General features: G+C 56.4%; 53 protein-coding genes and 1 tRNA gene (1 of these 54 cut by a window edge). 16 read left to right on the top strand and 38 right to left on the bottom strand.

The features are described from left to right. From F4V43_RS11065 to hprK, 5 genes are all read right to left on the bottom strand, one after another. A protein-coding gene (locus F4V43_RS11065) for an SDR family oxidoreductase (RefSeq protein WP_150458303.1) crosses the window boundary here: on the bottom strand, positions 1-491 show its 5' portion. 382 nt of this gene lie to the left of the window's left edge; only the first 491 of its 873 coding nucleotides appear in the window; it begins with the start codon at positions 489-491; its stop codon lies off the left edge, out of view. A gap of 188 nt (positions 492-679) precedes the next feature. After that, positions 680-1,225: a putative ABC transporter permease gene (locus F4V43_RS11060; RefSeq protein WP_150458302.1), complete on the bottom strand. Its 546-nt coding sequence runs from the start codon at positions 1,223-1,225 to the stop codon at positions 680-682. A 174-nt stretch (positions 1,226-1,399) separates the two neighbouring features. Next, positions 1,400-1,597, bottom strand: coding sequence for a hypothetical protein (locus tag F4V43_RS11055; protein ID WP_150458301.1), 198 nt, complete (start codon positions 1,595-1,597; stop codon positions 1,400-1,402). A gap of 155 nt (positions 1,598-1,752) precedes the next feature. Beyond that, on the bottom strand, positions 1,753-1,926 hold the full coding sequence (locus F4V43_RS19725; protein WP_191089559.1) for a hypothetical protein: 174 nt from the start codon (positions 1,924-1,926) through the stop codon (positions 1,753-1,755). A gap of 84 nt (positions 1,927-2,010) precedes the next feature. Next, positions 2,011-2,928, bottom strand: a complete 918-nt coding sequence (hprK, locus tag F4V43_RS11050) for an HPr(Ser) kinase/phosphatase (RefSeq protein ID WP_150458300.1) — start codon at positions 2,926-2,928, stop codon at positions 2,011-2,013. 247 nt (positions 2,929-3,175) lie between these two features. Here hprK and ahpC point away from each other — a divergent pair, with 247 nt between their 5' ends. Both ahpC and ahpF read left to right on the top strand, forming a co-directional pair. Next, complete coding sequence (gene ahpC, locus F4V43_RS11045; protein WP_150458299.1) at positions 3,176-3,739, top strand: alkyl hydroperoxide reductase subunit C; 564 nt, start codon at positions 3,176-3,178, stop codon at positions 3,737-3,739. 27 nt (positions 3,740-3,766) lie between these two features. Further along, positions 3,767-5,296: an alkyl hydroperoxide reductase subunit F gene (ahpF, locus tag F4V43_RS11040; protein WP_150458298.1), complete on the top strand. Its 1,530-nt coding sequence runs from the start codon at positions 3,767-3,769 to the stop codon at positions 5,294-5,296. A gap of 191 nt (positions 5,297-5,487) precedes the next feature. On the opposite strand, the gene F4V43_RS11035 is transcribed toward ahpF, so the two are convergent. The 4 genes from F4V43_RS11035 to F4V43_RS11020 all read right to left on the bottom strand — a co-directional run bounded on the left by F4V43_RS11035 (position 5,488) and on the right by F4V43_RS11020 (position 8,508). Further along, positions 5,488-6,333, bottom strand: coding sequence for an SDR family oxidoreductase (locus tag F4V43_RS11035; RefSeq protein WP_150458297.1), 846 nt, complete (start codon positions 6,331-6,333; stop codon positions 5,488-5,490). 17 nt (positions 6,334-6,350) lie between these two features. Then, on the bottom strand, positions 6,351-6,929 hold the full coding sequence (locus tag F4V43_RS11030; protein WP_150458296.1) for a TetR/AcrR family transcriptional regulator: 579 nt from the start codon (positions 6,927-6,929) through the stop codon (positions 6,351-6,353). 142 nt (positions 6,930-7,071) lie between these two features. Then, on the bottom strand, positions 7,072-7,947 hold the full coding sequence (locus F4V43_RS11025; protein ID WP_150458295.1) for a beta-1,6-N-acetylglucosaminyltransferase: 876 nt from the start codon (positions 7,945-7,947) through the stop codon (positions 7,072-7,074). Positions 7,948-8,067: 120 nt separating this feature from the next. Then, complete coding sequence (locus F4V43_RS11020) at positions 8,068-8,508, bottom strand: VOC family protein (RefSeq protein WP_150458294.1); 441 nt, start codon at positions 8,506-8,508, stop codon at positions 8,068-8,070. 179 nt (positions 8,509-8,687) lie between these two features. Here F4V43_RS11020 and F4V43_RS11015 point away from each other — a divergent pair, with 179 nt between their 5' ends. Continuing rightward, a complete protein-coding gene (locus F4V43_RS11015; RefSeq protein WP_150458293.1) occupies positions 8,688-9,338 on the top strand; it encodes a TetR/AcrR family transcriptional regulator in 651 nt (216 codons plus the stop codon). A 109-nt stretch (positions 9,339-9,447) separates the two neighbouring features. On the opposite strand, the gene F4V43_RS11010 is transcribed toward F4V43_RS11015, so the two are convergent. Beyond that, positions 9,448-12,096, bottom strand: coding sequence for an adenosylcobalamin-dependent ribonucleoside-diphosphate reductase (locus F4V43_RS11010; protein WP_150458292.1), 2,649 nt, complete (start codon positions 12,094-12,096; stop codon positions 9,448-9,450). A 343-nt stretch (positions 12,097-12,439) separates the two neighbouring features. Between F4V43_RS11010 and F4V43_RS11005 the strand changes: the two genes are divergently transcribed. From F4V43_RS11005 to F4V43_RS10995, 3 genes are all read left to right on the top strand, one after another. Then, positions 12,440-14,230 (top strand): DEAD/DEAH box helicase, encoded by a 1,791-nt coding sequence (locus tag F4V43_RS11005; RefSeq protein ID WP_150458291.1) that lies wholly within the window; start codon positions 12,440-12,442, stop codon positions 14,228-14,230. After that, on the top strand, positions 14,227-15,306 hold the full coding sequence (locus F4V43_RS11000; protein ID WP_150458290.1) for a YqhG family protein: 1,080 nt from the start codon (positions 14,227-14,229) through the stop codon (positions 15,304-15,306). The genes F4V43_RS11005 and F4V43_RS11000 overlap by 4 nt, the downstream gene beginning before the upstream one ends. A gap of 112 nt (positions 15,307-15,418) precedes the next feature. Continuing rightward, positions 15,419-16,450 (top strand): hypothetical protein, encoded by a 1,032-nt coding sequence (locus F4V43_RS10995; RefSeq protein ID WP_150458289.1) that lies wholly within the window; start codon positions 15,419-15,421, stop codon positions 16,448-16,450. Between the two features lie 118 nt (positions 16,451-16,568). Here the strand turns inward: F4V43_RS10995 and F4V43_RS10990 are convergent, their stop codons facing one another. Further along, entirely contained in the window at positions 16,569-16,751 is a 183-nt protein-coding gene (locus tag F4V43_RS10990) for a YqzE family protein (RefSeq protein ID WP_150458288.1), read from the bottom strand. A 181-nt stretch (positions 16,752-16,932) separates the two neighbouring features. Here F4V43_RS10990 and F4V43_RS10985 point away from each other — a divergent pair, with 181 nt between their 5' ends. Continuing rightward, positions 16,933-17,664 (top strand): N-acetylmuramoyl-L-alanine amidase, encoded by a 732-nt coding sequence (locus tag F4V43_RS10985; protein WP_223879860.1) that lies wholly within the window; start codon positions 16,933-16,935, stop codon positions 17,662-17,664. A 4-nt stretch (positions 17,665-17,668) separates the two neighbouring features. Here the strand turns inward: F4V43_RS10985 and F4V43_RS10980 are convergent, their stop codons facing one another. The 7 genes from F4V43_RS10980 to F4V43_RS10950 form a co-directional block, all read right to left on the bottom strand. Next, a complete protein-coding gene (locus F4V43_RS10980; protein WP_223879859.1) occupies positions 17,669-18,550 on the bottom strand; it encodes a divergent polysaccharide deacetylase family protein in 882 nt (293 codons plus the stop codon). 130 nt (positions 18,551-18,680) lie between these two features. After that, positions 18,681-19,151 (bottom strand): aminoacyl-tRNA deacylase, encoded by a 471-nt coding sequence (locus F4V43_RS10975; RefSeq protein WP_223879858.1) that lies wholly within the window; start codon positions 19,149-19,151, stop codon positions 18,681-18,683. A 147-nt stretch (positions 19,152-19,298) separates the two neighbouring features. Then, complete coding sequence (locus F4V43_RS10970; RefSeq protein WP_150458287.1) at positions 19,299-19,640, bottom strand: hypothetical protein; 342 nt, start codon at positions 19,638-19,640, stop codon at positions 19,299-19,301. A gap of 13 nt (positions 19,641-19,653) precedes the next feature. Continuing rightward, a complete protein-coding gene (locus tag F4V43_RS10965; RefSeq protein ID WP_150458286.1) occupies positions 19,654-20,040 on the bottom strand; it encodes a hypothetical protein in 387 nt (128 codons plus the stop codon). A gap of 161 nt (positions 20,041-20,201) precedes the next feature. After that, complete coding sequence (locus tag F4V43_RS10960; protein WP_150458285.1) at positions 20,202-22,091, bottom strand: S-layer homology domain-containing protein; 1,890 nt, start codon at positions 22,089-22,091, stop codon at positions 20,202-20,204. 42 nt (positions 22,092-22,133) lie between these two features. After that, complete coding sequence (locus F4V43_RS10955) at positions 22,134-26,294, bottom strand: Ig-like domain-containing protein (RefSeq protein WP_150458284.1); 4,161 nt, start codon at positions 26,292-26,294, stop codon at positions 22,134-22,136. A 196-nt stretch (positions 26,295-26,490) separates the two neighbouring features. Next, positions 26,491-26,575 (bottom strand) — tRNA-Leu (locus F4V43_RS10950). A gap of 180 nt (positions 26,576-26,755) precedes the next feature. Between F4V43_RS10950 and F4V43_RS10945 the strand changes: the two genes are divergently transcribed. Beyond that, a complete protein-coding gene (locus tag F4V43_RS10945; protein WP_150458283.1) occupies positions 26,756-27,190 on the top strand; it encodes a hypothetical protein in 435 nt (144 codons plus the stop codon). Between the two features lie 91 nt (positions 27,191-27,281). On the opposite strand, the gene F4V43_RS10940 is transcribed toward F4V43_RS10945, so the two are convergent. From F4V43_RS10940 to F4V43_RS10930, 3 genes are all read right to left on the bottom strand, one after another. After that, positions 27,282-27,509: a hypothetical protein gene (locus F4V43_RS10940; RefSeq protein WP_150458282.1), complete on the bottom strand. Its 228-nt coding sequence runs from the start codon at positions 27,507-27,509 to the stop codon at positions 27,282-27,284. A gap of 89 nt (positions 27,510-27,598) precedes the next feature. Continuing rightward, positions 27,599-27,916: a hypothetical protein gene (locus tag F4V43_RS10935; protein ID WP_150458281.1), complete on the bottom strand. Its 318-nt coding sequence runs from the start codon at positions 27,914-27,916 to the stop codon at positions 27,599-27,601. 106 nt (positions 27,917-28,022) lie between these two features. After that, positions 28,023-28,595, bottom strand: coding sequence for a xanthine phosphoribosyltransferase (locus F4V43_RS10930; RefSeq protein ID WP_150458280.1), 573 nt, complete (start codon positions 28,593-28,595; stop codon positions 28,023-28,025). Positions 28,596-28,784: 189 nt separating this feature from the next. Between F4V43_RS10930 and F4V43_RS10925 the strand changes: the two genes are divergently transcribed. Next, a complete protein-coding gene (locus F4V43_RS10925; RefSeq protein WP_223879857.1) occupies positions 28,785-29,900 on the top strand; it encodes a hypothetical protein in 1,116 nt (371 codons plus the stop codon). A 687-nt stretch (positions 29,901-30,587) separates the two neighbouring features. Here F4V43_RS10925 and F4V43_RS10920 read toward each other — a convergent pair. From F4V43_RS10920 to F4V43_RS10910, 3 genes are read right to left on the bottom strand one after another with little or no spacing between them, the layout of a single operon-like run. Continuing rightward, positions 30,588-33,488 carry an AAA family ATPase gene (locus F4V43_RS10920; protein WP_150458279.1) on the bottom strand — a complete coding sequence of 967 codons (2,901 nt, stop codon included), beginning with the start codon at positions 33,486-33,488 and terminating at the stop codon, positions 30,588-30,590. Continuing rightward, complete coding sequence (locus F4V43_RS10915) at positions 33,485-34,024, bottom strand: ABC-three component system middle component 1 (RefSeq protein WP_150458278.1); 540 nt, start codon at positions 34,022-34,024, stop codon at positions 33,485-33,487. The genes F4V43_RS10920 and F4V43_RS10915 overlap by 4 nt, the downstream gene beginning before the upstream one ends. After that, positions 34,017-35,507 (bottom strand): ABC-three component system protein, encoded by a 1,491-nt coding sequence (locus F4V43_RS10910; RefSeq protein WP_150458277.1) that lies wholly within the window; start codon positions 35,505-35,507, stop codon positions 34,017-34,019. Before F4V43_RS10910 ends, F4V43_RS10915 begins: the two co-directional genes overlap by 8 nt. Positions 35,508-36,156: 649 nt before the next feature. Here F4V43_RS10910 and radC point away from each other — a divergent pair. Continuing rightward, the gene (radC, locus tag F4V43_RS10905; protein WP_150458276.1) at positions 36,157-36,765 is read left to right on the top strand and encodes a RadC family protein; all 609 of its coding nucleotides are present in this window, start codon (positions 36,157-36,159) and stop codon (positions 36,763-36,765) included. A 484-nt stretch (positions 36,766-37,249) separates the two neighbouring features. Here the strand turns inward: radC and F4V43_RS10900 are convergent, their stop codons facing one another. Next, entirely contained in the window at positions 37,250-38,389 is a 1,140-nt protein-coding gene (locus F4V43_RS10900; RefSeq protein WP_150458275.1) for a glycosyltransferase family 4 protein, read from the bottom strand. A gap of 187 nt (positions 38,390-38,576) precedes the next feature. On the opposite strand from F4V43_RS10900, the gene F4V43_RS10895 reads away from it, so the two are divergent. Continuing rightward, on the top strand, positions 38,577-40,013 hold the full coding sequence (locus tag F4V43_RS10895; protein ID WP_150458594.1) for an RsmB/NOP family class I SAM-dependent RNA methyltransferase: 1,437 nt from the start codon (positions 38,577-38,579) through the stop codon (positions 40,011-40,013). 122 nt (positions 40,014-40,135) lie between these two features. Here the strand turns inward: F4V43_RS10895 and F4V43_RS10890 are convergent, their stop codons facing one another. From F4V43_RS10890 to F4V43_RS10865, 6 genes are all read right to left on the bottom strand, one after another. Further along, a complete protein-coding gene (locus F4V43_RS10890; RefSeq protein ID WP_150458274.1) occupies positions 40,136-40,936 on the bottom strand; it encodes an HAD family hydrolase in 801 nt (266 codons plus the stop codon). Between the two features lie 23 nt (positions 40,937-40,959). Next, a complete protein-coding gene (locus tag F4V43_RS10885) occupies positions 40,960-41,727 on the bottom strand; it encodes a pseudouridine synthase (protein WP_150458273.1) in 768 nt (255 codons plus the stop codon). Between the two features lie 4 nt (positions 41,728-41,731). Further along, positions 41,732-43,312, bottom strand: a complete 1,581-nt coding sequence (locus tag F4V43_RS10880; RefSeq protein WP_150458272.1) for an RsmB/NOP family class I SAM-dependent RNA methyltransferase — start codon at positions 43,310-43,312, stop codon at positions 41,732-41,734. Positions 43,313-43,409: 97 nt separating this feature from the next. Beyond that, positions 43,410-43,889 carry a DUF309 domain-containing protein gene (locus F4V43_RS10875; RefSeq protein WP_223879856.1) on the bottom strand — a complete coding sequence of 160 codons (480 nt, stop codon included), beginning with the start codon at positions 43,887-43,889 and terminating at the stop codon, positions 43,410-43,412. Beyond that, the gene (locus F4V43_RS10870) at positions 43,867-44,679 is read right to left on the bottom strand and encodes a GTP pyrophosphokinase family protein (protein WP_150458271.1); all 813 of its coding nucleotides are present in this window, start codon (positions 44,677-44,679) and stop codon (positions 43,867-43,869) included. Before F4V43_RS10870 ends, F4V43_RS10875 begins: the two co-directional genes overlap by 23 nt. A gap of 42 nt (positions 44,680-44,721) precedes the next feature. Continuing rightward, entirely contained in the window at positions 44,722-45,813 is a 1,092-nt protein-coding gene (locus F4V43_RS10865) for a quinone-dependent dihydroorotate dehydrogenase (protein ID WP_191089558.1), read from the bottom strand. 207 nt (positions 45,814-46,020) lie between these two features. Between F4V43_RS10865 and F4V43_RS19720 the strand changes: the two genes are divergently transcribed. Further along, a complete protein-coding gene (locus F4V43_RS19720) occupies positions 46,021-46,161 on the top strand; it encodes a hypothetical protein (protein WP_191089557.1) in 141 nt (46 codons plus the stop codon). Between the two features lie 19 nt (positions 46,162-46,180). Here F4V43_RS19720 and F4V43_RS10860 read toward each other — a convergent pair whose 3' ends face one another. The 3 genes from F4V43_RS10860 to F4V43_RS10850 all read right to left on the bottom strand — a co-directional run bounded on the left by F4V43_RS10860 (position 46,181) and on the right by F4V43_RS10850 (position 49,392). Next, positions 46,181-47,614, bottom strand: a complete 1,434-nt coding sequence (locus F4V43_RS10860) for a L,D-transpeptidase (RefSeq protein WP_150458269.1) — start codon at positions 47,612-47,614, stop codon at positions 46,181-46,183. A 116-nt stretch (positions 47,615-47,730) separates the two neighbouring features. Then, positions 47,731-47,967: a ferredoxin gene (locus tag F4V43_RS10855; RefSeq protein WP_150458268.1), complete on the bottom strand. Its 237-nt coding sequence runs from the start codon at positions 47,965-47,967 to the stop codon at positions 47,731-47,733. Positions 47,968-48,099: 132 nt separating this feature from the next. Next, positions 48,100-49,392, bottom strand: a complete 1,293-nt coding sequence (locus F4V43_RS10850) for a DNA polymerase IV (RefSeq protein ID WP_150458267.1) — start codon at positions 49,390-49,392, stop codon at positions 48,100-48,102. A gap of 190 nt (positions 49,393-49,582) precedes the next feature. Here F4V43_RS10850 and cimA point away from each other — a divergent pair, with 190 nt between their 5' ends. Continuing rightward, complete coding sequence (gene cimA / locus F4V43_RS10845) at positions 49,583-51,199, top strand: citramalate synthase (RefSeq protein ID WP_150458266.1); 1,617 nt, start codon at positions 49,583-49,585, stop codon at positions 51,197-51,199. Between the two features lie 68 nt (positions 51,200-51,267). On the opposite strand, the gene F4V43_RS10840 is transcribed toward cimA, so the two are convergent. After that, complete coding sequence (locus tag F4V43_RS10840; protein ID WP_150458265.1) at positions 51,268-51,918, bottom strand: TlpA family protein disulfide reductase; 651 nt, start codon at positions 51,916-51,918, stop codon at positions 51,268-51,270. 131 nt (positions 51,919-52,049) lie between these two features. On the opposite strand from F4V43_RS10840, the gene F4V43_RS10835 reads away from it, so the two are divergent. Next, on the top strand, positions 52,050-52,556 hold the full coding sequence (locus F4V43_RS10835; protein ID WP_150458264.1) for a Mov34/MPN/PAD-1 family protein: 507 nt from the start codon (positions 52,050-52,052) through the stop codon (positions 52,554-52,556). Here the strand turns inward: F4V43_RS10835 and F4V43_RS10830 are convergent. The 3 genes from F4V43_RS10830 to F4V43_RS10820 are packed head-to-tail and all read right to left on the bottom strand — an operon-like array spanning position 52,538 to position 55,795. Then, the gene (locus F4V43_RS10830) at positions 52,538-53,281 is read right to left on the bottom strand and encodes an exonuclease domain-containing protein (RefSeq protein ID WP_150458263.1); all 744 of its coding nucleotides are present in this window, start codon (positions 53,279-53,281) and stop codon (positions 52,538-52,540) included. The two genes, F4V43_RS10835 and F4V43_RS10830, sit on opposite strands and share 19 nt — an antisense overlap. Then, a complete protein-coding gene (locus tag F4V43_RS10825) occupies positions 53,278-54,360 on the bottom strand; it encodes a DUF294 nucleotidyltransferase-like domain-containing protein (protein ID WP_150458262.1) in 1,083 nt (360 codons plus the stop codon). Before F4V43_RS10825 ends, F4V43_RS10830 begins: the two co-directional genes overlap by 4 nt. A 37-nt stretch (positions 54,361-54,397) precedes the next feature. After that, positions 54,398-55,795, bottom strand: a complete 1,398-nt coding sequence (locus F4V43_RS10820) for an ammonium transporter (protein ID WP_150458261.1) — start codon at positions 55,793-55,795, stop codon at positions 54,398-54,400. 243 nt (positions 55,796-56,038) lie between these two features. Here F4V43_RS10820 and F4V43_RS10815 point away from each other — a divergent pair, with 243 nt between their 5' ends. Continuing rightward, entirely contained in the window at positions 56,039-56,464 is a 426-nt protein-coding gene (locus tag F4V43_RS10815) for a MerR family transcriptional regulator (protein ID WP_150458260.1), read from the top strand. Between the two features lie 38 nt (positions 56,465-56,502). Then, positions 56,503-57,168, top strand: a complete 666-nt coding sequence (locus F4V43_RS10810; RefSeq protein WP_150458259.1) for a zinc metallopeptidase — start codon at positions 56,503-56,505, stop codon at positions 57,166-57,168. The last annotated feature ends 106 nt before the right edge of the window (positions 57,169-57,274 follow it).

Genomic DNA, 57,274 nt, shown 5'->3' with positions numbered 1-57,274 from the left:
GACGCATAGGGGCCGAACCCCGGAAATGCCGTTCTTCCGCTGACGCTCCCCATGTTGATAATCCGGCCGCTCCGCCGCTGGCGCATGCCGGGCAGCACGGCCCGGGTGACGGCGACGAGCCCGAAGAAGTTCGTCTCCATCTGCAGACGCCACTCTTCCAGCGGAACCTCCTCCGTGAAGCCGCCCGCAGCGTAGCCGGCGTTGTTGACCAGCACATCAATTCTACCATATTCTTTCAGCAGGAACGAGACGGCAGCTTCGATGCTGCCGGACTCCGTTACATCCAAGCGCAGAACAACAATCCGGTTCCAGACCCCTGCGCGCTTCGCCCGGCTCTCCAGCTCCTCTCCCCGGCTGACCGGGTCCCGCATGGAGGCGGCTACCCGGTATCCCCGTTCCGCCAGCTTTACCGCAATCCGGACCCCGAATCCGCTGGACGCTCCGGTAACGAGAGCTACCCGCTCTTCGGCGACCAGCGCCGTATCCTTCATGGTGTGACCTCCCCTGCCCGATACGCCAGACGGCGCATGATCCGTCATTCGGCCTTACACTCGTTCCATTCTAGCACAGATTCTCTGGGGAAGTCTTCCAAATTTTTGATAGTTAATCAGAGGAAGTCTATGCCAAAAAGGCCCTCGCCGCTTTGAAGCGGCGAAGGCCTCCTATCCCTTTCCTTACGCTATCCCTTCTGCAGGTCGCCCCCAAACTCTGCCGCCGGCCGTCGCCGCACACGCCAGGTCCAGGCAAAATCGGCAGCCAGCAGGACCAGTACCATTGGCACAAGCGTGTTCCAGAGCGGGGCGCCCCCGGCGTACAGGCTGCTCATGAACGGCTGAAGCCATAAGAGTACGGCGGCCGAGAGCGCCCACCAATACATCGAGAAACGAAGACAGATATGGCCCCCCCACTGAAAACGATGGTTGCCGTAATGCCACCAGCCACGCCCGAAACACCGGTTCAGCCACACTCCGCTGGCATACTCGACCGCAGACGGAACCATGAGGGTCAGCAGCGCAAAAAGGTACCAGGAGAGCGAGGTTCCCCCGGCTGCAACCAGCACCGCGGGCGCAAAGCCATACATCGGCTTGTAGGGCCCTTTCAGGAAATTCTCCTTCAGAAACGTTCCGGCGCTGTAACGGTTATAGAACGACTCCAGCATCCATCCGAGCACGGCATATCCCAGAAAATAGAATGCATACTCCCGCCAATCACTCCCGCCTGCCATCAGCAGCCCTCCCTCCGAAATAGATTGAGCTTTAGTATGGCTATAAACCGGACGGCCTATGCCGAACCAATCCTGGAGAATCCGCGCCAAAAAGCCCGCCGGGTTCGCGGAGATCGCGATAACCGCCGGGCACCCTGTCCGGCGCTCCGTTCCGAGCGCCTCTTCCGTTCTTCCCTAGGCCTGTCCGGACGAATTCGCTCCGTCCTCCCGGCCATTCTGCCCGTATCCGGGACTGTCTCCGCGATTCCGCAGCGCTTCCGTCTTGAGGGCGTTTCGAAGCGTCTGTTCCGGCCCGTTCGCCTTCTCTTCCTGACTTGCAGCGGCTTCTTCCCGGTTCTGGCGGGGACGAACGCCCCGGTTCCGATCTCGCATCGCCATTCCTCCTGCCTTCCTGGGATGGGTGCCGGCTGTCCGGCTTGTCCCTTAGTATACTTGAATATCCTTCCTTTCCCAAGGGCCGCTGCACGACAAACAGGGCTTCCGCTGCGGAAGCCCTGCGCTTGGCCGGATATCCGTTTATCCGTTCCTCAGGATTTGGGATTCGGGTCCGGATGGGCGGATTCGGCTGGCTTGGCTACCCATTCGTCGGCTTCCGGCTCAATGTCGACGCCGTTCTCCATCTTCTTCTGCTCCGCGAGGGAGTCGCTGTCTTTGTCTTCCCGGTTGCGGATTTCCGCTTCGTTCTGTTTGTAATCGGACATCGTCAATTCCTCCTTGGCTTGGATTCATAACATATAGTTACCCGATGGACCGGTTTACAAACATTTTCCGGGCTTCCCGGTCTGTCAGCTTCCCATCCCTTCCTCGATCCGCTTCATGAAATCCTCGGCCGCGCTGTACCCGAGCTGCTTCAGGTACCAGTTGTTGGCCGCCGCCTCGATCAGACCGGCGACATCCCGCCCCGGCTGGAGCTGAACCTCGATATGGGGAATGCGGACGCCCAAATATTCCGTATCCTGCGGCACCACCTCCAGCTGGTTGTTCAGCGCCTGATCCTGCCACGGGGCCAGCTCGATATCCAGCACAATCCGGGTCTCGTCCTGGAAGGCCCGCCGCCCGTATTGCCGCACCACATTGATGAGCCCGATGCTGCGGAGGGCAAGGAACTCGCGCGTGGTTTCATTATGGGTGCCGAGCAGCGTCGCCGGCCCCAGCTTCTTCAGGACGACGATATCATCGGCGACGAACCGGTGCCCCCGGCGGATCAGCGTGTGCGCCGTCTCGCTTTTGCCGATGCCCGAGCGGCCTCTCAGCAGAATCCCGATGCCCGACACATTGACGCACACGCCGTGGATCGACATTTCGGGCGCCAGCGCCTTCGTCAGAAATCCGTCCAGCCGCGAGATAAATTCCGTCGTGGTCTCCTCCGTCCGCAGAAGCGGGATGCCTTCCTGCTCGCAGAACAGCTTGAGATATGGAATTTCCTGCTGCCCAGAGGTTACAATAAAGCAAGGGGGGTGGTATTTGACGATATTCCCGATATGAAGCTCGCGTTCGTCCAAATCCTGCTTAAGCAGATAGGTGATCTCCTTGCGTCCCAGCACCTGAACCCGGTTCATGGGGAAATAGTCGAAGTACCCGACAAATTCAAGGCCCGGACGGTGCGCCCGGGGCCGGGTAACCGTGCGAGCCAGCCCCGCTTCTCCGGCAAGCAGCTCAAGCTTGAATTGGTTCATCAGGGTCTGAACGGTGACCACTTTCATGAGGTTTCTCCTCCTGCAATTGAGTTAAGGTGGTTACAGCATGCGCGTTTTGGCTGTTAATTAATGATTTCGAGGATTCGATTCCGATTCCTGCCCCTTAGGAGAAACGGTCGGCTTATTGAACGAATTGTGAATACCAACTTCGTACCTTGACAAATAATAATAACTAGATGATAATCATTATCAATAAATAACCGCTATTTTCTATGGCGGCTATATACCATTTAATCTTAGGAGGAACCTGTATATGTCTCTGATTGGAAAAGAAGTCCTGCCTTTTAAAGCCAACGCCTACCACAACGGCAACTTCATCGAAGTGTCCGAAGCCGATTTCAAAGGCAAGTGGAGCGTGGTCTGCTTCTATCCGGCCGACTTCACGTTTGTCTGCCCGACTGAACTGGAAGACCTGCAGAACGAATACGAAACGCTGAAGAGCCTGGGCGTGGAAGTCTATTCCGTATCGACCGACACCCATTTTACACATAAAGCATGGCATGATCACTCCGAAGCGATCGGCAAAATTACTTACGTGATGATCGGCGACCCTTCGCACACCATTTCCCGCAACTTCGACGTTCTGAACGAAGCATCGGGCATGGCCGATCGCGGAACCTTCATCATCGACCCGGACGGCGTGATTCAGACGGTAGAAATCAACGCCGACGGCATCGGCCGCGACGCCAGCATTATCGTTGACAAGATCAAGGCTGCCCAATATGTGCGCAAGAACCCGGGTGAAGTCTGCCCGGCCAAATGGAAAGAAGGCGGCGAGACGCTGAAGCCGAGCCTCGATCTCGTAGGCAAGATCTAACTGTATTCATTGAGGAGTTGAACCTGAATGGCACTGGACGCGGATATCAAAGCACAATTAAATCAATATCTTCAGCTTCTGGAAGGCGAGGTCCGGATCAAGGCCAGCGCGGGAACCGACGATGTCTCCCACGAGATGATGTCCCTGCTGAATGAGCTGGCCGAAATGTCCGGCCGGATTACGGTAGAGCCGGCCGTGCTGGAACGCACGCCAAGCTTCAGCGTGAACCGCCCGGACGCGGAGACCGGCATCGTATTTGCCGGGATTCCGCTCGGACATGAATTCACTTCGCTCGTGCTCGCGCTGCTGCAGGTCAGCGGCCGGGCGCCCAAAGCGGAGCAGAGCGTCATCGACTCGATCAAGGCGCTGAAAGGCGATTACCGGTTCGAAACGTACATCAGTCTGAGCTGTCACAACTGCCCGGACGTCGTTCAGGCGCTTAACCTGATGAGCGTGCTCAACCCGGGTGTATCGCATACCATGATCGACGGTGCCGCCTTCAAGAACGAAGTGGAGAGCAAGAACGTCATGGCCGTTCCCTCTGTCTATCTGAACGGCGAATTCTTCGCCAGCGGCCGGATGACGGTGGAAGAAATCCTGGCGAAGCTCGGCAGCACAGCCGATGCCTCCGACTTCTCGGACAAGGAGCCATTTGATGTGCTTGTCGTCGGCGGCGGTCCGGCCGGCGCCAGCGCCGCGATCTACGCGGCCCGCAAAGGCATCCGCACCGGCGTTGTAGCCGAGCGCTTCGGCGGCCAGGTCAATGACACGGTCGGCATCGAGAACTTCATCAGTGTGAAATACACCGAAGGTCCGAAGCTGGCTGCGAGCCTGGAAGAGCATGTCAAGGAATACGAGGTCGACATCATGAAGCTTCAGCGGGCCGTTCGTCTGGAGAAGAAAGACCTCATCGAAGTCGAGCTGGAGAACGGCGCTGTGCTGAAGAGCAAGACCGTGATTCTCTCCACCGGCGCCCGCTGGCGCAATGTCGGCGTTCCCGGCGAGGAACAGTTCAAGAACAAAGGCGTGGCCTACTGCCCGCACTGCGACGGACCGCTGTTCGCCGGCAAGCATGTCGCCGTTATCGGCGGCGGCAATTCCGGCATCGAAGCGGCCATCGATCTTGCAGGTATCGTTAAGCACGTGACTGTGCTGGAGTTCCTGCCTGAACTTAAGGCCGATTCTGTACTTCAGGAACGTCTGTACAGCCTTCCGAACGTTACGGTTCTGAAGAATGTGCAGACCAAGGAAATCACCGGCACCGACAAAGTGGACGGCATTACCTATGTTGAACGCGACACCGGCGCTGAACAGCACATCAACCTCGAAGGCGTTTTTGTCCAAATCGGCCTGGTTCCCAATACCGACTGGCTGGCCGATTCGCTCGACCGCACCCGGTTCGGCGAGATCATCGTCGATAATCATGGCGCAACCAGCATCCCCGGCGTCTTCGCCGCGGGCGACTGCACCAACAGTCCTTACAAGCAGATCATTATCTCCATGGGTTCCGGCGCTACCGCCGCCCTGGGCGCATTCGATTATCTGATCCGCAACTAACCCGCGATGCCTCGCGGTTCCTGTAACGAAGAAGACATCCTCCCCCATGGAGAAGGATGTCTTTTTTGTCTTTTTGTCTCTTTTTTGTCCCAGGCCAGACAGAAGCCAGCCTCTTGCGGGCAGAGAAAGGCGGGTTGCCCTCTCTTCGCTGCACGCTTTCTTCAGAAAGCTCTTGTACCGCGCAGGAACGCCTATATCCAGGAGTCCCGGTAGTCCTCCAGATACTGCTTCAGCTTCGTCGGCTTGCGGCCGGTCATCGTCTCATAATCGCGGCGGATGCCCTTGGCCAGCCCCAGCTTGGTCGGAATATGAATGCCCACCACGACATTCACGAAGGCCGGGTCGGTCCCTTGTTTCAGCATATACGCCTTGAAATCCTTCACCGAAGGATTGGCGTAGGTGATCGGCCGCCCCAATACGCCGGTCATGGCCTCGGCCACCTCGTAGAAGTCGGGTGCCTCCTCCCCTGTCAGCACATAGGCCCGGCCTTGATGCCGGTCGGGATGGTTAAACGCCTCCACGGCCGCTTCGGCCAGATCTCTGGCATCTACAAAGCTGGTCCGCCCTTTGCCCGCCGCCACAAAGATCCGGTTATTCTTCACCAGCTCGCCCCGCAGGAAATCATTCAGATTCTGCATGAAATACCCGGCCCGCAAAAAAGTGAACGGGATTCCCGAACGGCGGATGAGCTTCTCGTTCCGGTAATGATGGATAAACGGCAGATACTGAATGTCTTTCAGGGACAAATAGACGATGTGGCGAACGCCTGCTTTCTTGGCCGCTTCGATAAAGCCGGCAAAATCCACAGCGTCGCCGGGCGGATAAATCAGGAAGATGCGGTCGATTCCCGTCAGCGCCGGCCGAAACGTCGAAGAATCGGACAGATCCAGCCGTACGAACCGGTAACGGTCTCCGTAGGCGGACCGGGCTTTCTCGACATTGCGGACCGCGTTCACAAAATCATGTTCATCATGCTCCAGCTTATTCGCGACTTCCCGACCGACTTTACCGTTGAAGCCGGTAACCAGAATGCTCATTGCCAATCCTTCTTTCTTCATGAAGTGGAGTCCAGCATGAGCCGGACGGCTGCCTTAGCGGCGCGGAGGGGGTCCGCATTTCCTTTGGCAAAAGAGACCAGGCAGGCGCCCTCAATCAAGGCGTTGACGGCGGCGCCCAGAAGCCGCGCCTGCTCGTCTTCCCTGCCGGCCTGCCTCAGCTTCTCCGCGAAGCGCTGCTCGAAGCCTGCGTAGGCCTGCACACAGGCTTCCCGCAGCCGGCTGCTCGTCAGCGCGGTCTCCAGCGCAACCGAGGCAATCGGAATGCCCAGGCCTCCCCGGTCCTCCGGAAAGTGCTTCGCCATCTCTTCGATCAGCGCTTCGACCGCCTCCGCCGGGCTCTCCGCTCCCGACAAATGCCGGTCCAGCAGCTCCCCGACGAAGGCTGCATTGGTCTCCACCGCCTCTGCCGCAAGCTGCTCCTTCCCTCCGGGAAAATGATAATAGAGCGAGCCCTTCGGCGCCCCGCTCTCCTTGATAATCTGGTTGATTCCGGTGCCGTGATACCCTTGAAGCCGGAACAGGCGGGAAGCCGTCTGTATAAACTTCTGCCGGGTATTCTCCGTCGGCTTGTCCATTGCGCACCTTCCGTTCCTTTGTGATTAATCTGTAGACCAGTCTCTATAATTTGATTATACAGGATGACGCTCCGTTTTGTATAGGCATATCCCCGGCACAGCCCGGAACATTAAAGGGCGCCCCGGTCGGGGCGCCTTCTCTTCAAGCTTCCAGCAGCAGATGGTCGATGATCTCCCGGTCCACGTCAAGGTCGAACTTGCGTCCCCAGAAGCAGCCCTGGCCCTTCTCCCGGATGCGGCTGTAGTCCTCCAAGCGGAGCGTGCGCGGATAATCCGGCCCGGTATCCCAGTCCGTATACCGCTTGATCTCATTCACGACATTCTCCCGGTAGGGACTGTTCAGAATAAGGGTATGGAAGTAGACTTCATCGCCGCAAAAGGAATGCCGGAACAGCCGGTCGTAATCCGGATTGCCGCCGATATAGTCCAGCATGTATTCCATGCAGGCTCCCGTGATGGACATCCAGTTCGACCCCTTGTACAGTTCGTCCGGGAGTGCGTCCAGCTTGCGCCTCAGAAACGGCACTCTCATGACTACATTCGTGTACCGGTCGCGGAGGCGGGTTATCCGTCTGTCTTTGGAGATCAGAAATCTCGGATAATAGACCGACACCCGGTAGAGGCACCCCCACATCTCCGTGCTGTTCGGCAGCTTCACATGCTTGACGAATTCCTTGCCCTCGGCGGCCTTGAAGAATTCGGCGATCGTCCGGTTCGGAACAAGCGGCAGATCCTGCCCGCTGATCAGATGAACATAATCATAGGCATCCGTCTCCCGGATCAGCCTGAAGCATTTCAGCACACTCTCGATTTGACTGTAATGCCCCCACTGCACCATGACCGGCTCCCGGACAAAATGAATATCCGGCCGGTGCCGGATTTCGTGCTCAATCCCGCTCTCTGCATCGACATGCAGAAAGAACTCCACATGCTCATCCTTCAAAGATTCCAGCAAAAGATTAATTTGCTGCGGATTCTTGTGGCAAAGAACCACATAAGCCATCTTGAACCGCTTCACGGCGCTCACCTTCCTTTCATTTCCTTTCGGTCGATTATAGAGGAAGGGAGGGGCCGGGGCAACCCTCTTAAGTACAAAAACGCACTATCTTTCTTATAAAACAGCAACTTCCAACGAATGTTACTGATGTTTCATAATTTGAATCTCCATTCCCCAAGAAGTGGTTATATAAAAGAAACCAAGAGGGCTGAGTTCTCTAACGAACACATCGGATTGCTCTTTAAAATAACTTAAAGCAGCATCCAAATCGGTAACTGTTAAAGCTAGATGCGAAGCCCCGGTATCACTTGGTTTTGGTTGAACATTCTGTTGATCTGGAGCCGACCATTGCACCAACTCGATTTTTCGACCTCCATATTGCAAAAAGGCTGCTCCTTCAACCACTGAATTTTCGTGAACCCCAAAATATCTTTTCAAACTATCGTCTTCAAATTGCAGCCTACCTGGTCGAAATAGCACTTCAAAACCTAATGTTTTTTCAAAGAAATCAACTGCTACATTAATGTTAGGTACGACAAATCCCGAATGGTCAATGGTTCCTTGGAAAATTGAATTTTTCATAAATTTCATCTCTCCTTATTTTCTAGAATCGCTGGACTAGCCGCTATAAAGTGTTGATTAGTGTTGATTAACTACCACAATACTTATTATAATAGACTCCAAAGTTAATACAATAATCAATGAATCCATAGTCTGTTCATTAATCATCACAATCACAGTTTACTGAAAGGGCGGATAATTTGTCAGAGAAAATGGATCGCAGAAAACTTCGCACGAAAAACTTACTTCGCAAAGCTCTTTTGGAACTAATCGAGGAAAAAGGCGTGGACGCTATCACAGTTAGTGATATTACCAACCGAGCCGGACTCAATCGTGGAACTTTCTACTTACATTATCAAGATGTTAGCGACCTTTTAGAACAAAATAAATCAGAGGTTTATGGAGGACTAAGAGAGATTATTGTTCAATTGAGCTTTCTTGAATTATTTAACTATGCTTCTAAAGATGAGCCGTATCCAAAAATTACAAGAATTTTTGAGTTTTGTAAATTTCACAGCGAATTTTTTAAAGTCATTTTGGGACCCAAAGGAGATCCATCATTTCTGGAACAAATAAGCCGTTTTATGCAAAATCAATTATCACAGAAGATTCCGGAGTGGCAGCCTCAACAAAATAAAGTCATCGTCCCCCTCGGCTATTTGATAACCTTTGTAATATCAGCCAATATGGGAATCCTTCAACATTGGTTTGCGATGGGCTTAAAAGAAACACCTACTGAACTTGCTTTAATAATCACTCGAATTGTTAGTCAGGGTGTAATTGCTTCTGCCGGCTTGAGTCCTACAACAATTCCAGTGCAAGAATCCGGGACTGGAACATACTTGAATTGAAAAATGGACAGCTGCATAAACGCAGCTGTCCATAGGAGAAACCATTTGAATAAAATGAACTTCCATAATCCATCACACTCAGCGAAGTGCTTTTTGTTTCGGTATTAACTTACCCGCATCTGCTGTATCCGCAATTGCTGCAGGACTTGCAGCCCTCGATGTTAATCAGCGAGGCCGAGCCGCAGGACGGGCACAGGTCCCGAGAGGCCGCGGCGGCATGGTTGTGGCCGTGGCCGCCGTGATCGCCGCTGCCCGCTTCCGGAGCCGCAGCCGCCGGAGCGATCTCCGGCACCTCAAGCGCCAGCGTCGCGGCGATCGGCGCATGGGCGTGCTCTTCGGCCGCGTTATTTTGCGCGTGCGTCTCCAGGGCCTTCGCTACGGCGTCGGCGATGGACTCGACGCGGTTCGCGCCGAAGCCGATCGCGCCGGAGCCGCCGATGCCCTTGAGGTGCTTGATAAGCAGCTCAACCTTGTTGCCGTGGTCGCCGTAGCGCAGGAACAGCGAGCAGACGCGGCCCAGCGCTTCGGCCATGGCGAACACGTCGGAGCCGGCTTTGCCGACGTTCAGGAAGATCTCGGCCGGCGTGCCGTCCAGGTCATTGATGGTGATATACGCCATGCCGAACGGCGTGTTGATCTTGTACGTCGCACCGCGCAGCACCTGCGGACGCTTCTTGTACTGGCGGTCCATGTCGCCGGCCGCCGGCGAAGCCGGAATGGCGGCCGGAGCAGCCAGGGCCGCAGAAGACGTATTCGCGGCGGAGGCTTCGGATGCCGCACTTCCTGCGGAAGCTTGGTCAGCCGGAGTCTCTTTCTTGTCGTCCTTCTTCTCGGTCTGGAGCACCTGCGTGTCGCGGCTGCCGTCGCGGTAGATCGTTACGCCTTTGCAGCCGAGGTCGAAGGCCAGCTCGTACAGCTCCTTCGTCTCTTCGACAGTGAAATCGCTCGGGCAGTTCGCCGTCTTCGAGATGGAGCTGTCCACCCAGCGCTGGATCGCCGCCTGAACGCGGATGTGATCCTTCGCCGACAGGTCCATGGAGGTCACGAAATAGTCCGGCAGCTCCTCGCCGGGATGGGCTTCCAGCCATTCCTGGGCAATCGGCACGAACTGCTCGTCGAAGCCAAGGCGGCTCTGGCGGAAATATTTGAACGCAAAATAAGGCTCAATGCCGGTTGACGTTCCGACCATGGTACCGGTACTGCCGGTCGGCGCTTGGGTGATGACGGTCACGTTGCGCATGCCTTTGGCGCGAATCGCTTCGGCCACTTCCGGATACACCTTCTCCATGTTGGCCATGAAGCCGCTCTGCATGTAGAGCTCGGCGTCGAAGGCCTGGAAGGAACCCTTCTCCTCGGCGATGTCGGCGGATGCCAGATACGCTTCGCGGGCCATGAAGCCGTACAGCTTGTCCAGGAATTCCAGCGATTCCGGACTTCCGTAGCGGACGTTCAGCTTGATCATCAGCTCGGCCAGACCCATGGTGCCCAGTCCGACGCGGCGTTCCTTCTTCTGGTTCGCCTCGTTCTCCGGGAAATGGTACGGCGTCTTGTCGATCACGTTGTCCAGGAAGCGCACGGAATAACGCGTGACCTGGCTCAGCTCCTCCCAGGCGACGTCATGCTTCTCTTCGTCGTAGAACTTGGAGAGGTTCACTGCCGACAGGTTGCAGACGCCCCAAGCCGGCAGACCCTGTTCGCCGCACGGATTCGTGCAGATGATCGGGTTGAAGTACCAGCTGTTGGACATCTGGTTGTAGTATTCCATGAAGACCACGCCGGGCTCGGCGGACTTCCAGGCGGATTCAATAATGATTTGCCAGATTTCGCGCGCTTTGACTGTGCGGTACGGAATGACTTTGCGCCCCGCAGCCTTCCACTTGGCCAGATCGCCGTCCCAGACGTCGTCATAGTCGGCATCGGTCGTATCCGGGAAGACCAGCTCCCAGTCGAGATCTTCCTTGACGGCCTTCATAAAATCGTTGCTGACGCATACGGACAGGTTGGCGTTCGTCACCTGGCCCATCGTCTGCTTGACGGTGATGAAATCGAGCACATCCGGGTGCCAGTCGTTCATCATCAGCATGAGCGCGCCGCGGCGGCTGCCGCCCTGCTCGATCAGTCCCGTCGTGTAGCTGAACAGGCCGCCCCAGGAGACCGAGCCGCTCGACGATCCGTTGACGCCCTTGACGATGGCGCGTCGCGGGCGAAGCGAAGACAGGTTGATGCCGACGCCGCCGCCCCGGGCCATAATCTCGGTCATTTCGGACAGCGTCTCCATGATGCCCCCCCGGCTGTCCTTCGGCGAAGGAATGACATAGCAGTTGAACAGCGTCAGTTCATCGCTTGCACCGGCGCCGGCCGCGATCCGGCCTCCCGGAACGAGCTTCCAGTCGTCCAGAATGGAGCGGAAGTTCTCGGTCCACTGCTCCTGCAGCTCGGGCGTCTTCTCGACCGAAGCCATCGCCGCCGCGAGGCGGTCCCACATTTCCTCCGGCGTCTTCTCGATGTTCAGGGTCAGCTTCTCCACGTCCGACTCTACCAGCTGGCCGCTGCGCGTCTTGACGGTCACCGTCCGGCCGCTGCGTTCGACAATTTCGCCGACTTCCTTCGTCGGGAATTTCGGATCGTCCTTCGTGAGCACCAGCACGACATCGCCCACCTTGGCATTGTTCGTGTCGGCATCCTTCCAGGCATAGCGGTCCAAAAAGATTTTCTCGCTCAGGCCCTCAAGGCGCTGATTGCGCTGCACCGTACTCATATCAATAACCCCTCCTGATTCCATAATCCGATTGTTGTCACTATCCAATAACCCCTCAAGGAAGCGCGTCAAACGCCGAGTTCCCATATTTTTCACAATATGTAGTGGGGTTCAGCCTTTCAACTATACCACATATTGTATCAAAAAGTTTAGTCCAAAATCCGTCCTCCATCTCCCTTTTTTGGGCCAAACGCTGGGCCGGAGGGGGCAATAGCTCGGTTTTTCGGACCCGGGGACCCCATAAACCGCGCCGGATCGCGCTTGACACGGTTATGAAATCTTTGAATCCGAGCCATACTACTAGTCAACTGTGTTCCACAGAACCGCCGGAGGAGGCCGCCGCATGAATTCCAACGCCGAGAACGCATCCATCACTGCCGATTCAACCGGTCCGCAGCCCGCAGACCTGCCCCTTCCCGGCATTCCGGCCGCGTCCTCTCCCCTTCCCGTCCCTCTCCATATCGACCGCAGCTGGCAAGGCGAGCTGTCGGAACGGCTGGACCGGGGCGGGCCGTGGGGAGACTGGCGGCTTGCAAGACTTGCGGTGGAAGGAGAGGCCGCAACCCTGGTCACAAGCTTCGACGAGCTTCAATGCCTCAAGCAGCTGAGCAGCCTGTCTCCCTTGCCCCATCAGAGCGAGACCGCCCGCCGGGTGCTGCTGGAGATGTCCGGCCGCGCCATTCTCGCGGATGAAGTCGGACTCGGCAAGACCATTGAAGCGGGCCTCGTGCTGAAGGAATACCTCGTCCGCGGGCTGGTGACCCGGGCGCTGATTCTGGTCCCTGCTTCGCTGGTGCTCCAGTGGGTGCGGGAACTCAATGCCAAATTCGGCATTCCCGCCGTCGCCCAGAAGAAGCATTATTCCTGGGACAATGAGATTGTCGTCGCTTCCATGGACACGGCCAAGCGCGATCCCCACCGCGAGCTGCTGCTCGGACGGGAATACGACATGCTGATTATCGACGAGGCCCACAAGCTGAAGAACAAGAAGACGACCAATTATCAGTTCGTTCAGCTGCTTCGCAAAAAATACTGCCTTCTGCTCACGGCCACGCCCGTCCAGAACGATCTGGACGAGCTGTTCAACCTCATCACGCTGCTGAAGCCCGGGCGGCTCGGCCATTCGGGGGAATTTGCCTCCAATTACGTCGAAGGCAAGCGGCAGCCCAAGAATGAGGACCGGCTGCGCGGCGAGCTGGCCAAGGTCATGATCCGCAACCGCCGCGGCGAAGGCGAGGTCTCCTTCACGAAGCGGCGCGTCACGAATGTACCGCTGTCGCTGTCGGAGGAGGAACGGAGTCTGTACGACGGCGTGACGGCTTTTGTGAAGGAGCAGTATGAACAGGCGGGCGGCAACCTCAGCAGCATGCTCTCGCTCGTCACCCTCCAGCGCGAGGTATGCAGCAGCCGGGATGCCGTCTTCGTGACCCTGGTCAACCTGATGAAGAAGCTCCCGCCCGACTCCCCGCGGCGCGAACGGATGATCGAGCTGCTGCAATTGATCCGGGCCGTCAAGACCAACACCAAGGCCGAGAAGACGCTCTCGCTGATCCGGGACATCAACGAGAAGGTGATTGTGTTCACCGAATACCGGGCGACCCAGGAATATCTGCTTCAGTATTTCCGGGACAACGGAGTCGTCGCCGTCCCGTATTCGGGCGGAATGAACCGCGGCAAAAAGGATTGGATGATGGACCTGTTCCGGGGCCGCGCCCAGGTCATGATCGCCACTGAAGCCGGCGGCGAGGGCATCAATCTGCAATTCTGCCACCAGATGGTCAATTTCGACCTGCCCTGGAACCCGATGCGGGTCGAGCAGCGGATCGGCCGGGTGCACCGGCTGGGACAGCTCCGCGATGTCTGCATCCACAATCTCTCTACACTCGGCACAATTGAAGAGCATATTCTGCATCTGCTGCATGAGAAGATCAATTTGTTCGAGATGGTAATCGGCGGGCTGGACGACATTCTGGAACGGTTCGAGCAGCGGGAATCGCTGGAGAAGAGCCTGTACAAGATTATGCTGGAAGCCCGGAGTGAAGAAGAGATCCGCCGGCGGGTCGATTCCATCGGAGACGAGCTGGAGGAGATCCGCCGGTCCGGCGGGGATGCGGAACGGAGGATGACGCCATGACGATGAGTTCACGCGCAGTCGCCCGGCAGGTGCTGGATTATCTGGCGGCGACCGAATGCATGATTCTGGAGAAATCGCCCGCCCATGTTACCGTCAAGCTGTCTCCGAGGGCCGACCGGATGCTGACCGACCGTCCCTATTATTGGGGGTTCGTGGACCGGACCGGCGCCGAGCCCCAGACCCTCTCCTTCACCTTCGTGTTTGATCCCGAGAAGTACGACCGGATGGCGGCGGAGGGAGCTCCCCAGGTTCCTCCGCGGAATGCCCCCGGGACTCCGCAGCAAACGCAGCGGGCACCGGCCGTGCAGCAGACGCCCGGGACCGCGCCGGGTGAGGAGCAGCAGGAGAGGGAGCCGTACGAGGGAATGCAGGAGCAGCCGCAGCCCGCGCCGCAGGAGGGCATCCTGGCCCGGTATTTCGGCGTGACGCCGATGGTACCCCGCCTCGGCCCCGGGCTGATCCGCCGGGAGGATGTTACCTTCGGCAGCCGCCGGCTGCGTCAGATCTGGGCCGCCTCCCGCGAGGAAGGCCGGATGCTCCAGCTGTTCGAGCAGCCCGGGGTCCGGCAGAGAACCACGCTGTTCTCGGCGGCTTACGAGCCCTGGCTCGCCGTCTGCTTCAAGGTGGGATTCCGCTGCGATCTGAAGCGGGAAGAGCTGCATATGCTCGGCGTGTCGCTGCTGGACGGGCGCGTCGCCGAAACGTTCGATGAACGGCTGAACCGGCTGGAGCTGACGCCCAGGCTTCCGGAGAATGTGCATATTGAACCGGCGGGCCTCACCTTGGAAGAGGGCGCGAAGGTGCTGGAGCAGAATCTGACGGACCGGCTCGCCGGACTGGACTACGGCTGGGCGGAGGCGGCGAGAAGCCGACTGGCCGCCGAGCTGGAGCTGATTGACGGGTATTATGCCGAGCTGCTGAAGGAGCCCGACGAGGCGAAACGCGCGGCGGTCCAGGAACAGTACGACGGGCGGCGGCGGGAGACCCTGTGGCAGTACGAGCCTCATATCGACGTTACCGCCCTGGTCTGCGGGCTGTTCTACCTGAGAAAGTCCTGGTCCGACCCCGCTCGCTAAATCCGGTCAAAAAGATCGCCCGGTACAGGTTCGGCCGCGCGACAGCAAGCAACAGTCTTTTTGACTGCGCTGTTCTACACTGGATAACAGAACTTAGAAAGTCGGTGATCCCTTGCCTATCCATCCGCATCCTCCCAAGGACGGCCTTTGCGGCTTCAGCCTTCGTCTCGCGTTTGCCGGACTTGCACTGCTTGCGGGACTGGCCGCCGCCTGCGGTCCCGTCTCGGCCGTTGGCGCGCCGCCTGCGGCGGCCGCCGTCCATCCCGCTCCCGTCTCGCTTCCGGCGCCGACCGCAGATGCCGCCCCTTCCGTCCGGCTGCTTGCCTTCGTGCAGGCGGCTGTGGACAAGCTCTCGCAGCAGGAGCCCTACGGTTCCTGGATCGGCGCGAAGCCTTCCGTCTACCCGCTTGGACCCGGCACGCACGGCTGGCTTGTCCAGTTGACGGCGGACGGCCGGCGCGTCGGCTATCTTATCGTCACCGCAGCAGAGGACGGCGGCTATGCGCTCTCGGAATACGGAGCGGGCAGCAGCGGCCTGCCCTACGATCTGGAAGCACTCCGCGCCTTCTCCGCGCGGAACGGACTCCTTCTCTCTTCCCTCTCTTCCGGAAGCTGGCGGCTGACGCCCTGCTACAACGGAATCCTGCCTTACTGGAGACTGGACAACGGCTCCAGGGAGCTGCTCGTCAGTGCCGTTCAGCCGGAACTCCTTCCCGTCTCTGCGGCGGCTCCATCTCCCGATTCCGGCGAGGCGGCGAACGCACCGGTTCTGACAGGGATACTCACTTCCGGGAACGCAGACCGCTATTCGCCGCAGACCGTCCTTCGAGCCGAAGCGCCGGCGGACGACCCTTACGACAATCTCTTCTGGCTGTCCGCCCCCCGGCTTCGCCCGTCCTCGGGAGCCGAGCTCGTCGCGCTGCTTCGCACTTCGCCTGCCCTGGTCTTCCGGGCTTCGGGCACGAATGGAACGGGCAGCGGCCCGCTGGCAGTCACAGGTTGCCAGGCGTGGACCCCCGCCGGGGAGCCCACGGACGGAGCGGAGGTTTTATACGCCGCTGCCGGACCCGGCGGTCAGCGGATGCTGCCGCTGGCTTCGCTGCTCCGGGCAGGGACCCTGCAGGCTTACCCAGCGCAGCCCTGATCCATTATGGACATAAGATTAGGGACATAAGAAGGCCCCCTGCCCGTTAACGGGAATCAGGGGGCCTTCTTGGTGCTTCTTGGCTTGGGCATCTGCCCTCCGCGAAGAGGGCGTACGGCTACCGGCGCCGTTCTTCTCTGCTTGCCCTCCATACCGACCAGCCCAGCGGCAGCATGCCGAACCACCGCTCGCTCCAGGGCTGCCGGACCGGCCGCACCCGCTCCGCGGTGCGCGGTCGGTCCATGGCGACCACCATCCTCTCGGTAATGAACCGGACCAGCTCTTCTCCGTCCGAAGCCATGTCTCATCCCTCCATCCGCTTCCGGCATCCTATACAATAAGGATGTCCGTCGGGGACCCGGCTCATTCGGGAGTGACATGAATAATTCTGCCTGCCGGGGAACAATCTAACAGAAGCGCTCCGAAGCGGCCAGCCGACCGGACGGAACCGCTCCCACTCTATCCTCAGGAGGGAACCTGCCTTGAGTGACCGATTTCTCGTCCCGCTTCGACCGATCGGACGGACGCTGCTGCTTGCGTCCTCTCTGCTGACGACCCTGCTTCTGCCGCCCTTCGGAACCGCCGACGCCGCCTCTCCGGAATCGGGACACCGGGAGACGCTGATCGGCCACGGCCACCGCATCATCCTGATCGACGCCGGGCACGGCGGCATTGACGGAGGCACATCCCACGGCAAAATTCTCGAGAAGGACATCACGCTCGCCATCTCCCGCAAGCTCTTCCTGCTGCTGCGCAGCGACGGCTTCGACACCGTGCTGAACCGGTTCGGGGATTATGCGCCCAGCGAAGACAACCGGTGGCTCCGCAGCCGTTCCCGGCATATGCGGGACCTGGCCCAGCGCAAAGAGCTGGCCGAGACGCTGCCCGCCTCCCTGGTCGTCAGCATTCATGTGAACTGGGCCAAGTCGCCGGTCAAGCACGGTCCGCTGGTCCTCTACCGCCAAGAGGGCCGAAGCTTCATGCTGGCCGAAGCGATCCAGGAGCAGCTCAATACGCTGTACGGCACCCAGGCCGATCCGGTGCAGGGCAAGCCCTTCTACCTGCTGAACCGGATTTCGGCGCCGACCGTCATCGTAGAGGCCGGATTCGTCAGCAGCCCGGCAGACCGGGAGAAGCTGACGACGCCCAAGGGGCAGGAGGCGCTGGCCGAAGCCATTGCGACCGGCATCGCCGCTTATCTGATGGAGCTGTAACGCTCTAGGGGAGCAGCGGCTTGGGCGTCCAATGCCACTCTTCCCGCAGCAGATCGGAAATGCCCACGAAGACCACTTGGTTCTTAAGCGACTCATATCCGGTCCGGATGCCGGCAGCCGTCTGCCGCCCCTGAACCCCTACATGTCCGATCGTAATGCAGAACCGGTTGTCCCGGGCCATCTTGCCCGCCAGCGACATCTGCTTCGACACATGGCCGGCGGTATGGATATCGTCGAGGAAGATCTGGTTCTCCACCTTCGGCAGCCCCATCTCCAGCGCCATCCGGCCGACGACCGAGCGGTAGTTGGTCTTGCTGTCCACGAAGAACAGGCCTCTCTCCCGGCATACGTCCAAAATAATCCGCATCACCCGCTCGTCGCCGGTGACCTTCGAGCCCATATGGTTGTTGATGCCGATGGCATACGGCACATCGTCCAGCGCCGCTTCGACCCGCTTGCGCACTTCGCCGTCGCTCATGCGGGCCAGCACCGCCCCGGGACCCAGCCATTCCGGCTTGCCCTGCCGGGGCTCCATCGGCAGATGCAGCAGCACATCGTCGCCCCGCTTGTGCGCGCGGGCGGCGTCGGCCTTGGTGGTCGGCAGAAAGGGCATGACCGCCACCGTCAGCTTCATCGGCAGCTTGAACATCTCGTCGGTGCCCTTCATGCCGTTGCCGAGATCATCAATGATGATCGCCATCCGGCTGACGTCCGCCGCAGAGGCGACGCCTGTCTCCCCCCCCTGCGGAACGCCCGCACGGTCTTCCGGGCCGAGCGCGTAAGCCTCCGGCCCCATCCCCATAACCGCCGCCCCCAGCATCAGCGCCGCCGCCCACCTTGCTCCGGCCCGCAAACGCCTTCCCGCACTGCCTTCTCTGCTTCTCATCCCGTCTTCCTCCTTCTGCTTCAAGTGAAGAATGTTCTGCCTGTAAGGCTCATTCTTTGATTTCGGCGAAGGAAATATGTACGGGCCCTTACGGCCAAGTAATGACAGGTCTCCTCATCCGGTACCCTTTTTATTCCAGATATCCGGCGACCTTGACTGCCCGTTCCAGATCTTCCGGCCGGATGCGCAGCGTCGACCCGGATACTCCCGTCCCGCCGTATACCGCCTCATAGCGGAACAAGCCGCGATGCAGCACGACGGGCAGGCCGGCTTGAATCAGGGATATATCGCCTACCCTGCTGCCTGTCGCCGTCTCGGCTTCGGCCGGAGAAGCCATTTGCACCGTCTCCGCTCCCAGCACCGGCTTCAGCAGATCCCAGTCGATTGGCCCGCAATCCCCCGGAACAATCAGGGCAAAGCAGCCCTCCGTAGTAACTCCGATCAGCGTCGGAGCCGTCTGTCCCGGCTCAATGCCGAAGAAGGCCGCGCCTTCGCGCGCGCTTCGGATCGGCTTCTCGTGTCGGATAATCGCATAGTCCGCTCCCTGGGCATCCAGCTTGGCCCGGAGGTGGTCCAACCGGCTGTCTTTATCGTCGCTCACCGTTTATTCTCCTCATTTCCTGTTAACTTGCGAGACCAGCAGGCATTCTCCATAAGCCTCGCACCAGGCCGGGATCATCGCCCGGACCAGCGTCTGGAACAGATCCAGACTCACCGCCTCAATCCCATTCATTCTGGCAGCCCCCTTCTATTCCTTCTGTTCCAGCCGGTACACCGCGCCGTTATCCATGAGGCCCCGGACAAAAAGACGCTCATGCCCAGGGTCCTGCTTGAACTCCATGATCCAAGTAGGGAAGACCCAGTCCGTCCAGGTGCGCCGGCCTTCAACCGCAATTCCGACCGTATTGCCGATGCTCTTCCGTTCCGAGTCTTCCACCACGTCGACCAGCCGGTAGACCCTTCCGTCACGCCATAGCAGATTTCCCTTCTTCTCGTAACGGTCGGGTCCGGTACGCGTATGGACGGCATACCCGCCCGCTGCCATCAGTACGGTCAGAAGAAGCAGCAGGGCTGCCGTTCGTTTCCTCATCATCCGGCCCCCTTCAAATCTTTCGGCCCACATAGAGCGCATGGTTGCTGATTCCAAGCAGCGACGGCTCTTCGCAGGTCTTCAGGTTATACTCGCTCCAGATATCAAATTGTTCCGCGGACAAACCGTCAATGACTTCTTCCATCAACCTGCCGACGCCGTCCGCGGCCGCATGCGCCAGCTTCACGGTCTTCCCTTCCGCGAACGTTCGCTCGATCCGGGCTCCGTAATACAGAGAATAAATGCCCGCACCCGCGCCCAGCTCCAGAATGGAAGCGCCCCGATCAAAATGCCGGTCCAGCAGATGCGTGGTGGTCATGAACTCCAACCTTCCTGTATTGGTCCCGGTCAGTCTTTCAGCCTCATTATAGCGTTCATAGTACTCCGTCACAGCATTCATTCGTATACTCCCCCCAAGTTCCTTCTTCTCTTTCACATGAATCTATTCGACATTATCCAGTTTTATCCTTTCCTGTTTTTCGCTGAAACGAGAAGAAGACCCCCAATCTCTCTCACGGGATCGGGGATCTTCCTGCTGTTAAGGATAGTTAGAGCAGATCGTTAGGAATTAATCAGTTCGTTCTGTACCAAGAGCCTGCGGATCATAGCTGCCGCTTCGGCGCGGGTCAGAGCCGCATTCGGCTTCAGCTCGCCGCCGCTGCCCTTAATCCAGCCGGCGTTCACGGCAGACGCAACCGCCTGCTGCGCCCATGCGCCGACGCGCCCGCCGTCGCGGTATGCCTTCAGCACATTGGCTGCTCCCGCCTGCTCCTGCACGCCGCCGCGCAGTGCCGCCGCCCGGTTCAGAATCGCCGCCGCTTCGGCGCGGCTGATGGAAGCCGCCGGTTGGAAGCTGCCGTCGGCATACCCGCTTACCAGCCCGTACGCCTGGGCGGAGCGGACAGTGGCCGCATACCAGCTTGCTGACGGAACGTCCTTGGGCAGAGCGGCGCTCTTTCCATCGCTCTCTCCGTTATAGAGCCCCAGTCCGCGCATCAGCACCGCCGCGAATTCGGCGCGGCTGATCATGCGATTCGGCTGGAAGCGGCCCTGAACATCGCCCTGAACGATCATCCGCGAAGCCAGGTCGGAGACATCGGCCCGGCTCCAGTGCTTAGCCAGATCCGTCAGCGAAGCCTCATTCCAGATCAGCGTATAGAGACTGTTGCTCATGCTGTTGATGATCGCCGCATAACTGCCGTCGGTTTCGCGGATAATCCGGGTCGGAATATGTTTCAGCACGCCGTCCTTCGACAGAACAGCTGCGGTCGTGATCTTGGAAGCATCGACTCCCGCCGGAACGGCAATGCTCCGTTCCACATAACCGCTGAACTGGTCAATATTGACACGCTGGCCGCCATACTCCGCTGCGACCGTGAATTCCACCGGCGTTGCCGCCAATGCTACGCCCTGCTTCCCGGCGGCCGCTCCCGCCTTCGACGCCGAAGCCGCGTCCGCTTCTTCCATCGCAACGGAGATGGTAATGTCGGAGAGCGAATCCGCCGCCTTCAGCTGCTCGGCTACCTTGTCAATTCGGATCATCTTCGCAGGCAGCACATAGGAAGCAAAAGCGGTCTTTACTTCCATTTCCGCTCCCTTGCCTTCCATTGCTTTGACCAGCGTCCCATTCAACACGCCGACCACACGGTCCGCCGAAGAATTCTCCAGGGCCAGCGTCAACCGGCTCTGATTCTCCTGTTCAATCAGCTCCAGCGCTTTCGTGTTGTCCACCTTAATCTGTGTGACCGTGCGCGATCCATCCGCCGTGCTCGAAGCTTCGGCATAGGAGGGCTGCTCCTGCCCGTTCAGATATACCTTGACTGCGGCCGGCTTCGGGGTGGCCGCCGGCCCGTTGTCCCGGCTGGCCGAGATGACGCTGACATTCCCCCCGGTAACCAGGACGGAGAGAATATCGGGAAGAGCATTCTCGCCGAAGGCGGAGCCTGCGAACAGCAGCTCTTCTGAATTGCCTGCCGGCAGCTTCAGGGCGGTCCCGCCTACCGGGCCGACCGCCTTCACTTCAACGATGAACAGCACCTGTTCACCTGCAAGGGGATGCTCCGCAGCGCTGCCCGCACTCGTGTCCAGCCAGGCGGCGCGGACGGTTCCTTCCTTGCTGTCGATTCGGGAAGTGAAATAGCCCTTGGGGTCCGAAGCGCCCAGCGCCGGGTCCGCATTCCCGTAGATCGGGGTGATGCCGGTTACCTGAATGCGGGCCGGATCATACTCGATCTGAACATTATAGGAAGAGACGCCCCGGGCCGCGACGATCTTCACCGGCACGGAAGCCGCCTCTCCCGGAGACAGCGACGTGTCTCCGAGGATCAGCCTGACGTCCGGCTCTCCCGCCGCCGCGGCTGCGGCGGGCGGGGTCCAGGCGCTGCCCAGAAGCAGCGCAGCCGCCAGCAGCATCAAGGGCAGCCCCTTGAGGATACGAAGTATTTTTGGCATGAATGAATTCCTCCTGATTCTCGTTCACTGAGTCCCTGAAGACTAGTTGGTGTGATTGCCCAAATACACGAAGGTTCCCGCCGGATAGGAATTCCACTGATTGAGCCGGAATACGGACGAACCGCCATAAGAACCCGGCTTGCGCACAAGGGTTCCGCCCGAAGCCATGAAGGGACTCTGTCCAGTAGCGGTCGGATCGCCCAGCACATCAATGACCTTCCCGGAAGCATCGGTAATGACCAGCGCATTCAAGGTGAAGACAGCCGGATCATAGCCGTAGAACTCTTCGTTGAAATACGTAATGCCCGTGCTGTCCATGGCGTCATAGAAGTTGCGGTCCAGCATGATATACAGCATGTTGTTCTGCCAGGAATGCGGATTTAGCTCTATGGAAGTCGTCTCCACTTTGTTCGTAGCCTTCATGTACTTGTACAGCACGAGCTTGTAGCCGACATAATTGGCATTGGGCACCGAGCTGTAGATTTCGAGCGCCTGCCGGCCGTCCCCCGCATTCAAATATTCCGAGAAGAACGGTCCCGGTATGGCCGGGGCGGTCGTGAAGGTCCAGCCGGTCTTGCCGTCCAAGGCGGAACTACCGGCGCCACGGTCCGTGACGAATGCGCCGGCATCCATCTTCACGTAGTACGACGTGCCGTCGGCCAGCACATTCGGCCGGATCGTCGCAGCGGTGCCGGATACGGTTACCTTCGAGCTGTCGCCCGCATCGATCTGCTGCACAAGACTGTCGTCCGAAGTGCGGTAAATCGAGATATTCTTGCCGGATCCGGCCGTAATCGTCTTGTCAAAAGAAACCGTCAGCGCTCCGCGCTTGTCCGCCGCCGCCTCGCCGGAGGCGGGAGACAGGGTCACAACCTTGGGACCGCTCTCGCCAATAACGGTCATTGCAGGCGACTGCGCCGGCTTGCCGCTCTGAAGCGCGCCGGATTTGGCCGTGACGCTGAAGTTCGGGACAATCCCGTCGAACGGCGTGCCGTCATAGTTCAGCATCAGGTAAGCACTGCCGCCGTCGGCATAGACCGCGTCCATCACGGTCACTCCGGCGGGAGCGTTGTTCAGCTCAAAGTCGCCGCTGCCCAGCGTATCCTTGAAGGCGTCTCCCGTTATTTCAAGCAGCAGAACCGCTCCTCCGTCGTGCATCATCTGCACGGCCGAGAATTCGCTGGCGGTATTGGCAGCCGTGAATCCGCGCGGGTCCGGGGTTGCGAAGCTCCAGGCCCCTTCGGTCAATCCTGCGAACGGGTTGCCGCTCGTATCCGTCAGCGCTCCGGGCTCGATCTCGATGCCGTAGCGTGACAGTTCCAGAAGCCCCGGGTTCGCAATCGTTACACTGGCGCCGTTCACGAGAATATTCGCGGTATCGTCGGCTGCATATTCGGCTGCGACATCCTGGGTGTCCAGATTGCGCACAATGATCTTCTTGCCCGCCTGCGCCTGTACCGGCTCATTAAATGTCGCGGTCAGAGCCGCCGAAAGGGCAACTCCGGTTGCGGATGCAGCCGGGAGCGTTCCGGACAGAACCGGTGCGATGGTATCCGGCGTCGAGAAGCTCCAGGCGCCCTCCCCAGACAGTCCGGCGAAGACATTGCCTCCTTCATCCTTGAACGCTCCGCTATCCACCTCTACATAGTAGCCCGTGCCGTCGGCAAGACCCGGATTGGCGAGAGTCACGACACCGTCCGCAATCTGAACGGCAGCCGGATCGTTGGCATTATAGGTCGCCACAACCGTATGATCGGATGCACGCATAATCCGGATCTGCTTATTCACCGCCGCGGTTACTTCCTCACTGAATTCCAGGACGAGAGGTGCCGTTCTTCCTGCGGCGGCCGATCCGCGTACGGGACTGAAGCTCGCCGCCGTCGGTGCTGTAAGATCCGGAACGCTGAAGTGCCAGCCGCTGTTGTCCGCGAGTCCGGCAAAAGCATTCCCGGCCTTATCCGTCAACGCTCCCGGCTCAACCGTTACGTAGTAATCCGCCTTCTCCTGAAGCCGGAGACCGGTAAGCGTAACCGCAGTTCCTGCGACCGCCACGCGGGAAGAATCCGCCGCATCCAGTTCAAAGACCGCGCTGTCGTCATCCTTCAGATGAACGATGATCTTCTTGCCCGCTACCGTTTGAACCGGTTCGCTGAACGTCATCTTCAGAGGTTCTTGGACGCCGGCGGCAGCGGTTCCGTTCACCGGCAGCGTCGAAGCGAGCTGCGGCGGAATCGTATCCACCATCGCGAAGCTCCAATCGGTGCTGCCGTCCAGCGCCGCTGATCCGTTGCCAGAGGCGTCCTTGAACGCTCCTGCAGAAATATTGACCTGATAGTGCTTGTCCGCGCTAAGACCCGGGTTCTTCACAGTGACCTGATTGCCTTGAACGGTCACCTTGGCAGCGTCGTCCGCGTCAATCGCCGCAGCTGCCGTCTGGCTCGCCATATCATAGACCGTAATCGTCTTGCCGGACACGGCTTCTACCGTCTCGCTGAAGGTCAGCACAAGGTCGCTGCCCGGAAGAACCTGCTGCGCGTGATTGGACGGAGTCCAATCGGTCAGCGCCGGCGGCGTGACATCCGCTACCGTAAAGTCCCAGTCCGAGGACCCGGTCAACCCTTCGGCCGCATTGCCCGCCAGGTCCATGAAGGTCCCTTCCGCCACCGTGACGTAGTACGTCTCCAACTCTCCGAGCGCATCCGGCTTGATCGTGACAACCGCTCCCTGAACCGTGACCCGCGAAGCGTCGTCTGCCGGAAGGGTCTGGGCAACGCTGCCGTCGGCACGGTGCAGAACCACCGTTCCGCCCGCTGCCGCCTGAACCTGTTCATTGAAGGTCAGCACCAGACTGCTGTCTGGGAGCACTTTCTTCGAATGGGCCAGAGGCAGCAGCGAGGAGACCAGAGGGCCGTTCATATCCGGAGTGGTCAGGCGCCAGTCATTGGCATTCGTCCAGCCCGCGAACGGATTGCCCGCCAGATCGACAAGGGCGCCCGATTCAACCGTAATGTAATAGTCGGTCAACTCCTGAAGATCCAGGTTGCGCAGCGTAACCCGACTGCCGCTGAAGCCGATATGGGCGGCATCGTCCGCCCGGTATTCCTTGACCAGCGTATGATTAACAGTGTACAGAGCGATAACGCCGCTGCCGGCTTTGACCGGTTCGTTAAATTCAAGCGCAAGCTCTCCCCCGGCCTGCTGCTTCGTCAAAGCGCCGGAAGGCGACGGAGCCAAGGCCAGCTCCGGAGGAGCGGTGTCCGGTACAAAGGATGCCGAAGCCAGGGTAACCGGCACTCCCTGCGCGCTGCCGCCGGCCGCCCGCGGCGTCACCTCTGCGAACAGATAGAAGCCGAGATCCGCTTCCCCGATTCTATAGGACTTCCCGGAAGCGTTCCCGATCAGGGCTTTATCCGAACCGTCGGCCTGTCTCCCCCGGTACCACCGGTAAGAAGCGGCCGTCTCTGCGTCCTCTTCGGCGTCATAATAACGATATTGCGCCGTGAGTGTTCCCGTAACCTTCAGTTCGCCTTCCAGCCGTCCGTCCGCGATGCCCGGAGCATCGTTGACTTCCAGCAGATTCACGATATAAGTCGGGGCAACAGAGCTGCTCTTGCCCACATACCCGGTCAGAAGAGCCGTAGAATCCGCCAATGTGACCACGCCGTCCCGGTTAATATCGTAGAGGTTGATTTCTTTAGGGGTTAAAGGCGTTTTGCTGTTCACCAGCTTGGTAATATAGAGAGCATCCGCCGATGTGATCTGACCGTCACCGTTGATGTCGCCGGTCTTGCTGACATCGACCATCCAGGTATCAACCAGTGCTTCCGCGCCCGGCTTCCCGGCCCGCAGCTCAATCTCCGCCTTGCCGGCTGCCAGAATATTCAATACCAGCTCCCGGCCTTCAACGGAGGCTGTAACGGAACTGCTCTTCGATACGGCCGACCAAGCTCTGGAGCTGTCGAAATTCCAGGCCCGGTGTTCGCTCAGGTCCACGCGGATCGTCGTTCCGCCGGTCTGGATGGCGGTGCCGCTGGCGCTCAGCCAGCCAATGTCCACATTCCGGACAGGCGTGAGAATCGACGAGGCCGGAGATCCGGCTGCGAATCCTGTATTTCCGGCTGGCGCTGCGGCCACAAGGGCACAGAGCAGCAGCAGCTTCACTCTGAATCCCGGAGATTTGTAGCGTTGATTAGTGTCTTTCATCCACTGCCCACTTTCCCTTCCGAATTCCCCTCGGTGATGAAGGATTGATTACGGAGATTCCCATCCGTAACGTTGTTTGTCGGCAGATCGTGTGACAAATGTTATAGCCAATTTTATGATGTAAAAAATTAATTTTCCGCCCTCTCCGGACAACAAAAAAGAAGCTCCAGTCCAAGGACTGAAGCTTCTTTCGGAATGCGGTCGAGAGGACTCGAACCTCCACGGGGGGTTAGCCCACACGGACCTGAACCGTGCGCGTCTGCCAATTCCGCCACGACCGCGTATCATAGTGATTCCGGTTAACCGGCCACAAAAAATATCATACCATCTATCCAAGCGAGACGTCAACCTTAAATTTATACAGATAAATTTGATTTATTTTCTGGATATTTATTGCTTTCAATTGCAGGAAAATGTATAATAAGAACAAAGGTTCGCATACTATAATTGAGGTGATTTCAATGGCGACGATCGCGAAATTTGAGCCCGAGACAACCCGTGAAGAGCTTGCTCTGGTTCGCAGTTACCTGCTTCTGACGTTTATTCATAAAGTATTTGAACGCGACTGCCGGACCATCGGCAAGAGCGGTCTGTTCAAGATGCCCCAGCTGTATATGGAGCTGATCTCCGTCGGAGCCAAGAAGACCGCCCTCATGCTGCAGGAAGTGAACCGGGAACTGGCTTCCCAGAACATCAGCATCACCACGATCCGCCAAGATCAGCGGGGCGTTGAAGCCGAATACAAATGCCGCGGGTATGTCGGCGAGATGAAGATTGACTGGCAGAGCTTCCGCAAGGAGATGACCCTGCGCATGCGGGCGTATCTGGGACTGGCGGGCGAATATTCCATTCTTGCCCGCGACGAGATGAAGACACAGCTGGCCGTGAGCCTGTAAGCCCATTATATAGGAAGACAGAACACAAGCCGCCCGGATCGAACCTTCGATTCCGGGCGGCTTATTCTTGCTTCTCGGCGCTGCTGCTTCCTCAATCAGAGTCGGTCTCGATCAGGTTCGGTCTCGGCTCCTTGGCCGGCATAATGAGATAGTCCCGGCTCAGCTTGACGACGTTCCGGTTCGGGCGGCGGATCATGACTTCCTTGTCATTCCAAGCCAGCACAATTCCCCGGACATCATTGCTATCCAGACCGTCCCGGACCACCCGCACCTTCTCGCCGGAAAGCCGGTAGGCGTTCAACTCTTCATCGCTGATCATAAGCTTCCCCCTCTCCGCACGATTAAAAAAGACCACAATGAAGGTCATTGAGGTCTTGTTAATATAACACGAACGTGAACGATCACGAATTAGATCAAAGCCTCGTTCTTCTCGAACCAGTAGTCCAGCACTTTCGCGGACATGACCCGTTCTTCCACATATTGAACCTGGTTGGACGTGAACAGGTCCCGCCAAGCGTAATCCAGTTCTTCGCACAGACCGGCAATGGTCAGCAGCTCGGACCAGGCTACATAGCGCTTATACCAGAAGAATTGAGGATGTTCGATCATATAGGGGTACAGATCATCAAAGTCCGTATGCTTGCAGTCGAGCGCCCGCTCGAAGTGATCCTTGGCCTCGGTTAGTTTATCAATAAAGAATTGCTCTGTCACCGGTTCTTTCCCCATTGTGACGCCTCCTCTCCTATGTCTGTCTTTAATTATAATGGAAAAAACATAGGCTGGAAAGTCGATGTTAAAAAATTAGGCAATGTTCCCGAATTCGTCAGAAATTTCATTCCTCAAAAGCAATCTGGCCGCCGGCCAGCGACCGGATGCGCGCCAGCGATTCCACGCGAACCCCCTGCTCGCGGATCGTCCGCGCCCCCGCTTCAAAGCACTTCTCCACCACGACCCCGAATCCGGCCAGCTCCGCTCCCGAACGGTTAATGATCTTAATCATGCCGCGCGCCGCGTCGCCGTTCGCGATAATATCGTCGATGAACAGCACTTTATCCTCCGGCGAAATGTACTGGCGAGAGATCATGATGTCCGTCACAATCCCCTTCGTGAAGGAAGGCACCCGTTCGCAGAGCGCGTCGGGGTCGGCGAGCAGCGTTTTTTTGCGGCGGGCAAATACCAACGGTACGTTCATCTCATAGGCGGTTGCAAATGCCACGGCAATACCCGAAGATTCCACGGTCACAATCCGGGTCACTCCCTGATCCGCGAACCGGGCGGCGAACTCCCGTCCCATTTCCATCGTCAGCTGCGGGTCCACCTGGTGGTTCAGCAGACCGTCCAGCTTCAGCACCTGATCGGATACGACGATTCCTTCCTCCAATATCCGCTTCTTCAATAATTCCATGACCCTCTGCCTCCATTTATTCCAAAATGCTTGCGTTCTCCCCCGCCCGTTCTCCGGCATCTGCCGGAGTCGCGGGAGTCATGTCCTTCTGCTCCCCATCATAACCTGTACTATATGCGGTGCACAAGCCATTCCGACAGGCATTCGCCGGCTGGCCGGCCTGCGCCAAGACGCCTTGGAGGGATTGCCATGAGATCGACTCTTCGCTCGCTGCAAATCGCTTTTACGTACATCGGCACCATCGTCGGAGCCGGGTTCGCGACGGGTCAGGAAATACTCCAGTTCTTCACCCAATACGGCCGCTGGGCCCTTCTGACCATCGTTCTCTCGACGGCCGCATTCGTCTGGCTGGGCTGCAAAATGATGCTGCTGGCCCACCGGATCAAGGCCCGCTCCTACGAGGATTTCAACCGGCACCTGTTCGGCGAAGGCGCCGGCAGCCTTATCAGCCTGTTCACCCTGCTGATTCTGATTGGCGTCAACAGCATCATGCTCGCCGGAGCCGGAGCCATCTTCCAGGAGCATCTCGGTCTGCATACCCAGACCGGCCTCATCCTGACCGTCGTCGGCTCCTACCTGCTGCTCCAGCGCGGAATCTCCGGCATCATGCAGATGAACAGCATCGTCGTGCCGCTCATGCTGACCCTGTCGCTGGTCATCATCCTGAACACCTTCGGCACCCCGGACCCGCTCCGCTATATGCTGCTCGATACCGAGCGCAGCCCCTGGATGGCCTGGCTCTCGCCGCTTCTCTACACCGCCTTCAACCTGGGTATGGCCCAGGCCGTACTCGTGCCGCTGGCGGCAGAGTGCAAGGACGAGCGGACGCTGAAGCTCGGAGGCCTGATCGGGGGACTCGGCATCGGCTTTATGCTGATGGCGGCGCATTTTGCCATGAGCGCCCAAATGCCGGGCATCCTCCAATTCGAGATCCCGATGGGCAGCATCGCCTTCAGCCTCGGCCCGGTCGTCCGCCTCATCTACCTGGCACTGATCTTCATGGAAATCTTCAGCACCTTCGTCGCCGACATCTACGGCGTCTCCCTCCAGCTCCAGCAGCGGCTCCCCCTCCCCGCCAGACTCGTCACTCCGCTGCTGATGTTGATCTGCTACATCTTCAGCCAATTCGGCTTCAGCTCGCTGCTGTCCGTCTTCTACCCCCTCTTCGGCGCATTGGCGCTGGTCTGGGCGTTCAAGCTGATCCTGACGCCGCCCGTTCCGCCGGGCGGGGAGGGGTATGCAGGGGGAGGCAGTAGCAAGGGGCTGGTGGTGCCTGTGCCGGTGGTGAGGGAGAGGGAGAAGTAAGAGGAGCGTAGAAGAAGAGGATTAAAAAAGGCGGCCATCCGGGGGATGGCCGTCTTTGAGGATATAGGGTTTGTAAATCGGGAAGATTAGTGCTTTTTCTTCACAGGATTTTAAGTCCTGAAGTAGTCCTCTTAGACCCTTTTCTACGCTACGGGAAGATCGAGCATAAAGCCTTTAACTATGCGGGTTTAAGGCATTTTTTTTGCTCCATACTCTCTGCGTTCAGAGATTTGGATATCCAGCCATGTTAGCAAAAATGCTAGCAAAATTAAGGTTATACAAACAAAAGTACCTCTTCCTGTTTTTACTCCCGTGCCCAAGATTATAAGTTCCCTTAGCCCCTTTCCTACACCACAGAAAGTTCAAACACAAATCCTTTAACAACGAGGTTAAAGGTACTTTTATGCTTCACACTCTCTACGTTCAGGAATTTGGATGAGCAGCCATATTTGCAAGTATTTTAGCATGAATATTTGAGTACGTTTAGGTCCCTACCATATCAAGATGAATATGACTACTAAGCCGTAAGAGAAATGCGAAAGAAAGCCCTGCAGGGAAAGGGTTTGGTCCTAAAATGGGCTTACTTTTTAAAAATTAAAGCATTATAAATACAGAAAAACTCTTGAACAAATCTGCTACCAATACTGTTAAAAGAAGAGATAATATTTCATATTACTATAGTAATTTTTATTTATGAATTATGTCTTCTTCATCATCTTTTAGAATATCTTCAAATAATTTATTTAATTCTAACTTCCCTTTAGAAAGAGACTGAGACGAATGAGTTCTTATAAATTTCCCTGAGTTCATAGTAAGGATAGGACCAGCCTTAGTTAATCCTTCGAATTCTAAAGTTGACAGATTTTGGTACCTGAATTTTTTTAACATTAAACGATAAAAATTTATATCATGAGTTGAAATAATAAATTGTTTTGCAGTGGAATGTTTCGTTAACTCTCTAATAAAATCAACTAAAAAGGAGGTATTGAGATCATCCATACTTTGAATTGGATCATCCATTGCAATAAGAGATAAAGGAGTCCATTCTTGTTTCATTGCCATTGCTAAAAAGATTGAAAGAGCCGATCCATTTACTTGTGCTGAACTAAAAATAAATGAAGGATTTGCAAAGTTACCATCATTCTCACTAACATTATAAAGAAGTCTATTTGCTTTAAAATTTTTATTTTTATCATATTTAAAATTAGTAAATAAAGGATGGGGGCTAATTCTTTGGTATATTTTAGATATATCATCAAATAATTCATCCATTACATTTTCATTAAGCTTATCAATGGTTATAGGAGTTGCTTTGATTGCTGCTTCAATAACTTCTAAGTCTTTTTTTAATTTTGTACGGTTGTTTATAAGATTCAGCTGTTTTTTTTCATTAATATCAATTTGAGTTTTCAAGGATTTTGAATGCTCAAATGCTTCCATTTGTTTAATAGAAATTGAGAGTTCATCATTTGCGGTCTTCCAATTATCAATTTTTTTCTTTTCTAACTTTAATTCTTCTATTTTTGTGTTGAAGGATATTGATAAAGAGTCATCAATATCATCAATGGAATTAATTTCAAAAATATCTCTAAAACTATCAAAAAGTACTTCTTGATTCTTTTTAACATTTGAGACAATAATATCTATTTCATTTGTATTATCTAATTCACAGGAACGTAATAGATTATTTTGAGTTTGAGCTAAGTTGGCCTTGTTTATTACTATTCGTGATAAGCTATCATTTAATAATTCTTTTAAGTTTGATATATTCGTTTCCTCTATTTCAAATTTTAGATTTTTGGATTTTTCAATGAAATCAGAGTTGAACTCTCTCAAAAAATCTATTTCTTTTTGCAACAATTCACATTCTTTATTAGTAAACAATAATGATTGATGTACTGAATCTATTAATTTTGTTAATTCATCAATTATTCTTTTGAACTCCAGCAGATAAATAGTATAATCATTTTTTATTTCTATGATCTCTTTTTCTATTTTTGCATAACTTAACTTTGAATCCTCGACTATAGTTGATAATCTGTTGAGATCTGGATGAGAGGTATTTTGTTGATTCAGAGTATGAGCTAACAAATGATTAGATGATATATTGTTTGTACCACACGCAGGACATGTGGAAACGTCTGGATTATTCTTAGCATAGTTTTGTATTGATATGAGAAGTTGATGGTAATTATTATCTAAATCTTGAATCTGCTTCAAAAGATTTTCATTTTCCTTTAATTCCTTGCTATAATCAATCGATCTTTGTTCCAGATCTCTTTGTTTGAGCAGAGAAGTTCTTAACTTATCAAGAATCATTTGAATTTGAAAACTCAATTCATATGAGATGTCCAACGTTTGAAGTTGTGATACCAAATCCTCACTGTTAAATGATTCTTCATTTATATTTATAGATGACTGTAATACTGTGTTTTTAGCAAGAGTTTGTTGTTGGGACTCACTTAAAATTGATATTGAAAATTCAAGCTTTTTGCTCTCTCTTTTTTTAGCTTCTAGCGATGTGTTTAAGGCCATAAGTTTATTTTCAGTTTCAAAGAAACGAACAGAGTTTTCCGTTAACCAAGTAATTTCTTTTTCTTTTCTTTGCTCAAATTCAATTTTGCGAACAATTGATTGTAATTCTAATAATTTGATTAGTCTCGGCTGCTGTTTTTCCCAACGTTCAAATGCATATATCGCATTAATAGTTTTATTCCAGGTATTTTCGTGAGTTGTCAAATAATTATTTACATAGGTTTGATCTTTAGCCAGATTCGATTTAATAAATTGGACTTCCGGGATAGATTGATTACTGATATCAAGATTTTTAATTTTTTTTTGTTGACGTATGTATGATTCTTTTAAATTTTCACTAATATTATCAGGAATGGTTATATCATTCTTCTGTAATTCTAACTTTAACTGTCCCAATAATTCTTCAATAATCTTCAGTGCTTTCTGATTCTCTTCATTCTTAGATACAATTATTTTTTTTATCTCTTGAAAAGCGTTATTATATTTATTTTGGAAATGTTGAGTACCGAAAAGAACAGATAAATTATCATACCTGTCCTTATCTTTTATGCCACGAATAAGTGAATCCATTTGTTCTTGGCCTAAAATATTCGTTAAAGATAAACCTCGCTGAAGATTAATACGACTTCTCCAATGTTCGTTAATTAACAGAATGGAAAGCAACTGTTCAGCTTCTGAGTCATAGAAAGTCTTAGAATCATTTATAACTACTTTTAATCGAGTGTTTTCTTGTCCATAATCTGTCAACTTACCAAAAGATCTGCCATATCTAAAAATATGTATTTTATGGTTATTAACAGATAATACTAAATTCACTTGTGGAATATTGTTAGAGAATTTATTTCCAATAAATTTCGTTCTACGTCTTTCATCACTTGCAATTTCGTAACGAGAAATGGAACCTGTCAGGCACCATTCTATTGCATCAAAAAAAGATGTCTTTCCATTCCCGTTTTGTCCATACAATAGGATTACATTTGAATCAGGGAAACTGAAGGAGTACTTCTCTCCGTACCCCCGAAAAGATTCTATTTCAAGAAAAGCAATTCTCATAATTCTCCCCCATATTTTGATTTTAATATTTCCAAGTTACTCTTAGGGTCAATAAAAAAATCATCACCAAGTTCTTTCTGTACTTCTGGAGAAACATTTTTTTTGAACTCCTCAAGAAACGAATAATCATCAAACAAAGTTAGCTTTTCATTAAAGTGCAAATGACCAAGAATACCAAGCGGAAGTCGATTTTCAATTGGCACTTCTTCTCCCTTGAAAATGACTAGCTTCCTAAAATATAAACGACTATTTTCAATCTCAGCTTTTAAATGTGGAGAGACAAGATCATTAACTACGTAAATAAGATATATATCCCATCTAAGAGAATCTAATTCGTCACTTAGTTTTGATTGAATAGTCACTGCAACCTCATGAGCTGTATTTTTCCAACCAGACGAAAGTTCATCCTCGTTTGTAAAACTAGATAACACAAAAATTTGTTCTGGATTTGCATACAAAAATTTTGAGTACTCTAATTTAATTCGAGATTTTTCCAATCCAGCCTCTTCTAAAAGTAAACAAATTGAATTAATCATTAGATACAACCTTTCGGATAGCTTTCTGTAAATCACTCATAGTTTGAATATTTGTTATTTCATCAAAAAGACAATTACTACATAGAATTTCGACACTTTCAAGATTACGATGTGAATTAGATTCTTCCCCATATGGACCTACAGTTGAGTCTTGACAAAAGGAAACCAATATCTGTCCAAAATTGTAAACTTCACCACAGGCTCTACATAAATTAGATTTTTGAGAATGTCTATGGTTTTCCATAATGATCGGATGAATAAAAACACTAGGGTATAGCCCTTTATTAAATCGATGTGCATAAGCTAAGACAACTCGCGGCATTGGATCTTGATGAGTAGAGTACACTAAATGTCTATATATACCGTTTTGTGGATCCAGCACAAGGTTAGCGATTCTTTCATTTATTAAATTAAATTCTGTATAAGCAATATCCAATAAAATGAGGATTTTCCACAATTGAGCTAAGCCATCTAAAAAGTTGTGATTTATTTTGGGTAAATGATAGGATTCAAAAAACCATTCCATAATAGCACTTGCCGAAAGCATATTAATTTTATCATGAGCGGAAATCATTGCAGCTTCAAGATCTTCGTGCATTTGTTCTGGAAATGAAGAGATAAAATGCTCCACCTGAGGCTTTACTTGAAGAAAGCAAGCACTTAAATCTTTTAATGAATTCTGTAAACTTAATCCATTAATAGGAAGAAAACATGATCGGATATCTTTATCAATTTGATCAAGTACTATAGTAGCTGCTGCTAGGTTACTATTCATAACTAAAACAACAATTCTCGCCCAAATTCCTTCAATACTTTCAACAGATTCAGGATTTTTCAAGATGTTTAATTTCGAAAGAATATTAGCTTGCGATTGTCCATTTGGTTCATCAAAATCATAATTCAAAATATACAAGCTCTTCAAAAAACTCCATAATTCATCATCTGTAACACTAACACCTTTGGCTTGGTCTAAAGTGGCTCGAAATAATGCGAGATAATTCTGTTTATTTTGAGAACTAAATTTTTCAGTAGCTACTTTACTCAAGTATTCTTGAGAAGAGCTGCAGTTCCTAGCCCAATGAAGAATTGGTATCAAATGGTTTATCACTGTACGAGGAGGAGGCTCTGTTACAATTATAATCCTGTCATAAAAAGGATTAAATAACTGGGGATTAGTGAAATCTGCCCAAGCTGCAGATAGAACATCGTTAAAAACAGTATTTTGAGTGAAAGCAAGACCATGTTTCACTTGTATTACAATTTTGTGAGTTGCTGTGGTTGACTTTATTGATATTAAACAATCATCAGTATGATATCCTAATTGACGAGCTTGAAAACGAACAGCTTCTATCGTACCAATTGGTGAATTCGGAAGGACTCCACCAATTAACATCTCTGTAATAAAACTAGAAAAAACTTTAATTTCAAATGATGCTCCACCACTACCTGTAGAGAATGGGTTAGATATTTGACTTAAACTCACTATAATCGCCTCATTATTAGTAGATATATTTAACTATAAGGTTCTAAAGCAAGAATGGCAATATTTATATTTTTTTGTAAAACACCTGAATATAATCAAAAAAAAGAATTGTATTTGTCTTGTAGAAGCACCTGTCCTTTGTTTTTTGAAGAACACTTCGCTATTGGCAATTACCATCCTTTTAAGGAACTGATGATGACTGATCAGACGTTTCGTTGTTCTCATACACCAGACAAGTGAACTGCCAACTCGGTAGGATTTGTTAACCCTCAATATCGAATATCGTCAAAGTTGATTCGAAAAACCATCTGTGCAACTATTTAATTCCACATCGGGATATGACACGCTGGAATGACTTCTATACTAAAAAATGTGTCTAACGCGATGCAACTCTAGAATGAAGATCGGATTTCTGCAGATGGTATATAAGATTAAGAAATTCATGTTGTAACCGTACCCTAATATTTTCACTTGTCTGTACTGGATTATTCTATGTTAATTTGTAGACACACAACCTATTTACTGTGACTCCGTAAATTTGCTATTTTGCATAATTATAAAAAACAAATGTGCTAAAAAAGGAAATATTAAAGAATAGAAATCTATATTATATATACGTTAATAAGAAATCACTTGGGAGGAAATGACCATGCGCCAGAATAAAGAGAATGAGTTTAGACAATTAGTCTCTGAATCATTAAGGGAAAGCAACGACAGCTACACAATCCAAGAGCTTTTCCAACGTTTCCCTACAGCCACAGAGCTAATTGATGTATCAGAGCAACAGTTAGTATCTATTAAGGGAATCGGCAAGGGAAAAGCCCGACAAATTACAGCTATGCTAAAGCTTGCTAAGATATTCACACACCCGGAGCAGTCTAACAATGCTATCCGAAGTCCCAAAGACGTTTATAATCTCCTAGAACCCGAACTCCGTTTTGAACAGAAAGAACACTTCATCTGCCTCTTCCTCAACACTAAGAACCGCATTATCTTCAAAGAAGTCATTTCTATTGGCTCTCTAAACGCAGCTATCGTCCATCCAAGGGAAGTATTCCATGCAGCAATCAGACGTTGTAGCGCCTCGCTCATTTGCGCTCACAACCACCCTAGCGGAGACCCGGAGCCGTCAATTGAGGATGTTAATCTGACAAAACGACTCATAGCCGCTGGGGAAATCATAGGAATAGAAGTCCTTGATCATATAATTATTTGTGGCAATCGCTTCTTCAGTTTAAAGGAGCATGGCTTGATATAATCCAACTTTCAACTGGTTGTGTATGTTCCTCTTACTAAAAACCTCTCCATAAATACCTCTGGCATCTGATTGCCACACTCTGTATTAATTCATGGTTATAACCACTTAAATCCTCACTATATCCTGTTGAGCATCCTTCCAAAAAATTCTATCGTTTTGTTAGGGGTGAGGGGAAATTGAACAACATGGAATTTATCAGAGAAAGAATCCGAATTCTGCGCACTGGTAAAGGACAGAGCCAGGAACAACCGGCTTTGAATGCAGGAGTCATTTTTTAATCAGCAATTGTATACCACTCCTGAAATTAGAAATAACCGAGTTATGATTCGTATCGCAAACGTGAATTTTAGTCACAAATTTATTCATGTTCCACGAAGCCGATCCCTTCTTTTGTCTTTTAAAAAAACAATATTGATTTTCGACACAGAAAAAAGGCAGCCGTAACGACTGCCTTTCTTAAATCCTATTAATATGTCCCTTCCCCCTACACCGCCCCCACCTGATACTGCAAATAAATCTTCTTCAACTCATTGGCAACGCGGGTCAGGGAGTACAGGGTCTTGGCTTTCTCCCAGGCGGAGCGGGAGAGTTCATAGCGGTAGGCCGGGTCGGAGATGACTTTCTCCAGCGCGTCGGCCAGGGCCGGGACGTCGTCGGGCTTTACGAGCAGGCCGTTGACGCCGTCGTCGATCTGCTCGGGAATGCCGCCGACGTCGGTGCCGACCAGCGCCAGGCAGCTCAAGGCGGCCTCGGCGAACACGGAGCCGAAGGCTTCGGCCCGGGAGGGCAGCACAAAGATGTCGAAGAACGGCATGAACTCCTCCGGATGGAGGGTGTAGCCGTAGAAGATGGTCTCGTTGTAGATGCCGAGCGCACGGGCCTGATTCTCCAGTTCGCCCCGGAACGGGCCATCCCCGATAATATGCAGCACATATTCATGCCCGCGGCGCTTCAGCTCGCCGCAGGCTTCAAGCAGCACGTCGAGCCCTTTGGCGGGTACAAGCCGGGTGACGGTAACGAGCTGCGGAACGTCATTGTCATGGGCGACGGGCTTGAACCGCTTCTCGTCGAAGCCGTTCGGGATGATGCCGATGCGCGACGGATCGGAGACATACTGGCCGAGATAGCCGGCAAAAGCGGACGACACGGTCAGCAGCCGGTCGCTGATCTGCTCCAGTTCCCGGTAGATGCAGGTCAGGAACTGATGCTCAATCCCGCCTTCCTGAATGGCGCCGTTCAGAATGAGCTCGCGCTCATAGCTGGAATGGACAGTCTGAATGAGCGGAATATGCGGAAAGATCTTCTTCATGGCCATACCGGCAATCGGGTGATGGGCATGAACCAGGTCATACGGCTTGCCCTGCAGCAGGCGGAGCCGCGTCCACCAGAGGTAATCCCGGTACGTCTGGATATATTTCCGGACCACCGGACTATCCCCATAGAGGGTCCAGTCGAAGGTCTCGAATACGATGTCGTCTTTGCCTTTGCCCCGAATCCGCTTGGGCAGCCAGAACAGATCCATCTCCCAGCGTCCGGAGCGGAAGCGTTCCTGCAGATAGGGTATCATGGACGAGACGCCGCCGGGCTGCTCCGGCGGAAAGAAGAGCGCTTGCAGCAGATTCATACGGTAAGTCCCCTTTTCGATAGCCGTCTGATTTCATATTACCGGGATAACCGGCAGGCGGCAACCGACAAAACCGTAACCCGGCCCTTTTCGGGACGGTTGCCTCCGAGTTATGGTACACTGCACAATAGACATGATGACACTGTCATCCGTACCCTTGCTTAAGGAGACTGCCAAGAATATGAACATGAATACGCCACTGCTGCCCCCCGCCTTCGTCAACACTGTCCGCGAACTGCTCGGACCCGAGGCTGAGGCGATGCTCGATACGTACACAGAGCCGAGAACCCAGGGTCTGCGGATGAATACGCTCAAAAGCGCCGGAGGCGCCGGCGCGGCGGCCGCGGCCCGCGCTGCGGATTTGTTCCGGCTGGAACCGGTGCCCTGGTGCCCGGAAGGCTTTTACTACGAAGATCCGGCCCGGCCGGGCAAGCATCCCTACCATGCCGCCGGGCTCTACTACATCCAGGAACCTTCCGCCATGTCGGCGGCCGTACTGCTGAACCCGCAGCCGGGCGAACGGATCCTGGACCTCGCTGCCGCGCCCGGAGGCAAGACGACGGCCATCGCGGCCCGCATGGAGGGCAAAGGGCTGCTCGTCTCCAACGAGATTCACCCCGAGCGGGCCCGCATTCTCGCCGAGAATGTCGAGCGGCTCGGCATCGCCAATACGGTCGTGACCTGCGCGACCCCGGGCGAGCTGGCCCGCCGGTTCCCCGAGCGGTTCGACCGGATCATGCTGGACGCTCCCTGCTCCGGGGAAGGCATGTTCCGCAAGGACCCGGGCGCAATTCAGGAATGGTCTCCGGAGCATGTGGAGCTCTGCGCGGCGCGCCAGTGGGACATCGTGCAGGACGCCTGCCGGATGCTGAAGCCGGGCGGAACGCTCGCTTATTCCACCTGCACCTTCAACCGGGCCGAGAATGAAGAACTGGTCGCCCGGATCATCCTCGGCTGCCCGGGGATGGAGCTGATCGAAGCCCACCGGCTGTGGCCGCACCGGATCAAGGGCGAAGGGCATTTCATTGCGCTGCTGCGCAAGCGCCCCGAAGAAGGCCCGGACGCTGAAGCGTACGAGCGCGCCGCCGGAGAGCCCCCGGCAGCGGCCCAAGCGGAGCGCCGCGGCCAGCGCGGCGGCAAGCCGGGCCGGGCCGGGAGCCCGCGCGTCCCGGGCCAGGCGGCGGAAGCGCTGCGCGCCGTCCGCGAGTGGGCGGCGCAGGATGCGCCGGGCCTGGAGCTGTCCGGCGTGCCGCTGCTCTTCGGCGAGGCGCTGTATCTGCTGCCGGAGGATTTCGCCGATCCCCGCTCCGGCTTCGCGCCGGAGCAGCTCAACGGCCTGAAGACTCCCCGGCCGGGTCTGCATGTCGCCCAGCTCAAGAAGAACCGGATCGAGCCGGCCCATGCCCTGGCGATGGCGATGTCGCCGGAGCAGGCCGCCCGCACGTTCAATCTGGCCGCAGACGCTCCCGAAACGGCGGCCTGGCTGCGCGGCGAGAGTCTGCCCGTAGAGGCCAGCCTGCGCGGCTGGTGCCTGGTCACGGTAGACGGGCTGCCGCTCGGCTGGGGCAAGGCCAGCGGCGGCCAGCTCAAGAATCATCTGCCGAAGGGGCTGCGCATTCCCTGAGGCAGATGATTGCTCTGGAAGTTCCGCACAGGTCCTCCGGACCGTGCGAAAGCCTTATTCACGCGCAAAAGCCCGGCGAAGAATCGCCGGGCTTTTGCGCGTACCTGTGAGAAGAGAGACATTTAGTTCAGCGCATACTCCAGCAGCGCCGCCCGCACCCCGTTCTCGTTGTTGCTGAGCGTAACTGCATCGGCCGCAGCCTTGACCTCGACCGGCGAATTATCGACGGCAATTCCGAGTCCCGCATACGTCAGCATGGAGATATCATTGAAGTAGTTCCCGATGGCCAGCACTTCCTCGCGGGGAATGTCCAGCCGGGCGGCAAGCTCCTTCAGCGCGTTGCCTTTGGAAGCCTGCGGATGCATAATGTCGATGAAGAACTCCCCGCTCCGGGTAACGGTGAAGACCGGGTCCCACAGGCCCCAATCCTTAATCGCCTGCTCAATCACCTCGCGCTGGGCGAAGGCGGTGAACTTGACAATCGGCTCGGCGACCTCCTCCCAGGAGGGCAGCGTCGCAGGCACCAGCTCCAGATGCTCGTACATGTACATCGCTTCCTGGGCCAGATGCTCGACATTGTCCACATAGAGATCGAATGCCGTATTGACGTCAAAATGAATGCCCCGTTCCCGGCAGTACGCAATGTACGGGTCCAGTCCCCGGGCATCCATTCCGTATTGATGCAGCACTTGGCTGTCCTCGACCGCTACCGTAACCGCGCCGTTGTCGGCAAGCACGTAGCCGGTCAGTCCCATTTCCTTCATAATCGGAATCGCATTCTTCGGATTGCGGCCCGTGCACAGCACGATCCGGCTTCCGCGCCGGGTCACCTCGGCGATCGCTTCCTTGTTCGCTTCACTGAGCTGATGCTCGTCGTTCAGCAGCGTTCCATCGACATCCAGGGCAATCAGTTTGTATGTCATGCTCCACCATCCCCTTGCTCTCTTTAGTCTTCCGGCAGCAAAAGCGCCATCTCTTCCGGAGTCAGTTCCCGGCAGGCGCCGGCGGGCAGGGCCTCGTCCAGCATTAGCCTCCCCATCGCCACCCGCTTCAGGAAGACGACTTTCTTGCCGACCGAGAGGAACATCCGCTTGACCTGATGAAATTTCCCTTCGGTGATTGTCAGCGAGATGCGGCTGATTGTCTGGTCTCCGCGCCGCTCGCGGGAGAGAATCGTCAGCTCGGCGGGCTGCGTCCGGTAGCCGTCCTCCAGCGTTACGCCTTCGGAGAAAGCCCGGACATCCTCCGGCCCCACGTCGCCCTCCACATCCGCTTCATAGATCTTCGGCACATGCTTGCGGGGGGACAGCAGCTCATGGGCGAGCTGGCCGTCGCTTGTGAGCAGCAGCAGCCCGACCGTGTCCTTGTCCAGTCTTCCCACCGGAAAAGGCTCGAAGACCGTATAGCTGCGGTCCAGAAGGTCCAGCACGGTCCGGTCCCGCGCATCTTCGGTGGCCGACAGCACGCCCGCCGGCTTGTTCATCATCAGATAAATATGTTCACGGTACAGCACGCGTTTCCCGCCGACTTCAATCACATCGACCGCAGGGTCCACATGCACCGACGAATCCTTGACTGCCAGGCCGTTGACCCGGATTGCGCCCTGACGGGCCATCTTGCGCAGCTCGCTGCGGCTTCCGTGTCCCATATGGGCAAGAATTTTGTCCAGCCGCTGGGTGCGTCCCCGGCCTCCGGCCGTATCTTTGCTAGGCATCGTCTTACGTCCACCTCCATCCGGCAGGATATTCGTTCTTCAGCACGCCGTCCTGCCATTTGCCCCATCCGGCCGAGTAGCCGTCGATGCAGACGAGCACATAGCCCTTGGGCTCCGCTCCGGCTGCAAGCGCCAACCGTTCCGGCGGGACCGTCAGCGTCTCGCCCTTGAGGTACGAGACCGCCTCCGGGCTGCCGCTGTCCAGCGACAGGCTGCGCCGGCTCTCTTCCGCCTTCAGCGCCGTGGCCAGCGGATGGCCGGGAATGAACCGGCCCTTCCGGGCTTCGCCCAGATACCAGCCGGGGCGGACGGTCTTCAATCCGTTCAGCGCTTCCGGCGGCAGCGGAGACAGGTACAAATGGTCGCCGAAGCGGATGAATTCACCGCTTGGAACGGCGGTCAGCTGCCCCGCTGCGAAGGCGGCAAAAAGTCCGGCGGCATCGGCGGCGCCGGCCGCCTCTCCCGCTCCGCTTCCGGCGCGCCGCACGCTGCCCGGCTGAGCGCCCCGGGAACCGGCCTCGGCCCCCCGGCCCTTGCCGCCGCCTCCGCTCCGCCGGTTCTCCCGCGGCGGACGGACGGCCAGGGAACGGCCGTCGTCTGCTCCGCGGTCATTCCCGGCCCCCGTTCCGCTTCCGCAAGCGGCGCCTGCCCCGGCAGCGGGAAGTTCCGAAGGCGCCGCGGAAGCTGCTCCATCCCGATCCTTAACCAGCACCGCGAGAAAATGCCCCTCGCCCTTGATAAGATGCGGCCACAGCCGGGCCGCCTCCGGCAGAGGCGGGAAGCCGGGCATCCAGCCCTCCGCGCCAAGCGCCGGCACCGCCCGGAATTCCGGATGTCTCGCCAGGAAGCCCGCAATGCTGCCTTCGTTCTCTTCCGGCGAGAAGGTGCAGGTGGAATACACGAGTCTTCCTCCCGGCGCCAGCGCTCCGGCGGCGGCTTCCAGAATCTCGCGCTGCATCCCGGCGTAGCGGTCCGGCGACTCTTCATTCCACTGGCGGACCATGTCCTCGTCCTTGCGGAACATCCCTTCGCCCGAGCAGGGCGCATCGACCAGGATGCGGTCGAAGAACGCCGGGAACGCCGCTGCGATCCGCCCGGGACTCTCGTTGAGCACCACGGCGTTCCGCACGCCGCACAGCTCGATATTCTTCGCCAGCGCCTTCGTCCGGTCGGGGTGCAGATCATTGCTGACCAGCAGCCCTTCTCCGGCCAGCTTGGCCGCAATCTGCGTCGATTTGCCGCCGGGAGCAGCGCACAGGTCGAGCGCCCGGTGGCCGGGCTGCACATCCAGCAGCTCCACCGGCGCCATGGCGCTGGGCTCCTGGATATAATAGAGGCCCGCGTGATAATACGGATGCTTGCCCGGACGGGCGCTCTCTTCCGTATAGAATCCGGTGCCGCACCACGGAATCGGCTCCAGCCGGAACGGACTGATCGCCGCCAGCGTCTCGGCCGGCACCTTCAACGTATTGACGCGGATGCCGCTGTGCGGCTTCTGGCTGTAGGTGGCCGCAAAGGCCTCGTAGCTCTCGCCGAGCAGCTCCTGCATGCGGGCCGTAAATAATGGGGGAAGCTGTGCTGCCATACCCGTCCTCCTGATTCGGATTGCTCCGCTTTCTTGATCCTGTTAAAAGACAGACACCCTTGCGGGTGTCGTCGGCTTGCTATGCATTCAATCCGGCTTATTCCTGCTTGCCGGCCGGGTTCTTCCGGCGGCGGGGTCCGCGCTGCTGCGGAACATTCGGCGCCAGCGTCCGCGACCTCAGCGACACTTCCTTCGCCAGCGCTCCGTCCACGATCTCGATGTCGAGATCGTAGTACGCGAACGGGGCCTCCGCGCCGCGTTCCACGGCCTCCAGCCGCTGCGCGTACGCCGCGCATTCGGCTCTCAGCTTCCCGAGGTCGATGCCGAGCGTTACCGCCGGGTACTTCTCCAGCCGCCCGGCCGAGCTTGCCAGCATCATCCGCGCTCCGCGCACGTTGCCGCTGCGGTAATGGTAGAGTCCGACCGCAGCCTGGAGCAGCCCCTTGTAGAGCGGGTCCCGCTCCCGGGCCAGCCAGAGCTCTTCCAGCACCTCATGGCACTCGAAGTAGTCGCGGTCCCGGTTGAAGTAGATCAGGTACGCGACGTACAGCGGTTCATAGACCATCCGGACTGCCATTCTTCTTCGCCGCCGAGATCAGGGCGCGGACTTCTGTCAGCAGCTCCTTCATCGCTTCCATGTCCTGCGCCTGCCAGATTTCGTTGAACCGCTCCTGGCTGGCGATCGCTTCGTTCACCAGGTGATAGAAATAGAGCTGGTGAATGGCGTGCAGCACCTGGGTCGTCGTATTCGAGTTCTCCTCGAACGTCTTCTGCGCATCCAGAATTTCCTCCCGGATGCTGGACATTTCGGCGTCGAGGATCGAAGCGGCCTCGGCCGCCGTCTTCAGCCGCAGCCGAATCTCGTCCGGGAGGCTCTCCCGGTATTTATAGTTGAGCGAATGCTCGATCGTAGCCCAGAAATTCATCGCCAGCGTGCGGATCTGAATCTCGGCCAGCACGATCTTCTGGCCCAGCGCCGTCTGCACCGGGTATTTAATAATCATATGGAAGCTGCGGTAGCCGCTTTCTTTATAGTTCGTAATGTAGTCCTTCTCGTACAGCACTTCCAGGTCTTTGCGCGCGCGGATCATCTCCGCGACCCGCCGGATGTCTTCGACGAACTGGCACATGATGCGGATGCCCGCCATGTCCTCGATGCCCGTCTCCAGATCTTCCATCTTCACATTGAGCCGCTTGGCCTTCTCCAGAATGCTGGACAGCTTCTTCACGCGGCCCGTAACGAATTCGATCGGCGTGTATTCCTCCCGCTTCTTCAGCTCCGAGCGCATGGTCTTGAATTTGACCTTCAGCTCTTCCACCGTCTGTTCATACGGGAGCAAAAAAGTGCCCCAATCCCTGCCGTCCATCGTCCTTCCTCCTGTCTGTAGCTGCTTCCCGGGCGCCGCTCTTTAGCGGTGATCCGCTCCGACCGCTTCCGAGATATGCCCGAAGCCGTCGCGCCGGAGCAGATTCCGCAGCCCGGCGTGCAAGCGCCGGTTCACCTCCGGCCCCTCATAGATCAGCGCGGTATAAATTTCAACCAGACTCGCGCCGGCTCTGATTTTATCGTAAGCGTCCCGGGCCGTAAAAATGCCGCCCGATCCGATAATCGGGAGCCGGCCGCCCGTCTGGCGGTAAATCGCCGATATGATCTCCGTCGACCTCTTCGCAAGCGGCCGGCCGCTCAGCCCGCCTGTCTCTCCGGCATGCCGGTGGGTCAGACCCTCTCTTGAAATCGTAGTGTTCGTGGCAATGACGCCGTCAACCCGGGCCTCCGTCAAGGTATGTACAATGCCTTCCAGTTCTTCGGAGGACAGGTCGGGCGCAATCTTGACCAGCAGGCTCTTCAGCCGGCCGCTCTTGTCCCGCTGCAGCTCCATCTCCTCCCGCACGCCCGCCAGCAGCGCTGCCAGCTCTTCCCCGTGCTGAAGGCTGCGAAGCCCCGGCGTGTTCGGGGAGCTGATGTTCACGACAAAAAAATCACCGTACGGATACAGCGTACGGATGCACTCGCGGTAATCGTCATGGGCCGCCTCGTTGGGCGTCGTCTTGTTGCGGCCGATATTCACGGCGACGGGGATGCGGCGGCGCGCCTTCTTCAGACGGCCGGCCATCGCGGCCGCTCCTTCGTTGTTGAAGCCCATCCGGTTAATCAGCGCCTCATCCTCCGGCAGACGGAACAGCCGAGGCTGTTCGTTGCCCGGCTGGGGCCGCGGCGTAACCGTACCGACCTCCATGAAGCCGAAGCCGATACTGGAGAAGCCTTCGACCGCCTGCGCGTTCTTGTCGAGGCCGGCGGCAAGGCCGACGGGACTCGGAAAATGCAGGCCGAACAGATCGACCGCAAGCTCGGGCGTCTCCGGCACGCCGTACATCAGCCGCAGCGCGGAGGAGCCGCCCGGCACACCGCCGGTCTTCGCAAGTCCGCCGACGACGAGATGATGCGCTTTTTCCGGGTCCATCTTGAAGAATAAAGGTTTCGCTACATAAGGATACAGCACCGTTCTCGCTCCTCTTGGGGTTCCAGGGTTTCTTCTTAATTCTAGCCGTTTCCGCCCCAAAAGAAAAGTTTTTGTCTGCCTCGCGCCCTCCGCCGGAGCAGTCCGGCGGGTATGAGCGGGAGTATAGTATTTTTGTTGAAAACGCATTACAATAGAGGGCGTACACGGCGTCTTATCCGATTTATGAGAAAAGGAAGGTCGAGTCCTATGTCAGCCAACAAACGCAAGCCCCCAACCCTGCAGCAGAAGAAGGAAGAAGTCAACCGCGGCGCCATTCTGTGGATCAGTCTCACCCTTGCTGCAATTGTCATTGCCGTCGGCGTTCTGCTGATCGTCACGGGAAGCTGAATTGTAGACAAGCTGCATGCTAATTCAGCCAGCGGTATACTTTGCGGGGGTTGGTCTGATTCCCTGTATCCGGCAGATCCAGACGGTTCTGCGGATGCAGCGGCTCATCGGGCAGAACCCCTTTTGTTATGCTCACCGGCGTGCCCCGGGGCGCCAGATCGAACAATTCCTCGATGTCCGCTTTGCCCATCCGCACGCAGCCCAGCGACTCATCCCTGCCGATGCTGTCCGGCTCGTTCGTTCCGTGAATGGCGTAATTCGTATCCGAGAGCTGCATGCCCCGGCTGCCAAAATCCCCGTCGTCCTTCCCGTTCGGATTCACGACTTTGTCCGTCAGCACAAAACGCCCCTCCGGCGTTCGTTCTCCGCCCAGCCCCACCTTGTAGTTGCGCAGAATCACATTCCCGCTGACCAGCGCCAGACGGTGATTCGCCTTGTCCACAATGATCTCAAGCGGTTGGCTGAAAAGCGCCCCCGATCCGCCTCCGGCGCCCGGCGGCCCGGCTTGTCCGTCCGCTCCGGCTCCGCCCGGAGCCGCGCTTCCCGGCAGCGCGGCGTTCCCGCCGCCGGAAGCAGACGCAGCTGCCCGCAGCAGGCCGGGCAGCTCGCGCTCCATCGCCGGCGTCAGGCCGGTCAGCCAATTGCCGGGGTAGTCCCCGGCCAATTCCCCGGCTCCCGCCGGCAGGCGCCCTTTCGCCGCCCGGAAGGCGGCGACGGCGCTCGCCAGCACGGCGCGCTCCTCCTCGCGCGCCTGCCACTGCGCCGCCGCGGCGGCGAGCCCGGCGTCCGGACGGCCGGGCGTGCACGAGCACACGGCGGCATCGTACGCCGTGATCGTGGTCTTGCCCCGCCCGTCCTTCTCGGCCAAGAAGGACAAGGGCAGCTTCTCGCGCCACAGCAGCCAGCGCCCGGCGCGCTCCATGCCGAGGACCGCCGTCGTCTGCGGTCCCGGCCCGGTCCCCGGGCCCGCGAGCTGCGCAGCCGCGCTCGCGAAGCCCGCTGCGCCGGCCTCCCGCGCCGTGAACGCGGGAGCGCTCTGCGGCGCAGGCGCTGCGGCGGAGCCGTCAGTGCCTGCCGCAGCCTCGCCAGCCGGCGCAGCCGCCGGGACCGCGGCGACCGGCCGCGCCGCGGGGCCGCCGCCCGGCGCGGCCGCGTTCGCCGGGATCAGCGCGAGCAGCGCCAGGATCAGCGCAAGCAACGAGCGGCGGAGCCGAAGCCGGCGGCGCTCCTTCTCGCGCCCGGCTTCGAGCAGCCGCTCCTCGTAATCGCGGAGCAGGTCGGCGGGCACCTTGCTGTGCTCGAACGCTTCGTAGACGCCCCCCGCCTGGTTGAAGCAGTAATTCGCCTTGCCCTCCTGCCCGCTCTTCAAATATTCCTTGCCCAGCAAATACCAGGCCATCTTGTTCTCGGGATGATTCTGCACATACTGCTTGAGGTATTGCGAATTCTTCATGGCGTCCTCTGCCCTCCGCTCTCAAGGGGTAACAGCAAAAGAGACACCCCGCCGCACTTCCTGCGGATACGGGATGTCTCTTATTGGTCCTTTTGCCGGGCGAGGCAAAAGGAATCTTACTTGTTGAAGGGCTCGTCCGCAATCTTGATCGAATCGGTCGGGCAGCCGTCACAGGCATCCTGAAGATCCTCGAACAGCTCGTCTGGAATTACGGTTACGCCGCGGTTGCCGTCATTCTCGTAGATGACTTCAGCCAGGCCTTCGTCATCGTAGTCATAAATGTCAGGGGCCGTCGCGCCGCATGCGCCGCATGCGATGCAGGTGTCCTTCTCGACCCAGGTATACTTCGCCATAATCTATTACGCCTCCTGTTATTCGCCAAATCATGTATGGTCCATCATACCTTAATTAGCGCCCGATTTCAACGACATTCTGGCGAACCTTACGGCTTGATCGCCGCTTTGCGCACGCCAGTCTGCCGTGCTCTAACGCTCTCCGGGATGATGGAGATTATCTTTCTGAAGCGACGTTCCCCGGACTTTGTCGTCCCGAAGAAGAGCGGATTTCGGATCGGCCAGCATGCCGGCCGTCAGCACGGCGTTCTCGCCGAACTTGTTGCGCAGCATGTCCATCGCCTTGTTCAGCGATTCCTTCTTCGGCTGGCGTTCGTACTCGAACAGATCAAGCTGAACCGCCGCTTCCTCCTTGGGCCGCAGACCGTGCAGCGTAACGCCGAGCAGACGGACCGGCTTGTCTTCCTTCCAGTGTTTCCCGAACAGTCCGCAGGCCGCCTTGTAGACATCCTCCGCCGATTCGGTCGGCGTATCGAGCTGCCGGGACCGGGTGATCGTCTTCATGTCCGGCGTGCGGATCGTAATCTGCACGCCCGAAGCCATCAGTCCCTGCCGGCGCAGCCTGCGGGCGACCTGGTCACAGATGCCGAGCAGGACCGGGCGGGCCTCTGCGAGTCCCGCAATGTCGCCGGGCAGCGTAATGGTGTGCCCGATTGACTTGCTCTGCTCCGGCTCGGGATTGACCGGCGATTCGTCCAGACCGTTCGCCGCCCGTTTGAGCCAGGAGCCCATGATGCCGAAGACGTCGCGCAGCAGGCTCTCGTCGGCAGCCGCCAGCTGGCCGATGCTGTAAATGCCGAGCCGCCGGAGCTTCTCCGCCGTCTTCGCGCCGATGCCGAAGAGCTGTTCGCACGGCCGCTCCCACAGAACCGAAGGCACGTCCCGGAGGCGCAGCACCGAGATGCCGCTTGGCTTCTTGAGGTCCGAGGCCATCTTGGCGAGCAGCTTGTTCGGCGCGATGCCGATTGAGCACGGCAGGCCCAGCTCCTCGCGGATTCGCCGCTGAATTGTCTCGGCGATCTGCGGCGGTGTGCCGAACTGCTTCGAGCCCGTAATATCCAGGTAGCATTCGTCAATCGAGACCGCTTCAAGCTGGGGCGTATAGCTGTAGGCAATCTTCATGAAAGCCGAAGAATACTTGCGGTAGAGCCGGAAATCCGGCTGGATGACCAGCAGCTCCGGGCAGATCCGCAGCGCCCGCTGGACCTGCATTCCGGTGGAGATTCCAAGCCGCCGGGCCGCGTAGGAGCAGGTTACAATAATTCCTTTGCGCAGCTCTACGCTTCCCGCCACCGCCGTCGCCTTGCCCCGGTAGAGCTCCGGCTGCTCCGCTTCATGGACCGAGCAGTAGAACGCATTCATATCCACATGCAGAATGACTCTGCCGTTCGACGGATAGTAGCGGTTAACATCGTCCTCCGTCATGGTCTCACCTTCTTCCGGTCCCTCGCAGATCCGATTAAATCGATACCTTCTATTATACCACAGCAGGCGGCGCGGCGGATTCAGAACTTCCCCTTCGCTCTGCCTCCTTATTCCCGTCGGCTCACTCTGTTACACTCCCGCGTTAAATGCTATAATGGATGAATTCATTCCCTTTGAAGGAGGATTCATAATGTCTACGTCCATCACCATCTTCGATACCACGCTGCGCGACGGCACCCAAGGCGAAGGTATCAGCCTGTCCGCAGACGACAAGCTGAAGATCGCCAAGAAGCTTGACGATCTGGGTGTGCATTTTATTGAAGGTGGCATCCCGGGGAGCAACAACAAGGACATTGAATTTTTCCGGAGGGTCCAGTCGCTCGGGCTTCGCGCTAAGATCAGCGCCTTCGGCAGCACCCGCCGCAAGCATTCCCTCGCCGAACAGGACGAGAACCTGCAGCGCATGCTGGCCGCAGGCGTGCCGGCTGCCACGCTGGTTGGCAAGGCATGGGATTTTCATGTGCATACCGCTCTGCAGACTACGCTCGAAGAGAATCTGGCTATGATCGGCGATTCCATCGCCTATCTGAAACGCAAGGGACTGGAGGTCGTGTTTGACGCCGAGCATTTTTTTGACGGCTACAAGCACAATCCGGAATACGCTGCCGCCGTGCTGTCCCGGGCGCGGGAAGCGGGCGCGGACTGGCTCGTCATGTGCGATACGAACGGGGGCACGCTGCCGGGCGAAGTCCATGAGATCGTCTCCGCCGTCGGTCTGGCCCTTCCGGGAGCGCCTCTTGGCGTGCATACGCACAATGACTGTGAGCTTGCGGTGGCGAACACGCTGGCCGCCGTCCAGGCGGGGGCGCGGCATATCCAGGGCACCGTCAACGGCTATGGCGAGCGCTGCGGCAATGCCAATCTCTGCTCTCTCCTTCCGACGCTTCAGCTGAAGATGAATTATACCTGCATTCCTCACGAATCTATGGCCCAGTTGACGAATACCGCCCGCTACGTCAGCGAGATTGCGAACGTCAATATGCCGGTGAACCAGCCGTATGTCGGCTCGGCCGCTTTTGCCCACAAGGGCGGCATTCATGTGTCGGCGATTCTCCGCGATTCCCGCACGTATGAACATATCGAGCCGGAGAAGGTCGGCAACAAGCAGCGGGTGCTCGTCTCCGAGCTCGCGGGGCAGAGCAATGTGCTCTCCAAAGCGCAGCAGATCGGGCTTCATCTGGACCCCAGCAGCGAGCAGGCCCGGAAGATTATCGACCGGATCAAAGAGCTGGAGCATCAGGGCTACCAGTTCGAAGGAGCCGACGCTTCGCTGGAGCTGCTGCTTAGAGAAGCGACCGGCGAGATCGACGAGCTGTTCACCTTTGAGTCTTTCAAAATGCTCGTAGAGAAGACCGCCGGCGGCAGCGTTGTCTCTGAAGCTTTCGTGAAGCTGAATGTTGCGGGCGAGAGCTTGTATACGGCGGCCGAAGGCAACGGTCCCGTCAACGCTCTGGACAATGCGCTGCGCAAGGCGCTTATTCCGTATTTTCCTTCGCTGCGGGATATGCACTTGTCCGACTACAAGGTTCGCGTGCTGGATGAGCAGGACCAGACGGCGGCCAAGGTCCGCGTCCTGATCGAATCCAGGGACTACCGCACAGCCTGGAGCACCGTCGGCGTCTCGGGTAACGTGATTGAAGCGAGCTGGGAAGCGCTGGTGGACAGTATGCGCTACGCCCTTCTCGGTCTCCATTCGCCACAGCCGGTGCGGACCGAATTCGGACAGCGCGGCCTCGTCAACCATTAATCCTTTCTCAAGCCTCAGCCCTGCTTGCATAATAAGCCGCGGATGCGGCTTTTTCGCTTGTTTTCCAGCTATCGGGAGTGCCCTGGAGCGCTCTGCTCTACCGTCTGCTCCATCCGGCCAAGCGCCCGCCCTAGGCGTTCTTCATTCAGGCCGCCGACGATCACCTCGGTCACGACGCCGTTCCTGTCGATCAGGATGCTCGTCGGAAAGACCGTCCCCCGGTACAGCCTGTATACCGAACCGTCCGTGTCGTACAGAATCGGGAATTTCAATCCGTACTTCCGCACCATGCGCTCGGCGCTTCGGCGGTCGTCATATCCGGTTACGTTGATCCCATAGACGTCCAGCTTCCCGGCATGGGCTTCGGCAATCCGGTTCAGCGCCGGCGCTTCGTCCCGGCACGGGCCGCACCAGGACACCCAGAAGTTCAGCAGCACCGCCTTCCCGCGCTCGCCGCCCAGGCGATATTCGGAGCCGTCCCTTCCTTGCAAGGTAAAAGCGGGAGCCCGCATCCCCGGCTCGGGTCCGGTCTTCAGCTCTTTCCTTACCTCTTCGGCCGCCGCCGCTGCCGTCTCCTGCGCCGGCCGGGCGGCCAGCGCCGGAATGGCTCCGGCTCCGGGACGTTCCGATACACTGCGGCCGAGCAGCACGCCCGCCGCTGCGGCCAGAGCCGTCAGCAGGACCAGCCAGCCGCGCATTGTCTTCCGGTTCCTGTTCATTGGCGCACCATCCCTCCTTGTCGTTCCAGTGTCCCCGGCCGCGCCGGGTTTCAAACGGCACAGGCGGCAGCGCACCAAAAAAAGAGGATTTCGCCGGAGCGAAATCCTCAAGAAGAGAGAGGGGTAAAGCGATGACAGCCTTCCAGGGCGAGATTTCAGCCATTCGGCTGAAGCCCGCCGTACAGCAAGAGCTGGGGAAGCATCTGCTGACCAGTCTTCCGCACGAAGCCTGCGGCGTCCTGCTGGGCGCTGCCGCAGCGGGAGGCATGCGCATCGACGGCTACATGCCGATGCGCAACGTAGCGCCTGACCCGCTGCATTCCTTCGTTCCGCATCCCGCCGATTGGGTCCGGGCCGTGTGCCGGACCCCTTCTCCTGTCGGCCTGTTCCATTCCCATCCCGCTTCTCCTCCGGTGCCTTCCTCGGCGGATCTTCGCGGGCTGGCAGGATGGCAATCCCTCTTTGCCGTCTGTCTGATCGGTTCCCCGCCCGCGCAGCAGGGCGAGCTGCCGGTCTGGAGAGGCTACCGTCTGTCCAGCCGCGACAGGGACGGCAGCATTCCTTCAGGCATGGAGGCGGGACTTGAACTGGTTCCACTTGAACTGGTTCCGATTCCGGTTCACGTTCTGCTGAGATAAGCGTACAGGTCTCCCAGCGTCTCGACTTGGCGCCGCCGGGCGATATCTCTGAGGTAGCTAACCCAGAGCTCGGCGGTCATGCGCGCATCCGCCAGAGCGTTATGCCTGTCCCGGATCGGAATGCCGTGAATAGCCAGCAGCTCATCCAGCGTATAGCTGCTCCGGCTCGGTTCCAGCCAGCGGGCCAGCATCATCGTATCGAGCACCCGGTGCGTCAGCTGGACCTTGGAGGTCTTCCATAGCGCCGTGTTCAGGAACGCCTTGTCATGGGCACTGGCATGGGCGACCAGCACCCGCTGGCCGACGAATGACAGGAAGCGGTGCAGACATTCGATCAGCGGAGGAGCTTCCCGGGTCATTTCAGCCGAAATGCCGGTCAACTCGGTAATGGACGCCGGGATCAGACAGGTGCAGTTGACCAGGGTATAGAAGGTCTCCTCCTGAATCTCCTGCCCGATGACCTTAACGGCTCCGAAGGAAATAATCTCGTCGCCGCCCTGATGCGAGAACCCCGTCGTCTCCAGATCGAATACGACGGTCTCCAGTTGGGACAGCGGCGTATGCAGCACTTCGGGACGCCGCTTCTCCCGCATGAGCGACCGCAGAAACGCCATCTGCTGGGCCGACTGCTGCGAAGCCGCCCCCCCGCGCATCGAGGCCAGGGCAGAGGGCATTCCTCCATGCCGCAGTGTACTCCAGAATCCCCCCGCTTTCGGTTCTTTCATAGCTGTCTCCTTTCCGCTGACCGAAGCTGGCGCTGCAAGGCGCGGTGAATGCGCCGGACCAGCAGCAGGCTATCCCGCAGTTCCGACAGGAGCCGTTTATCCTGAAGCGCTTCTTCCGAAGCATAATCGCTCCCGATCAGCATTCCTTCCTGAACCGTATAGGCGGTCTTGGCCCGCATGCCCAGCGCCGTCAGGAAGGCTTCCTTCACTCTGCCCGTCCAAGCTTCCTCTCCGCCTTCCGCCAGAAGTTCAAGGCGCTGCAGCGTGGAGGTGGCCCGGATGCCCCGGGACAAGGATACGTGTCTGACACTGTTGACCAGCGGAATATACAGTCCGTATTTGACATCGAATCCGCCGGCATGGTCGCCGAAGCGCTCGGTCATCACCTGGCCAAGCAGATTCAAGGTGGCCTTGTGGCGCACCGTGTTGCGCAGAACGGCAACCTGCAGCCGCTCGTTGTCGCGGAATCCCTCGTGAAAATGATCCAGCCACGCTTCGGTCAAAGCACGGTCTCCTGCAATATGCCTCAGGTCGGAAGCGATAATCAGATAGCGGACCGCTTCCCACTCGAACCGTGCCCTCCATTCTTCCAGCTGCCTCTTCCACTCCGGCAGCGTCTTTCTCCACATCGGCTCCGAGCACATGACCTTGCCGGGACATTTCTCATAACCGACCTCAGCCAGCAAGCGGGACAGCCGGAATCCGAAATTCTCAAAATACCGGCTCAGCTCCTCCGTCTCCGGCCCTTCCATAATGAGCCCGTTGTCCTGGTCGCTCCATAAAGTCGCTTCCTGCCTCCCTGCGCTGCCGAAGACAACGAAGGAATAAGCACAGGGAGGCGGGCCATGGCCCGCCTCTTCCATCTGCATTTCACACAGTTCCACCGCCCTGCCCTGCACGGCATCGTGCATTCGGTTAACCCGCTGCATCCAGACTTCAATCGGCAGCGTGTGAAGCTGTTCCAGCAGAATCGACTGGCATTCCATGCGCCTGCGCCTTAACTCCAGAGGCGAACCGGCTGTTAGCAGACCCCGGAGCCCCGGCTGTCCGTGCCAATCCTTCGTATCCGGCAGTAGCATATGGTCCGCCTCCCGTGTAAGCCGTGAATGCTTCAGATCAGTTGCCCAGCGTCTTGGACTCGGAATCCGTTACAAGCTTCATCTGTTCCGGATATCCGTAAGTGCCGTGTTCACTGAGGTCCAGGCCCATCAGTTCTTCTTCTTCGGTTACGCGAAGACCGTTGACGACTTTAATGATATAGAGGAAGACGAAGGACAGCACGGCTACGAAGGCGAACGATCCGGCAACGCCGAGCAGCTGGATGCCCAGCTGATGGAAGCCGCCGCCGTAGAACAAGCCTGCCTTGCCGACGAGCGCATTGGCCTCGATGAGATCCGGGTCTGCGAACAAGCCTGTGGAGACGGCGCCCCACATCCCTGCAATACCATGAACAGAGAAGGCGTAGATTGGATCGTCAAGACCGGCGCGCTCCAGCCACTGGGAGGTCATGAAGGTGAAAGCGCCGGCGACCAGACCGATGATGACGGCTGCCCAAGGCTCAACGAAGGCGCAGGCGCCGGTAATGGCAACCAGAGCGGCCAATACCCCGTTCAGCATAGCCGGAATATCGGATTTGCCGAAGTAGAGCCAGGAAGCGATCAGAGCGGCCAGACCGCCTGCCGCAGCCGCAATGTTCGTTGTCAGAGCAACATGGCCGAAGAATCCGCCCATCGGGGACAGCGCGCTGCCTGGATTGAACCCGAACCACCCGAACCAGAGAATGATAACGCCGAGAACCGTGAATACTTGGTTATGACCCGGGATAATAACCGGCTTGCCTTCTTTGTTGAATTTGCCGAGCCGGGGTTTAAGCAGAATGGTAGCTACAACCGCTGCGGTTGCGCCTGTCAGATGGACGACCGTCGAACCGGCGTAGTCCTGCATGCCGAGGTCGGCGAGCCAGCCGCCGCCCCATACCCAGTGGGCCACTACCGGATAGATGAAGACCGAGAACAGAATGCCGAAGATAATGTAGACGCTCAGCTTGGCGCGTTCGGCCATCCCGCCCGATACGATGGCCAGCGATACAGCGGCGAAGGCCAATTGGAACAGAAATTTAACATTCGTTGTCACATCGGAGAAGCCCAGCGCATCTGCAAAATCCTTGACCATCGAATCCCCGCTGTACATAAAGCCGGTGGTGCCGAAGAAGTCGTTCCCGTTGCCGAAGCCGAACGCAAAGCCTACTGCCCAGAAGCACAGCGACGCGATTGCCAGCGTCAGCACCGTCTTGCCGGCCACGTGGCCGGCATTCTTCATCCGTACCGAACCCGCTTCAAGCAACGCGAAGCCTGCCTGCATGAAGAAGACGAGGATAAAGGCCAGGAACGTGAACGCCGTATCCAGTCCGATCTGCAAATCCGGCGTTGTCGGTCCGTCTGCCGCGAATGCACTTACCGGATACACCATGAGGGTAATCATGGCTAAGATGAAGCACAACCATTTTCTTTTCATTGATCCCCACTCCTTATGTTATGTAATCTGACAAATGATGAAATTCTTATTGTCATTATAAGCAATGGCAGCAAACTTGACAAGAATATTTTTCAGGAAAGCCAAAAAAAATGCGGTGTGCTTTCCGGCAGCCTTTTTCCGAAGACATTTTCGCTAAAGCATGACGTTTGACTGTACGGTTTCGGGTTGATATGATGAGTATAGGACATGATAGAAACGGGGTGATCGCTTGGGGATACCGTCCTGTACCGTATCGGCGAGTTGGCCAGAGCGGCGGGCATCAGCGAGCGGACGGTCGATTATTATACGAAGCTCGGTCTGATCTCGCCCGAATCGCGCAGCCAGAAGAATTACCGGCTCTACAGCCGTGAAACCCTGGTCGCTCTCGAGCGTATTAATCAATTGAAGCAGGAGAAGTATTCATTGGAAGAAATCCGATCCATGCTGGAGAAGTGGAGTCCGGCAGCGCCCGATCCCGCCGTCTCCGCCAAGCTGGCCGAATTGGAAGCGCATATGCAGCGCGTGGAGCGCGATGTCAGAGCGCTTGAGCCTTTCTTGAGCCAGCTTAAGCCCAGCCAGGCCCGCAGGGCGCTCGCAGGGCTGATTCCGCAGGGAGCGGCCTGCATGGAGGCGATTCGGCTGCTGCTGTCGCAGGGGCCGCCGATGTAATACCGCTATTGCATACTTACAGTGGAGGGACACTATTTATGATTTATTTGCTCATAATTATCGCCTTTATCTTGACGATCTGGGCGCAGTTCAGAGTGAAGAGCACTTTTAACCGTTATGCCCAGGTACCGAACGAGAACGGATTAAGCGGCTATGAAGCCGCCCGCCATATGCTCGACTCGAACGGATTGCAGGATATCCCGATCGAGCCGGTTCCCGGCACGCTGTCCGACCATTACGACCCGATTCACCGCGTCGTCCGCCTGTCGGAGCCGGTCTACTACGAGCGCAGCATCTCGGCCGTATCGGTTGCCTGCCACGAAGTCGGCCACGCCATCCAGCACAAAGTGCATTATCCGATGCTGGTGCTTCGTCACCGGATCTTCCCGCTCGTGAACTTTGCTTCCGGGATTGCTCCGTTCCTGCTGCTTGCCGGGTTCATGTTCAATTACTTCAACCTGATCGGAATCGGTATCATCTTCTTCTCCGCTTCCGTTGCGTTTCAGTTGATTACGCTCCCGGTCGAGTTCAACGCCAGCAACCGGGCCCGCCAGGTGATGGTGGAACAGGGTTATATCCGCAACGAGGAAGAACGCGGAGTTGCGAAGGTGCTGAACGCGGCAGCGCTGACCTATGTGGCAGCCGCTCTCGTCTCCCTGCTGGAGCTCATCCGTCTGATCGGCATCTTCAACAATCGAGATTAATGGCTTCCATAGACAAGACTGGTCAAGACCCCATTTAGTGGACATTGAAAAAAACACCTAGGTTGCAAGCTGGCGTCGGTACTCTACTGGCGTCAGTTTGTTTAAT

This window comes from Paenibacillus spiritus (assembly GCF_008710135.1).
In the GTDB taxonomy this organism is placed as follows: Bacteria; Bacillota; Bacilli; order Paenibacillales; family Paenibacillaceae; genus Paenibacillus_AQ; species Paenibacillus_AQ glufosinatiresistens.
This window is presented reverse-complemented; position numbering and strand designations above follow the sequence as displayed.

Coding starts and splice junctions, on each gene's coding strand:
- F4V43_RS11060 (WP_150458302.1), bottom strand. CDS start 1,225: ATGGCAGGCGGGAGTGATTGGCGGGAGTATGCATTCTATTTTCTGGGA.
- F4V43_RS11055 (WP_150458301.1), bottom strand. CDS start 1,597: ATGCGAGATCGGAACCGGGGCGTTCGTCCCCGCCAGAACCGGGAAGAA.
- F4V43_RS19725 (WP_191089559.1), bottom strand. CDS start 1,926: ATGTCCGATTACAAACAGAACGAAGCGGAAATCCGCAACCGGGAAGAC.
- hprK (WP_150458300.1), bottom strand. CDS start 2,928: ATGAAAGTGGTCACCGTTCAGACCCTGATGAACCAATTCAAGCTTGAG.
- ahpC (WP_150458299.1), top strand. CDS start 3,176: ATGTCTCTGATTGGAAAAGAAGTCCTGCCTTTTAAAGCCAACGCCTAC.
- ahpF (WP_150458298.1), top strand. CDS start 3,767: ATGGCACTGGACGCGGATATCAAAGCACAATTAAATCAATATCTTCAG.
- F4V43_RS11035 (WP_150458297.1), bottom strand. CDS start 6,333: ATGAGCATTCTGGTTACCGGCTTCAACGGTAAAGTCGGTCGGGAAGTC.
- F4V43_RS11030 (WP_150458296.1), bottom strand. CDS start 6,929: ATGGACAAGCCGACGGAGAATACCCGGCAGAAGTTTATACAGACGGCT.
- F4V43_RS11020 (WP_150458294.1), bottom strand. CDS start 8,508: ATGAAAAATTCAATTTTCCAAGGAACCATTGACCATTCGGGATTTGTC.
- F4V43_RS11010 (WP_150458292.1), bottom strand. CDS start 12,096: ATGAGTACGGTGCAGCGCAATCAGCGCCTTGAGGGCCTGAGCGAGAAA.
- F4V43_RS11005 (WP_150458291.1), top strand. CDS start 12,440: ATGAATTCCAACGCCGAGAACGCATCCATCACTGCCGATTCAACCGGT.
- F4V43_RS11000 (WP_150458290.1), top strand. CDS start 14,227: ATGACGATGAGTTCACGCGCAGTCGCCCGGCAGGTGCTGGATTATCTG.
- F4V43_RS10990 (WP_150458288.1), bottom strand. CDS start 16,751: ATGGCTTCGGACGGAGAAGAGCTGGTCCGGTTCATTACCGAGAGGATG.
- F4V43_RS10980 (WP_223879859.1), bottom strand. CDS start 18,550: ATGAGAAGCAGAGAAGGCAGTGCGGGAAGGCGTTTGCGGGCCGGAGCA.
- F4V43_RS10970 (WP_150458287.1), bottom strand. CDS start 19,640: ATGAGGAAACGAACGGCAGCCCTGCTGCTTCTTCTGACCGTACTGATG.
- F4V43_RS10965 (WP_150458286.1), bottom strand. CDS start 20,040: ATGAATGCTGTGACGGAGTACTATGAACGCTATAATGAGGCTGAAAGA.
- F4V43_RS10960 (WP_150458285.1), bottom strand. CDS start 22,091: ATGCCAAAAATACTTCGTATCCTCAAGGGGCTGCCCTTGATGCTGCTG.
- F4V43_RS10955 (WP_150458284.1), bottom strand. CDS start 26,294: ATGAAAGACACTAATCAACGCTACAAATCTCCGGGATTCAGAGTGAAG.
- F4V43_RS10945 (WP_150458283.1), top strand. CDS start 26,756: ATGGCGACGATCGCGAAATTTGAGCCCGAGACAACCCGTGAAGAGCTT.
- F4V43_RS10940 (WP_150458282.1), bottom strand. CDS start 27,509: ATGATCAGCGATGAAGAGTTGAACGCCTACCGGCTTTCCGGCGAGAAG.
- F4V43_RS10935 (WP_150458281.1), bottom strand. CDS start 27,916: ATGGGGAAAGAACCGGTGACAGAGCAATTCTTTATTGATAAACTAACC.
- F4V43_RS10930 (WP_150458280.1), bottom strand. CDS start 28,595: ATGGAATTATTGAAGAAGCGGATATTGGAGGAAGGAATCGTCGTATCC.
- F4V43_RS10925 (WP_223879857.1), top strand. CDS start 28,785: ATGAGATCGACTCTTCGCTCGCTGCAAATCGCTTTTACGTACATCGGC.
- F4V43_RS10920 (WP_150458279.1), bottom strand. CDS start 33,488: ATGAGAATTGCTTTTCTTGAAATAGAATCTTTTCGGGGGTACGGAGAG.
- F4V43_RS10915 (WP_150458278.1), bottom strand. CDS start 34,024: ATGATTAATTCAATTTGTTTACTTTTAGAAGAGGCTGGATTGGAAAAA.
- radC (WP_150458276.1), top strand. CDS start 36,157: ATGCGCCAGAATAAAGAGAATGAGTTTAGACAATTAGTCTCTGAATCA.
- F4V43_RS10900 (WP_150458275.1), bottom strand. CDS start 38,389: ATGAATCTGCTGCAAGCGCTCTTCTTTCCGCCGGAGCAGCCCGGCGGC.
- F4V43_RS10895 (WP_150458594.1), top strand. CDS start 38,577: ATGAATACGCCACTGCTGCCCCCCGCCTTCGTCAACACTGTCCGCGAA.
- F4V43_RS10890 (WP_150458274.1), bottom strand. CDS start 40,936: ATGACATACAAACTGATTGCCCTGGATGTCGATGGAACGCTGCTGAAC.
- F4V43_RS10885 (WP_150458273.1), bottom strand. CDS start 41,727: ATGCCTAGCAAAGATACGGCCGGAGGCCGGGGACGCACCCAGCGGCTG.
- F4V43_RS10880 (WP_150458272.1), bottom strand. CDS start 43,312: ATGGCAGCACAGCTTCCCCCATTATTTACGGCCCGCATGCAGGAGCTG.
- F4V43_RS10875 (WP_223879856.1), bottom strand. CDS start 43,889: ATGGCAGTCCGGATGGTCTATGAACCGCTGTACGTCGCGTACCTGATC.
- F4V43_RS10870 (WP_150458271.1), bottom strand. CDS start 44,679: ATGGACGGCAGGGATTGGGGCACTTTTTTGCTCCCGTATGAACAGACG.
- F4V43_RS19720 (WP_191089557.1), top strand. CDS start 46,021: ATGTCAGCCAACAAACGCAAGCCCCCAACCCTGCAGCAGAAGAAGGAA.
- F4V43_RS10860 (WP_150458269.1), bottom strand. CDS start 47,614: ATGAAGAATTCGCAATACCTCAAGCAGTATGTGCAGAATCATCCCGAG.
- F4V43_RS10855 (WP_150458268.1), bottom strand. CDS start 47,967: ATGGCGAAGTATACCTGGGTCGAGAAGGACACCTGCATCGCATGCGGC.
- F4V43_RS10850 (WP_150458267.1), bottom strand. CDS start 49,392: ATGACGGAGGACGATGTTAACCGCTACTATCCGTCGAACGGCAGAGTC.
- cimA (WP_150458266.1), top strand. CDS start 49,583: ATGTCTACGTCCATCACCATCTTCGATACCACGCTGCGCGACGGCACC.
- F4V43_RS10840 (WP_150458265.1), bottom strand. CDS start 51,918: ATGAACAGGAACCGGAAGACAATGCGCGGCTGGCTGGTCCTGCTGACG.
- F4V43_RS10835 (WP_150458264.1), top strand. CDS start 52,050: ATGACAGCCTTCCAGGGCGAGATTTCAGCCATTCGGCTGAAGCCCGCC.
- F4V43_RS10830 (WP_150458263.1), bottom strand. CDS start 53,281: ATGAAAGAACCGAAAGCGGGGGGATTCTGGAGTACACTGCGGCATGGA.
- F4V43_RS10825 (WP_150458262.1), bottom strand. CDS start 54,360: ATGCTACTGCCGGATACGAAGGATTGGCACGGACAGCCGGGGCTCCGG.
- F4V43_RS10820 (WP_150458261.1), bottom strand. CDS start 55,795: ATGAAAAGAAAATGGTTGTGCTTCATCTTAGCCATGATTACCCTCATG.
- F4V43_RS10810 (WP_150458259.1), top strand. CDS start 56,503: ATGATTTATTTGCTCATAATTATCGCCTTTATCTTGACGATCTGGGCG.